The sequence below is a fragment of the Gemmatimonadaceae bacterium genome (assembly GCA_035606695.1).
Taxonomy (GTDB): domain Bacteria; phylum Gemmatimonadota; class Gemmatimonadetes; order Gemmatimonadales; family Gemmatimonadaceae; genus JAQBQB01.
Window position 1 is genome coordinate 1 of record DATNEW010000024.1, and the last position, 56,846, is coordinate 56,846.

The 56,846-nt window shown below is 64.9% G+C and carries 58 protein-coding genes and 1 riboswitch; of the genes, 38 read left to right on the forward strand and 20 right to left on the reverse strand.

The annotated features are described in order from the left end of the window. On the forward strand, positions 1 to 593 hold a 593-nt coding region (locus tag VN706_10565; protein ID HXT16061.1), incomplete at its 5' end, for a citrate/2-methylcitrate synthase. A gap of 69 nt (positions 594 to 662) precedes the next feature. Here VN706_10565 and VN706_10570 read toward each other — a convergent pair. Next, positions 663 to 1,121, reverse strand: a complete 459-nt coding sequence (locus VN706_10570; protein HXT16062.1) for an EVE domain-containing protein — start codon at positions 1,119 to 1,121, stop codon at positions 663 to 665. 209 nt (positions 1,122 to 1,330) lie between these two features. Between VN706_10570 and VN706_10575 the strand changes: the two genes are divergently transcribed. From VN706_10575 to VN706_10620, 10 genes are all read left to right on the forward strand, one after another. Beyond that, entirely contained in the window at positions 1,331 to 1,918 is a 588-nt protein-coding gene (locus VN706_10575) for a YggT family protein (protein ID HXT16063.1), read from the forward strand. Positions 1,919 to 1,923: 5 nt separating this feature from the next. Continuing rightward, positions 1,924 to 2,238, forward strand: coding sequence for a DUF167 domain-containing protein (locus tag VN706_10580; GenBank protein HXT16064.1), 315 nt, complete (start codon positions 1,924 to 1,926; stop codon positions 2,236 to 2,238). A gap of 18 nt (positions 2,239 to 2,256) precedes the next feature. Further along, positions 2,257 to 2,673, forward strand: coding sequence for a hypothetical protein (locus VN706_10585; GenBank protein ID HXT16065.1), 417 nt, complete (start codon positions 2,257 to 2,259; stop codon positions 2,671 to 2,673). Between the two features lie 47 nt (positions 2,674 to 2,720). Next, positions 2,721 to 2,795: riboswitch (SAM riboswitch) on the forward strand. 34 nt (positions 2,796 to 2,829) lie between these two features. After that, positions 2,830 to 6,453, forward strand: coding sequence for a homocysteine S-methyltransferase family protein (locus VN706_10590; protein HXT16066.1), 3,624 nt, complete (start codon positions 2,830 to 2,832; stop codon positions 6,451 to 6,453). A 121-nt stretch (positions 6,454 to 6,574) separates the two neighbouring features. After that, the gene (locus tag VN706_10595) at positions 6,575 to 8,425 is read left to right on the forward strand and encodes a bifunctional homocysteine S-methyltransferase/methylenetetrahydrofolate reductase (protein HXT16067.1); all 1,851 of its coding nucleotides are present in this window, start codon (positions 6,575 to 6,577) and stop codon (positions 8,423 to 8,425) included. A gap of 149 nt (positions 8,426 to 8,574) precedes the next feature. Further along, positions 8,575 to 8,865 (forward strand): hypothetical protein, encoded by a 291-nt coding sequence (locus tag VN706_10600; protein ID HXT16068.1) that lies wholly within the window; start codon positions 8,575 to 8,577, stop codon positions 8,863 to 8,865. A gap of 188 nt (positions 8,866 to 9,053) precedes the next feature. Beyond that, entirely contained in the window at positions 9,054 to 9,548 is a 495-nt protein-coding gene (locus VN706_10605) for a CbiX/SirB N-terminal domain-containing protein (protein HXT16069.1), read from the forward strand. An 8-nt stretch (positions 9,549 to 9,556) separates the two neighbouring features. Continuing rightward, a complete protein-coding gene (locus tag VN706_10610; GenBank protein ID HXT16070.1) occupies positions 9,557 to 10,723 on the forward strand; it encodes an acyl-CoA dehydrogenase in 1,167 nt (388 codons plus the stop codon). Positions 10,724 to 10,770: 47 nt separating this feature from the next. After that, positions 10,771 to 11,739 carry a quinone oxidoreductase gene (locus tag VN706_10615; protein HXT16071.1) on the forward strand — a complete coding sequence of 323 codons (969 nt, stop codon included), beginning with the start codon at positions 10,771 to 10,773 and terminating at the stop codon, positions 11,737 to 11,739. An 88-nt stretch (positions 11,740 to 11,827) separates the two neighbouring features. After that, the gene (locus tag VN706_10620; protein ID HXT16072.1) at positions 11,828 to 12,670 is read left to right on the forward strand and encodes a carboxypeptidase-like regulatory domain-containing protein; all 843 of its coding nucleotides are present in this window, start codon (positions 11,828 to 11,830) and stop codon (positions 12,668 to 12,670) included. Positions 12,671 to 12,683: 13 nt separating this feature from the next. Here the strand turns inward: VN706_10620 and VN706_10625 are convergent, their stop codons facing one another. Beyond that, a complete protein-coding gene (locus VN706_10625) occupies positions 12,684 to 12,953 on the reverse strand; it encodes a hypothetical protein (GenBank protein HXT16073.1) in 270 nt (89 codons plus the stop codon). Between VN706_10625 and VN706_10630 the strand changes: the two genes are divergently transcribed. Together VN706_10630 and VN706_10635 are read left to right on the forward strand one after the other, a co-directional pair. Next, entirely contained in the window at positions 12,954 to 14,582 is a 1,629-nt protein-coding gene (locus VN706_10630; GenBank protein HXT16074.1) for an amidase, read from the forward strand. 9 nt (positions 14,583 to 14,591) lie between these two features. Further along, positions 14,592 to 15,722 (forward strand): alanine--glyoxylate aminotransferase family protein, encoded by a 1,131-nt coding sequence (locus tag VN706_10635; protein ID HXT16075.1) that lies wholly within the window; start codon positions 14,592 to 14,594, stop codon positions 15,720 to 15,722. Positions 15,723 to 15,841: 119 nt separating this feature from the next. Here VN706_10635 and VN706_10640 read toward each other — a convergent pair whose 3' ends face one another. Both VN706_10640 and VN706_10645 read right to left on the reverse strand, forming a co-directional pair. Then, positions 15,842 to 16,333 carry a hypothetical protein gene (locus VN706_10640; GenBank protein ID HXT16076.1) on the reverse strand — a complete coding sequence of 164 codons (492 nt, stop codon included), beginning with the start codon at positions 16,331 to 16,333 and terminating at the stop codon, positions 15,842 to 15,844. A gap of 7 nt (positions 16,334 to 16,340) precedes the next feature. Then, positions 16,341 to 16,823, reverse strand: a complete 483-nt coding sequence (locus tag VN706_10645) for a hypothetical protein (protein HXT16077.1) — start codon at positions 16,821 to 16,823, stop codon at positions 16,341 to 16,343. A 137-nt stretch (positions 16,824 to 16,960) separates the two neighbouring features. On the opposite strand from VN706_10645, the gene VN706_10650 reads away from it, so the two are divergent. Continuing rightward, on the forward strand, positions 16,961 to 17,293 hold the full coding sequence (locus tag VN706_10650; protein HXT16078.1) for a PadR family transcriptional regulator: 333 nt from the start codon (positions 16,961 to 16,963) through the stop codon (positions 17,291 to 17,293). Between the two features lie 143 nt (positions 17,294 to 17,436). Here the strand turns inward: VN706_10650 and VN706_10655 are convergent, their stop codons facing one another. Further along, positions 17,437 to 20,304 (reverse strand): prolyl oligopeptidase family serine peptidase, encoded by a 2,868-nt coding sequence (locus VN706_10655; GenBank protein HXT16079.1) that lies wholly within the window; start codon positions 20,302 to 20,304, stop codon positions 17,437 to 17,439. Between the two features lie 239 nt (positions 20,305 to 20,543). After that, positions 20,544 to 22,820: a DUF1929 domain-containing protein gene (locus tag VN706_10660; GenBank protein HXT16080.1), complete on the reverse strand. Its 2,277-nt coding sequence runs from the start codon at positions 22,818 to 22,820 to the stop codon at positions 20,544 to 20,546. 94 nt (positions 22,821 to 22,914) lie between these two features. On the opposite strand from VN706_10660, the gene VN706_10665 reads away from it, so the two are divergent. Continuing rightward, positions 22,915 to 24,930, forward strand: a complete 2,016-nt coding sequence (locus VN706_10665) for a M1 family metallopeptidase (protein HXT16081.1) — start codon at positions 22,915 to 22,917, stop codon at positions 24,928 to 24,930. Between the two features lie 137 nt (positions 24,931 to 25,067). Here VN706_10665 and VN706_10670 read toward each other — a convergent pair whose 3' ends face one another. Next, positions 25,068 to 25,298 (reverse strand): hypothetical protein, encoded by a 231-nt coding sequence (locus tag VN706_10670; GenBank protein HXT16082.1) that lies wholly within the window; start codon positions 25,296 to 25,298, stop codon positions 25,068 to 25,070. 103 nt (positions 25,299 to 25,401) lie between these two features. Between VN706_10670 and VN706_10675 the strand changes: the two genes are divergently transcribed. Beyond that, a complete protein-coding gene (locus VN706_10675; GenBank protein HXT16083.1) occupies positions 25,402 to 26,172 on the forward strand; it encodes a creatininase family protein in 771 nt (256 codons plus the stop codon). A gap of 33 nt (positions 26,173 to 26,205) precedes the next feature. Here the strand turns inward: VN706_10675 and VN706_10680 are convergent, their stop codons facing one another. Both VN706_10680 and VN706_10685 read right to left on the reverse strand, forming a co-directional pair. Beyond that, a complete protein-coding gene (locus tag VN706_10680) occupies positions 26,206 to 27,552 on the reverse strand; it encodes an erythromycin esterase family protein (protein HXT16084.1) in 1,347 nt (448 codons plus the stop codon). Positions 27,553 to 27,655: 103 nt separating this feature from the next. Then, positions 27,656 to 29,443, reverse strand: coding sequence for an AMP-binding protein (locus VN706_10685; protein HXT16085.1), 1,788 nt, complete (start codon positions 29,441 to 29,443; stop codon positions 27,656 to 27,658). 154 nt (positions 29,444 to 29,597) lie between these two features. Here VN706_10685 and VN706_10690 point away from each other — a divergent pair, with 154 nt between their 5' ends. Both VN706_10690 and VN706_10695 read left to right on the forward strand, forming a co-directional pair. Next, a complete protein-coding gene (locus VN706_10690) occupies positions 29,598 to 30,791 on the forward strand; it encodes a DUF4105 domain-containing protein (GenBank protein HXT16086.1) in 1,194 nt (397 codons plus the stop codon). A gap of 64 nt (positions 30,792 to 30,855) precedes the next feature. Next, a complete protein-coding gene (locus VN706_10695; GenBank protein ID HXT16087.1) occupies positions 30,856 to 31,014 on the forward strand; it encodes a hypothetical protein in 159 nt (52 codons plus the stop codon). A gap of 191 nt (positions 31,015 to 31,205) precedes the next feature. Here the strand turns inward: VN706_10695 and VN706_10700 are convergent, their stop codons facing one another. Further along, positions 31,206 to 31,400: a hypothetical protein gene (locus tag VN706_10700; protein ID HXT16088.1), complete on the reverse strand. Its 195-nt coding sequence runs from the start codon at positions 31,398 to 31,400 to the stop codon at positions 31,206 to 31,208. Positions 31,401 to 31,436: 36 nt separating this feature from the next. Here VN706_10700 and VN706_10705 point away from each other — a divergent pair, with 36 nt between their 5' ends. From VN706_10705 to VN706_10715, 3 genes are all read left to right on the forward strand, one after another. Then, positions 31,437 to 31,895 (forward strand): DinB family protein, encoded by a 459-nt coding sequence (locus tag VN706_10705; protein HXT16089.1) that lies wholly within the window; start codon positions 31,437 to 31,439, stop codon positions 31,893 to 31,895. A gap of 288 nt (positions 31,896 to 32,183) precedes the next feature. Further along, positions 32,184 to 32,792, forward strand: coding sequence for a methyltransferase domain-containing protein (locus VN706_10710; GenBank protein HXT16090.1), 609 nt, complete (start codon positions 32,184 to 32,186; stop codon positions 32,790 to 32,792). A gap of 58 nt (positions 32,793 to 32,850) precedes the next feature. Then, positions 32,851 to 33,246, forward strand: coding sequence for a hypothetical protein (locus tag VN706_10715; GenBank protein ID HXT16091.1), 396 nt, complete (start codon positions 32,851 to 32,853; stop codon positions 33,244 to 33,246). Here the strand turns inward: VN706_10715 and VN706_10720 are convergent. Both VN706_10720 and VN706_10725 read right to left on the reverse strand, forming a co-directional pair. Continuing rightward, entirely contained in the window at positions 33,197 to 34,468 is a 1,272-nt protein-coding gene (locus tag VN706_10720) for an RNA polymerase sigma factor (protein ID HXT16092.1), read from the reverse strand. The genes VN706_10715 and VN706_10720 overlap by 50 nt on opposite strands. Beyond that, positions 34,465 to 34,830, reverse strand: coding sequence for a YciI family protein (locus VN706_10725; protein HXT16093.1), 366 nt, complete (start codon positions 34,828 to 34,830; stop codon positions 34,465 to 34,467). Before VN706_10725 ends, VN706_10720 begins: the two co-directional genes overlap by 4 nt. A gap of 224 nt (positions 34,831 to 35,054) precedes the next feature. Here VN706_10725 and VN706_10730 point away from each other — a divergent pair, with 224 nt between their 5' ends. Next, positions 35,055 to 36,521, forward strand: a complete 1,467-nt coding sequence (locus VN706_10730; protein HXT16094.1) for a carboxypeptidase regulatory-like domain-containing protein — start codon at positions 35,055 to 35,057, stop codon at positions 36,519 to 36,521. A gap of 15 nt (positions 36,522 to 36,536) precedes the next feature. On the opposite strand, the gene VN706_10735 is transcribed toward VN706_10730, so the two are convergent. Further along, complete coding sequence (locus VN706_10735; GenBank protein ID HXT16095.1) at positions 36,537 to 37,202, reverse strand: thioredoxin domain-containing protein; 666 nt, start codon at positions 37,200 to 37,202, stop codon at positions 36,537 to 36,539. Between the two features lie 117 nt (positions 37,203 to 37,319). Between VN706_10735 and VN706_10740 the strand changes: the two genes are divergently transcribed. From VN706_10740 to VN706_10750, 3 genes are all read left to right on the forward strand, one after another. Beyond that, on the forward strand, positions 37,320 to 37,541 hold the full coding sequence (locus VN706_10740; GenBank protein HXT16096.1) for a hypothetical protein: 222 nt from the start codon (positions 37,320 to 37,322) through the stop codon (positions 37,539 to 37,541). A 175-nt stretch (positions 37,542 to 37,716) separates the two neighbouring features. Further along, positions 37,717 to 38,181 (forward strand): PaaI family thioesterase, encoded by a 465-nt coding sequence (locus VN706_10745; GenBank protein HXT16097.1) that lies wholly within the window; start codon positions 37,717 to 37,719, stop codon positions 38,179 to 38,181. Between the two features lie 10 nt (positions 38,182 to 38,191). Next, entirely contained in the window at positions 38,192 to 38,944 is a 753-nt protein-coding gene (locus VN706_10750; protein HXT16098.1) for a phosphatase PAP2 family protein, read from the forward strand. On the opposite strand, the gene VN706_10755 is transcribed toward VN706_10750, so the two are convergent. Continuing rightward, a complete protein-coding gene (locus tag VN706_10755) occupies positions 38,934 to 39,887 on the reverse strand; it encodes a threonine/serine dehydratase (GenBank protein HXT16099.1) in 954 nt (317 codons plus the stop codon). The genes VN706_10750 and VN706_10755 overlap by 11 nt on opposite strands. 107 nt (positions 39,888 to 39,994) lie before the next feature. On the opposite strand from VN706_10755, the gene cax reads away from it, so the two are divergent. Genes cax through VN706_10775 form a run of 4 tightly spaced genes read left to right on the forward strand, consistent with a single transcriptional unit; the run spans position 39,995 to position 43,052 of the window. Beyond that, the gene (gene cax, locus VN706_10760; GenBank protein ID HXT16100.1) at positions 39,995 to 41,062 is read left to right on the forward strand and encodes a calcium/proton exchanger; all 1,068 of its coding nucleotides are present in this window, start codon (positions 39,995 to 39,997) and stop codon (positions 41,060 to 41,062) included. 1 nt (position 41,063) lies between these two features. Further along, entirely contained in the window at positions 41,064 to 41,294 is a 231-nt protein-coding gene (locus VN706_10765; GenBank protein ID HXT16101.1) for a hypothetical protein, read from the forward strand. A gap of 10 nt (positions 41,295 to 41,304) precedes the next feature. Beyond that, positions 41,305 to 42,354, forward strand: coding sequence for a hypothetical protein (locus VN706_10770; protein HXT16102.1), 1,050 nt, complete (start codon positions 41,305 to 41,307; stop codon positions 42,352 to 42,354). A gap of 50 nt (positions 42,355 to 42,404) precedes the next feature. Next, positions 42,405 to 43,052, forward strand: coding sequence for a c-type cytochrome (locus VN706_10775; protein HXT16103.1), 648 nt, complete (start codon positions 42,405 to 42,407; stop codon positions 43,050 to 43,052). Between the two features lie 6 nt (positions 43,053 to 43,058). On the opposite strand, the gene VN706_10780 is transcribed toward VN706_10775, so the two are convergent. The 3 genes from VN706_10780 to VN706_10790 are packed head-to-tail and all read right to left on the reverse strand — an operon-like array spanning position 43,059 to position 45,010. Further along, positions 43,059 to 43,187: a hypothetical protein gene (locus tag VN706_10780; protein ID HXT16104.1), complete on the reverse strand. Its 129-nt coding sequence runs from the start codon at positions 43,185 to 43,187 to the stop codon at positions 43,059 to 43,061. A 30-nt stretch (positions 43,188 to 43,217) separates the two neighbouring features. Continuing rightward, positions 43,218 to 43,415, reverse strand: a complete 198-nt coding sequence (locus tag VN706_10785) for a hypothetical protein (protein ID HXT16105.1) — start codon at positions 43,413 to 43,415, stop codon at positions 43,218 to 43,220. Continuing rightward, a complete protein-coding gene (locus VN706_10790; GenBank protein ID HXT16106.1) occupies positions 43,412 to 45,010 on the reverse strand; it encodes an O-antigen ligase family protein in 1,599 nt (532 codons plus the stop codon). The genes VN706_10785 and VN706_10790 overlap by 4 nt, the downstream gene beginning before the upstream one ends. Before the next feature lie 70 nt (positions 45,011 to 45,080). Here VN706_10790 and VN706_10795 point away from each other — a divergent pair, with 70 nt between their 5' ends. The 9 genes from VN706_10795 to VN706_10835 all read left to right on the forward strand — a co-directional run bounded on the left by VN706_10795 (position 45,081) and on the right by VN706_10835 (position 54,711). Then, a complete protein-coding gene (locus tag VN706_10795) occupies positions 45,081 to 46,883 on the forward strand; it encodes a carboxypeptidase-like regulatory domain-containing protein (GenBank protein HXT16107.1) in 1,803 nt (600 codons plus the stop codon). Beyond that, on the forward strand, positions 46,858 to 47,328 hold the full coding sequence (locus VN706_10800) for a DUF411 domain-containing protein (GenBank protein ID HXT16108.1): 471 nt from the start codon (positions 46,858 to 46,860) through the stop codon (positions 47,326 to 47,328). Before VN706_10795 ends, VN706_10800 begins: the two co-directional genes overlap by 26 nt. A 38-nt stretch (positions 47,329 to 47,366) precedes the next feature. Next, complete coding sequence (locus VN706_10805; GenBank protein HXT16109.1) at positions 47,367 to 49,349, forward strand: M1 family metallopeptidase; 1,983 nt, start codon at positions 47,367 to 47,369, stop codon at positions 49,347 to 49,349. A gap of 239 nt (positions 49,350 to 49,588) precedes the next feature. Next, complete coding sequence (locus tag VN706_10810) at positions 49,589 to 51,589, forward strand: ATP-binding protein (GenBank protein ID HXT16110.1); 2,001 nt, start codon at positions 49,589 to 49,591, stop codon at positions 51,587 to 51,589. Between the two features lie 41 nt (positions 51,590 to 51,630). Further along, on the forward strand, positions 51,631 to 52,002 hold the full coding sequence (locus VN706_10815; GenBank protein HXT16111.1) for a response regulator: 372 nt from the start codon (positions 51,631 to 51,633) through the stop codon (positions 52,000 to 52,002). Continuing rightward, positions 52,002 to 52,838 carry a methyl-accepting chemotaxis protein gene (locus tag VN706_10820; protein ID HXT16112.1) on the forward strand — a complete coding sequence of 279 codons (837 nt, stop codon included), beginning with the start codon at positions 52,002 to 52,004 and terminating at the stop codon, positions 52,836 to 52,838. Before VN706_10815 ends, VN706_10820 begins: the two co-directional genes overlap by 1 nt. A gap of 11 nt (positions 52,839 to 52,849) precedes the next feature. Beyond that, positions 52,850 to 53,410 (forward strand): hypothetical protein, encoded by a 561-nt coding sequence (locus tag VN706_10825; GenBank protein ID HXT16113.1) that lies wholly within the window; start codon positions 52,850 to 52,852, stop codon positions 53,408 to 53,410. Between the two features lie 25 nt (positions 53,411 to 53,435). After that, positions 53,436 to 54,110: an SCO family protein gene (locus VN706_10830; protein ID HXT16114.1), complete on the forward strand. Its 675-nt coding sequence runs from the start codon at positions 53,436 to 53,438 to the stop codon at positions 54,108 to 54,110. Continuing rightward, on the forward strand, positions 54,100 to 54,711 hold the full coding sequence (locus tag VN706_10835; GenBank protein ID HXT16115.1) for a hypothetical protein: 612 nt from the start codon (positions 54,100 to 54,102) through the stop codon (positions 54,709 to 54,711). The genes VN706_10830 and VN706_10835 overlap by 11 nt, the downstream gene beginning before the upstream one ends. 7 nt (positions 54,712 to 54,718) lie before the next feature. Here VN706_10835 and VN706_10840 read toward each other — a convergent pair whose 3' ends face one another. The 3 genes from VN706_10840 to VN706_10850 form a co-directional block, all read right to left on the reverse strand. Beyond that, a complete protein-coding gene (locus tag VN706_10840) occupies positions 54,719 to 55,162 on the reverse strand; it encodes an SET domain-containing protein-lysine N-methyltransferase (protein HXT16116.1) in 444 nt (147 codons plus the stop codon). A gap of 185 nt (positions 55,163 to 55,347) precedes the next feature. After that, positions 55,348 to 56,172 carry a formate/nitrite transporter family protein gene (locus VN706_10845; protein ID HXT16117.1) on the reverse strand — a complete coding sequence of 275 codons (825 nt, stop codon included), beginning with the start codon at positions 56,170 to 56,172 and terminating at the stop codon, positions 55,348 to 55,350. A 52-nt stretch (positions 56,173 to 56,224) separates the two neighbouring features. Beyond that, positions 56,225 to 56,785 carry a DUF502 domain-containing protein gene (locus tag VN706_10850; protein HXT16118.1) on the reverse strand — a complete coding sequence of 187 codons (561 nt, stop codon included), beginning with the start codon at positions 56,783 to 56,785 and terminating at the stop codon, positions 56,225 to 56,227. Between the last annotated feature and the right edge of the window lie 61 nt (positions 56,786 to 56,846).

A 56,846-nucleotide genomic window follows, 5' to 3' on the forward strand; every position in this document is an offset into this window, starting at 1 on the left:
CGTTCTCCGCAATCGCAGCCGGCATCGCGGCGCTCTACGGTCCGCTGCACGGCGGCGCGAACGAGCAAGTGCTGCGGATGATCAACGAGATCGGCCATCCGAAGAACGTTCCGGCGTTCATCGAAGAGGTGAAAGGCGGCAAGGGCAGCAAGCTGATGGGCTTCGGGCACCGCGTGTACAAGAGCTACGACCCGCGCGCTCGCATCGTGAAGAAGCTCGCCGACGAGGTGTTCAAGGTGGTCGGCGTCGACAAGGATCTCGAGATCGCGCTCGAGCTCGAGCGCATCGCGCTGTCCGACGACTACTTCGTGTCTCGCAAGCTCTATCCGAACGTCGACTTCTACACCGGGTTGATCTACCGGTCGATGGCGTTCCCGACCGACTTCTTCACCGTGCTCTTCGCGGTCGCCCGCACCGCCGGCTGGCTCGCGCAATGGGAAGAGATGCTCAACGACAAGGAGCAGAAGATCGCGCGTCCGCGGCAGATCTATGTCGGCTACGGCGAGCGTCAGTTCAAGTCGAATCTGAAGGATCGTTTTCCGAAGGCGAACAAAGACGCGCTGAAAGCGAACAAGGACGCGATTCGGAAGTAGCTCGGGCGAGGTGCGACAAGAGCGAAACGCGACGCGGATGTGCGTCGCGTTTCGCGTATGATCAGGCTATCAGGCGTCGGCGAGCTTGCGAATGATCGTGTACTCGCTCTCCGTCACCGGCGACACCGACAACCGCCCGATGCGCACCAACGCCATCTTCTCGAGTCCTTTGGTCTTTTTGATCTCATCGAGCCCCACCGGCCGCGGGAGCTTCTCGACGGCCTTGAGATCCACCATGAACCATGTGGGTTTGTCCGGCGTGCTCTTGGGATCGTAGTAGTCGCTCTTGGGATCGAGCGCCGTGTGGTCGGGATACGCCTCCTTCACCACCTTGGCCACGCCGACGATCGCGGCGGGATTCGACATCGAGTGATAGAAGAAAACCAGGTCGCCCTTCTTCATCGCCTGGAGATGAATGCGCGCCGCATACGCGCGAACGCCGTCCCAGTGCGTGGTCTTCTTGGGGCTTGCGACGAGATCGTCGTACGAGAAGACGTCGGGTTCGGATTTGACCAGCCAGTAGTTCATGGGTGTCTTTCCAAAGTCGTTCCCACTGTCATTCCAGTGTCATTCCGGGCGAAGCGACGAATCTTCCACAAGGGTAGAGTGGCCAGGCCATCTACCTGAACGCAAGATTCCTCAGTCGCTTCGCTCCTTCGGAATGACAGGGATCGCTTCGCTCCTTCGGAATGACAGGGATCGCTGCGCCCCTTCGGACTGACAGCTAGTTTTCGCGCATGAACGTGCTCGCGAACTACGAGATGCTCGTCCGCGGCGTCCGCACCGCCCTGCTCTACTTGGGGCTCGCGATCGCCGTGATTTGCGCCGTGGATTGGGCCGTTCGCACGCGGCGCATCAGCCCGTTCAACAAGATCAGCCGCTTCTTCCGCACGACGATCGATCCGCTCCTCGCGCCGATCGAACGCGTCATCGTGCGCGCGGGCGGGCTGCCGTCGGCCGCGGCATGGTGGGCGCTCGTGCTGTTCGTCGTGCTCGGCATTCTGCTCCTCGCGCTGCTCGATTTCATCCACAGCATTCTCGTGCAGGCGGTCTTCATGGTGCAGCAGCCGAGCACCGCGCCGCCGATCCTCGTGCACTGGGTGTTCTCGATTCTGATCATCGCACTGCTCGTGCGTGTGATCTCGACGTGGCTCCCGATCTCGCCCTACTCGCGGTGGATCCGGTGGTCGTATGTCCTCACCGACTGGATGGTGCGTCCGATGTCGCGCGTCATTCCGCGCATCGGGATGTTCGACATTACGCCGATCGTACTCTGGTTTCTGTTGCAGCTCGCTGAAAAAGTCGTCGTGGGCGCCATGATGTGAGTGACGTGCGTGAGGTAAGTCCGCCGCTTCGCGTCACCGAATCGAATGGTCGCGTCCGGTTTTCGGTTCACGTTCAGCCGCGCGCTTCGACGACGAGCGCGGCCGGTGTGCACGGCGACGCGCTCAAGGTTCGGCTGGCGGCCCCGCCTGTTGACGGTGCCGCGAACCAGGCGCTCGTGGAATTTTTCGCCGAGATCTTCAGGGTTGGACGGCGGGACGTTAGAATACTCGCCGGCGAGACCTCGCGATCGAAGATCGTCGAGATCGACGGCATCACCGCGCGCGCTGTCCAGGACCTCGCCAAAGGAAGTGCGCGCTGAGCAGGGATGGCTGGATACATGACGCGAATTCTCTTGGTCGGCAGCGATCTGCCGTTACTGGAAGGCCTGGCGCAGTCGCTGGGCAGCGCGGGATTCACGCCGCTCGTCGCGCAGTCGTTGGCCGAAGCGCGCGAGATCGCGGCGCAGGATGCGCCGCTCGTCGTCGTCATCAGCCGCGCACTTGCCGCCATGGCGAGCGCGGAAACGCTCAGTATTCCTGTCGCGCCGGGTGGAGCGCTCATGCTCTACCGTGCGATCGGCAGCCCGCTCGTCACGTTCTCGCCCAGCGTGCAGCGCGCCGTGCTCGCCGATCTCACGCTGCCGCTCGAGCGCAACCGTCTCATCGCCCTCGTACATCACGTGGATGAGCGTGCGAAAGTCACCGGCCGCGCGGACACCAGCGGCGGCTCGAGCCACGAGATCACATCGCTCTGATCCGGCGCGATTGCCTCTCGTTGTAGAGGCTGATACACTTATTAACACAACCGATTCGTGGCGATTTAGGGCAACTTGCGGCCACGTAAAACATTCCGCTAAAGCGCCAGCCCCAGCCCAAGCGCTCGCGGGCATTTTCTTTTTTTACAGCCCCCGATGGAAACCAGAGCACCAAATCCGTATCTCGCCGCGATCGCACAGCGCGTCCTCGTCTACGACGGCGCGATGGGCACGAACATTCAGCGCTTCCACCCGACGCCCGACGATTTCGGCGGCAAGTCGCTGGAAGGCTGCAACGATCACCTCGTGCTGACGCGGCCCGACATCATTCAGTCGATCCACGAGTCGTTCCTCGCCGTCGGCTGCGACGTCGTGGAGACCTGCACCTTTCAGTCGACCCCTCATCGTTTGAGGGAATGGGGAATCGACGAGAAGACGCGCGAGCTCAACGTGGCCGCGGCGCGTCTCGCCCGCGCGGCCTGCGACAAATACTCGACGCCGGACAGACCGCGCTTCGTCGCCGGGTCGATCGGTCCGACGGGCATGCTGCTGTCGAGCAACGATCCCGTGCTGTCGAATACGACTTTCGCCGAGTTGGAGGACAACTACTACACGCAGGCGAAGTATCTGGTCGAAGGCGGCGTCGACGTTCTCCTCGTCGAAACCGCGCAAGACATCCTCGAAGTCAAAGCGGCGATCGCCGGCTTCGAGCGACTGTTCGCCGAGATTGGCCGTGGCGTCGCGATCCAGGCGCAGGTGACGCTCGACACGAGCGGCCGCATGCTGCTCGGCACCGACATCGCGAGCGCGATGACGACGCTCGAGGCGCTGCCGGTCGATGTGATTGGACTCAATTGCTCGACGGGCCCCGAGCACATGCGCGAGCCGATCCGCTTTCTGGCGACGAACGCATCGCGCCCGGTGTCGTGCATTCCGAACGCGGGGCTGCCGCTGAACACGGGCACCGGTGACGCGGTGTATCCACTCGAGCCCGGGCCGATGGCCGACGCGCTCGGCGAGTTCGTCGAGAAGTTTGGTGTGCGGGTCGTGGGTGGATGCTGTGGGACGACGCCGGAGCATCTCAAGGCGATCGTTGAGCGAGTGTCATTGCATGGGGCGGACCTGTCATCCCGAGCGGAGGCGCGTAGCGCCGGAGTCGAGGGACCCCCTTCTGCCGAGGAGAGCTCCTCCGTCAGGACGGGGGTCCTTCGACTCGCTCCGCTCGCTCAGGATGACACGGTGGCGGGTTCCCACCGCGGCTCAAAGGTCGCCCGCGCCGCCAGCGCCATGCGCGCCACCGACTTCGACCAGAATCCAAAGCCGCTCTTGATCGGCGAGCGCGTCAACGCGCAGGGCTCGCGCAAGGTGAAGCGCCTGCTGCTCGCCGACGATTACGAAGGCATCTCCGACGTCGCGCGCGAGCAGGTCGAGTCGGGCGCGCACGTGCTGGACGTGTGCGTCGCCGTCACCGAGCGCGCCGATGAAGCGGAGCAGATGCAGAAGGTCGTGAAGCTGCTCTCGATGACCGTCGAGACGCCGATCATGATCGACTCCACGGAGCCGGCGGTGATCGAGCGCGCGCTGGAGACCATTCCCGGACGCGCGATCATCAACTCCATCAACATGGAGAACGGGCGTGAGCGCATCGACAAGGTCGTGCCGCTGGCGAAGAAGCACGGCGCGGCGCTCGTCGCGCTGACGATCGATCCGGTCGGCATGGCGAAGACGCGCGAGCGCAAGCTGGAGGTGGCGAAGAAGATCTACGACATCGTCGTCGGCGAGTACGGCATGCGCGCCGAAGATCTGATTTACGATGATCTCACCTTCACGCTTGCGACGGGCGACCAGGAGTGGGTCGACTCGGCGGTCGAAACGATCGAAGGCATTCGCTTGATCAAGCGCGAGCTGCCGGGCGTCTACACCTCGCTTGGCGTTTCGAACGTGAGCTTTGGTCTCGCGCCGGACGCGCGCGCGGTGCTCAACTCCGTCTTTCTGCATCACTGTGTCGAGGCAGGTCTCGACATGGCGATCGTGAATCCGGCGCACGTGCAGCCGTATGCGGAGATCCCGGCGGACGAGCGCGCGCTCGCCGACGAGTTGGTGTTCAACAAACGGCCCGACGCGCTCCAGCGATTCATCGAGCATTTTGAGGGCCGGGCGACCGGCGCGGCGGCCGGAGGCGCAGCCGACGGCCTTCAAATAGACGCATCCAGTGAACTTTCGCCGGAGGCGAAAGTTCACTGGATGGTGGTGCACAGGAAAAAGGACGGCATCGAAGCCGCGCTCGACACCGCCGGCGTCCGCGAGCAGCCTGTGCGCGTCCTCAACGACGTGCTGCTCCCCGCAATGAAGGAAGTCGGCGACAAATTCGGCGCCGGCGAGCTCATTCTGCCGTTCGTGCTGCAGTCGGCCGAAGTGATGAAGAAGGCCGTCAAACATCTCGAACAATTCCTCGAGCGCGCGGAAGGCTACACCAAGGGCAAGGTCGTGCTCGCGACCGTCTATGGCGACGTGCACGACATTGGCAAGTCGCTGGTCAACACCATTCTCTCGAACAACGGCTACACGGTGTTCGACCTGGGCAAGCAGGTGCCGGTGAACACGATCATCGAGAAGGCGCTCGAGGTGAACGCCGACGCCATCGGCCTCTCGGCGCTGCTCGTCTCGACGTCGAAGCAGATGCCGCTGTGCGTGCAGGAGCTCGATCGCCGCGGGATTCAGATTCCGGTGCTGATCGGCGGCGCGGCGATCAACCGCCGCTTCGGCCGCCGCGCGCTGTTCGTGGAAGGCGAGCGCGCCTACGACTCGGGCGTGTTCTACTGCAAGGATGCGTTCGAGGGTCTGGAGACGATGGACCGCCTGCAGGACGACGGCACGCGTCAGGGCTTCGTCGATCAACTGATCGCCGACGCGAAGAATGACAAGTTCTTGAATACCAATGTTGGAAAGGATCAATCGGCGGGCACCTCGGGCGGCCAGCGCAGCGACGTCAGCGCGGACAATCCCGTTCCGTCGGCGCCGTTCTTCGGTACGCGGACGCTGCACGACATTCCGCTCGACGAAGTCTTCGCGCTCCTCGACCTCGATGAGTTGTACCGCCTGCAGTGGGGCGGGCGCGGCTCGGGGCCGGAGTTCGACGCGATGGTGAAGAAGGAGTTCGAGCCGACGCTCGCGCGCCTCAAGGAGTCGGCGAAGTGCGACGGGTGGCTCCGCCCGCGCGCGACGTACGGTCTCTTCCCCGTACAGTCTTCAGGGAACGACTTGCTGGTGTACGATCCCGACGGCTACGCGAAGGACGGCACAACGCGCGAGCTGGCGCGCTTCCACTTCCCTCGACAGGAAGGCCGCGAACGGCTGTGCATCGCGGACTATTTTCGCTCGGTCGAATCGGGCGACGTCGACGTCGTCGCGTTCCAGGTCGTCTCCGTCGGCGACGAAGCGGACAAGCGCTTCCAATCGTTGCAGGGCGCGAACGAGTACACCGAAGCGTTTTACGTGCACGGCTTGAGCGTTGAAACCGCTGAGGCAGTCGCCGAGTGGCTGCATCGCAAGCTCCGCCACGATCTGGGCGTGCCGGCGGGTCAGGGCAAGCGGTATTCGTGGGGCTATGGTGCGTGTCCGGACCTCGAGGATCACGCCCAGCTGTTCAAGATTCTGCCGGCCGAGCGCGAGCTCGGCATGGAGCTCACGAGCGCGTTTCAGTTGATCCCCGAGCAGAGCACCGCGGCGATCATCGTGCATCATCCACAGGCGAAGTACTATGCGGTGAGGGGGGCGTAGTAGTGCACCGCAATGGTCATCCTCGCGACCGAGCGCAGCGAAGGAGTCGAGGATCTGCGCTTGTGAACGGCGTTCATACGAGCAGATCCTCCACTCGCTTCGCTCGGGAGGATGACAAGCTGTGAACATCGACCGCCTCCTCGACCCTTCCGCCATCGTCGTCTTCGACGGCGCCATGGGCACCATGCTGTACAGCAAAGGTGTGTTCATCAACCAGTGCTACGATGAGCTCGCGCTTCGGCAGCCCGATCTCGTCCGCGACATCCACAAGCAGTACGTCGCCGCCGGCGCCGACGTCATCGAGACGAACAGCTTCGGCGCCAATCGCCCGAAGTTGACGCAGTACGGCTTGCAGGAGCAGGTGAAGGAGCTGAACTACGCCGCGGCGCAGGTCGCGCGCGAAGCGGCGGGCGATCGCGCGCTCGTCGCCGGTGCCGTCGGCCCACTCGGTCTCCGCCTCGAGCCGTTCGGTCCGACGAGCAAGGACGAGGCATGCGGCTTCTTCCGCGAGCAGATGGAAGGGCTTGCCGACGGCGGCGTCGATCTTTTCATTCTCGAAACGTTCGGCGATCTCGAGGAGATCGAGCAGGCGATTCGCGCCGCCCGCGCCGTCGCGCCCGACAAGCCTGTGGTCGCGCAGATGACGATCGGCGCCGACTGCCGCACGCCGTACGGCGCGTCACCCGAAGACGTCGTGCGCGAGCTCGATGCATGGGGCGCGGACATCATCGGGCTCAACTGCTCCGTCGGTCCACAGACAATTCTCGAGTGCATCGAGAAGATGGCGCCCGCCACGCGACGAAAGCTGAGCGCGCAACCGAACGCCGGCATGCCGCGCGACGTCGGCGGCCGCAGCATGTACATGGCCAGCCCCGAGTACATGGCGACGTATGCGCGGCATCTCGTGCAGGCCGGCGCCAAGATCGTCGGTGGCTGCTGCGGGACGACGCCCGACCACATCCACGCGATGGTCGAGGGCATTCGTCCGTTGGCTCCTCGGCTCGTCGCCCAGCAACCAGCGCCCAACGCCCAACGCCCAACGACGAGCTCGGACGCCCAACGCCCGGCGCCGATCGAATTCTCCCAACGATCCCGCTGGGCCAAGAAGCTCGACGCCAACCAGTTCGTCTCGTCCGTCGAAATCGTTCCGCCGCGCGGCGTCGACGCCACGCGCATGCTGAGCGACGTCGCCAAGCTCAAGACCGCGGGCGTCGACGCGGTGAACGTCCCCGACGGTCCGCGCGCGCAGAGCCGCATGGGCGCGCTCATGACGAGCGTGTTGATCGAGCAGCAGGTCGGCATCGAGACCGTCACGCACTACGCCTGCCGCGATCGCAACCTCCTCGGCATGCTGAGCGATTTGCTCGGCGCATCGGCCGTCGGTCTTCGCAATTTGCTCATCGTCACGGGTGATCCGCCGAAGATGGGCCCGTACCCCGACGCGACGGCGGTCTTCGACGTCGATTCGATCGGGTTGACCAACCTGGTCAACAACCTGAATCATGGTATGGATCCGGGCGGCAATCCGATCGGCCAGCCAACGCGCTTCGTGATGGGCGTCGGCGTGAATCCCGTCGCGATCGATCTGGAACAGGAGCTTCGGCGCTTCGAGTGGAAGGTCGAAGCGGGCGCCGAGTTCGCGATCACACAGCCGGTGTTCGACGCGGAACAGCTCGAGCGATTCGTCGGCCGCCTGGGCGACACGCACATTCCGATCGTCGCGGGGATCTGGCCGCTTGTCTCCGTGCGCAACGCGGAGTTCCTCGCGAACGAAGTGCCGGGCGTCTCCGTGCCGAACGAGGTGATCGCTCGCATGCGCCGCGCGAATGAGCAGTCGAAAGAGCATGCAGTCGCCGAAGGCATCGCGATCGCGCGCGAGATGCTCGATCGCGTGCGGCCGGTCGTGCAAGGCGTGCAGGTATCGGCTCCCTTCGGAAAGGTCGACCTCGCGCTCGACGTGTTTCGCGCGTAAGTGCGCGGAACGATTCTCGCGCCCTCCGTATTCCGATATTTGAAGCGCTAAACGGAGCGAGTCGCGAAGGCGCGGCACGGCGAGAAGCGTAGTGACGCTCGGGTGACGGACCGCAAGTCCCACCCGTCGGGAATCATGGCTTGGTTCGAATGCGATTGGATGCGGCGTCCGCCAAGAGCGCCTCCTACTGGGTCACACCCGAAGACCGCGCTCGCCTCTTGCTCGACGATCGCGGCACGGAATGGGAGGTCTATGACGAGGCCACGTGGAGCATGGAGCTGGCGCTCGAGTGGGACTTCCTGCCGCAAACGAAGAACCCTGGTTTGATCTTCGCGTCGCGCGTCGGCCGGCGGCGACTGTGGCCGTGCCCGGATGATTGGCGCGGGATGGCGGACGCGCAGATCATCGAGCTCTTGGGACGGGCGAAGACGTTCTTCTGATTGTTGTCATCCCGAGCGACCCTGAGCGTAGCGAAGGAGAGTCGAGGGACCCCCGTCCCGACGGAGGAGCTTTATGCAGCGCTCCGCTGAGAAGGGGTTCCCTCGACTTCGGCGCTGCGCGCCTCCGCTCGCGATGACACGGAGCGCGGACACATACCCTCCGCGCGTTCCGATGCCATATTTACTCCATGCGCGCCATCCTGATCATCGACCACGGCTCTGTCCGCGCCGAGGCCAATCACATGCTGTCCTGCGTCGCCAACCTGCTGCAAAGCATGGTCGGCGACGCGGTGCTCGTTCGCTTCGCCCACATGGAGCTCGCCGAGCCGTCGATCGAGCAGACGTTCGCCGCGTGCGTCGAGGCGGGCGCCACGGAAGTCATCGCGTTCCCCTACATGCTTTCGCCCGGCAAGCACTCCACGCGCGACATTCCGCGCTTGGTGAGCGAAGCCGCTGCGAAATTTCCGGGAATACTTTTTCGCGTGACGCCGGCGTTCGGCGTGAATCGCCAGCTCGCTGAAGTCATTGCCGAGCGCGCCGGTGTCGAGCTCATCACGAACGTGAGCGACGACGTCGGCGGCCGCTGCTGGGACGCCGCGCAGTGCATCGGCACGTGTGGCCCCGCATGCGCGGCGACGATCGCGAACGCCGAGTTGTCGCCCTCCGACAACCGCCTGAGCTAGTCTTCAGTATGCCCACCGACACCGCACAACCCGGCTCGCCGCTGACGATACTCTCCGACGACGAGACACTGTTTCGCGACGCCGTCGCCGGCTTCGCCGACGAGGAAGTCCGGCCGCGCGTGCAACGGATGGAACGCGACGGCAAGATCGATCCCGCGCTGATCACGAAGTTCTTCGACATGGGCTTGATGGGCATCGAGGTCGCCGAGGAATACGGCGGCGCCGGCGGCTCGTGCTTCATGATCGCGCTCGGCGTCGAGGAGCTCAGCAAGGTCGATCCCGCGGCGGCGATCCTGATGGATGTGCAGAACACGCTCGTCAACTTTCCGATTCGCACCTACGGCTCCGACGACATCAAGCGCCGCTACCTGCCGCAGCTCACCGGAGAAAAGGTCGGTGCGTATGCGCTGTCCGAGCCTTCGTCCGGTTCCGACGCGTTCGGCATGCAGACGCGCGCCGAGCAGCGCGGCGACACGTGGATTCTGAACGGCCGCAAGATGTGGATCACGAACGGCGCCGAGGCGCAAGTCTACGTCGTCTTCGCGAACGCGAATCCGTCGGCCGGCTACAAGGGCATCACGGCATTCGTCGTCGAGCGCGGCTTCAAGGGCTTCGCCGTCGGCAAGAAAGAGGACAAGCTCGGCATTCGCGCCTCGAGCACGACGGAGCTCATCCTCGACGACGTCGAGGTGCCCGCGGAGAACGTGCTCGGTCCCGTGGGCCAGGGCTACAAGATCGCCATCGAAACACTGAACGAAGGACGCATCGGCATCGGCGCGCAGATGATCGGCGTTGCCGCCGGCGCGCTCCACGCCGCGACCGAATATGTGAAAGAGCGTTCACAATTCGGCAAGAAGCTCGCGGACTTTCAAGGAATTCAATTCCAGCTTGCTCAAGCCCGCACGGAGCTCGAGGCGGCACGCCTCATGGTGTACAACGCCGCGCGGCTCAAGGACGCGGGCAAGGACATCGCGATGGAAGGCGCGATGGCCAAGCTCTTCTCGTCGCAGGTGGCCGAGCGCGTGACATCGATCTCGCTCGAGCTCTTCGGCGGCTACGGGTACACCAAGGATTATCCGGCCGAGAAGTTCTATCGCGACGCGAAGATCGGCGCGATCTACGAAGGCACGAGCAACATGCAGCTGCAGACGATCGCGAAAGCAATGTTGAGGTAAGGCGGGCGTATGGGCGTGTGGGCGTATAGGCGCATGGGCGGCGGATCGTGAAAGCAATACGAATACATGAAACAGGTGGGCCGGACGTACTTCGCTACGAAGACGTCGACGAACCGACGGCGGCCGCGGGCGAAGTGCTCATCGACGTGCAGGCGGTCGGACTCAATTTCATCGAGATCTACCAGCGCCAAGGCCAGTACCAGATGCAACGACCCTTCACTCCGGGATCGGAAGCAGCGGGTACCGTTCGCGCGGTGGGTTCCGACGTCAAGGAGTTCAAAGTCGGCGATCGCGTCGTGTCGCAGAGCGTCAAAGGCGCATACGCGCAGCGCGCGGTCGTGCTCGCGGAAAAAGCCGTGCGCATTCCCGACGGGGTCGAGACCAAGATCGCGGCTGCCGCGTGGTTGCAGGGACTCACCGCACACTACCTGTCGCACTCGACGTATCCGCTCGCGAAAGGCGACGCATGCCTCGTTCACGCGGCTGCCGGCGGTGTCGGGTTGCTGCTGTGCCAGATGGCGAAGCGCCGCGGCGCGTTGGTGATCGGTACTGCATCGACGCCGGAGAAGCGCGAGCTCGCGCACAAAGCCGGCGCCGACGAGATGATCGACTACACCTCGCAGGATTTTGTCGCGGAAACAAAGCGCATCACGAACGGCGCCGGCGTGAACGTCGTCTACGATTCGGTCGGCAAGACGACGTTCGACAAATCGCTCGACTGCCTCGAGCGCCGCGGGCTGCTCGCCCTCTTCGGCCAGTCGAGCGGACCAGTCCCCGCATTCGATCCACAAATTCTAAATCGCAAAGGTTCGCTGTTTCTCACGCGGCCGACGCTCAACGACTACGTCGCGTCGCGCGAAGCGCTCGTGTCGCGCGCCAATGATCTGCTCGGTTGGATCGAGCGCGGCGAGCTCTCGGTGCGCATTGGGGCCGAGTTCCCGCTGGAAAGGGCGGCCGATGCGCAAACGGCGCTCGCCGGACGCAAGACGACGGGCAAAGTACTTCTGATTCCGTAGCCGCTGGCCGTGGGCCAAAGGACCAAATTGCGCAGGGCCGGGGTATTGCATACAGTTTTGAACTGACATTCCCCTCGCGGGAGATTCCATGCGTCTCGTCGCTCCGCTCTGCGCCCTCGCCATCACGGCCGGCATCGCCTCAACCGCCGGCGCCCAAACCGCTCCCAACGCCTTCGTTCGCGTCACCGCCACCGACTCGGCCACCGGAGCACCGCTCGCGAGCGCGGAGATCACGCTCACGCGCGGCCTGCACGACGTCGTGGCGCGCGGTACGACGGACGATCAGGGACACGGCATCTTGCCGGTCAGTGTCAAGGACTCGACCGACTTCAACGTCACGATTCGCAAGATCGGGTTCCGCCGCGGCGACCGGTTCTTCGATGTTGGACCGAAGGATACGGCGAACCTCGTTCTCCGCGTTCCGTCCACGACGAACACCCTGGGCGCCGTGCAGGTCACGGCGTCGCGCAGTCCGTCGCGCTTCATGACGTACGAGCTCGATGCGGACGAGATCGAGTCGGCCGATCGTCCGAGCATGGACAACGGGTGGGAAGTCGTGAAGCAGCTTCGGCCCGCGATGCTCGAGAGCAAGGGCGGCTGCGCCACCGGCGTGCAGGAGATCTGGGTGAACGGCAAGCACATTCGTCTGCCGTTGCGTCCGACCGGCATGGCCGCGGCGCGCGCGCTCGTCGGCGTGCCGCCTGGCGCTCGCTTCACGTATCCGCCCGTGACTGTGCTCTCGGAGATCGCGCCGGAGCACATCGAGCACATCACGTACAAGGATTGCTTCGACCATTCGATGGCGGTGGTCGCCACGCAGAACGCGATCTTCGTGACGCTCAAGCCCGGCGTCGTGTATCAGCAGGACGTGGGCAGCTTCGTGGTCGATCAGACGCAGGAACAGCAGGAGAAGGCCGCGGCCAAGCGGTAAGCGTCACGACGCTTCAGGCGCCGATCTCCTCCGCTTCGGGCGTGGCACTGAGATTTTCGGGGCCACGCTCGAGCAGTTTACAGAACTCTCGAATGTGCAATGCCGTCGCGCGATGCCTGAGCGTCGCCGCGCCAAGCCCGTCCATCTCGTCCTTGAAGAGCTGCGACAGCTGAATGGTGGCGGGTGAGCTGGACCCACGCCGCCCTGAGCCGCAACTTGTCGTGACCGAATAGCCCACAGGACGACAATGCGTGACGAAGACGGTACGAAATCCGAACCACACGTGACCCGCCGCGCGTTCGTCGGAACGGCGGTCGCCGGCGCCATCGCGGCCCACGCTGTCCCGCGCACGAGGCGTGACGGTCATCAAGTCCCCGCGTTCGCGCTCGAGGAGGCGACGATCGACGACTTGCAGGCACGCATGCGCGACGGACGCGACACGTCGCAGTCGCTCGTGCAACAGTACCTTGGACGCATCGACGCGCTGGACCAGCGCGGTCCCGCGCTCAATGCGGTCATCGAGCTCAATCCCGACGCGGGATCGATCGCCGCGCAGCTCGACGGCGAACGCAAGGCCGGTCGCGTGCGGGGTCCGATGCACGGCATTCCAGTTCTCATAAAAGACAACATCGACACCGGCGACCGCATGCACACCACGGCCGGCTCGCTCGCGCTTGCGGACAGTATCGCGGCGCGCGATTCCTGGGTCGCCGAGCGGTTGCGAGCGGCGGGCGCCGTGATCGTCGGGAAAACGAACTTGAGCGAGTGGGCCAACTTTCGCTCGACGCATTCGACGAGCGGCTGGAGCGGGCGCGGAGGGCAGACGCACAATCCCTACGCGCTCGATCGCACACCGTCCGGTTCGAGCTCGGGCTCGGGAACCGCGGCGTCGGCAAGTTATTGCGCGGCCGCGATCGGCACCGAGACCGACGGCTCAGTCACGTCGCCGTCAGCCGCGGCGGGACTTGTTGGAATCAAGCCGACCGTGGGATTGATCGGACGCTCCGGAATCGTTCCGATCTCACACAGTCAGGACACCGCCGGACCGATGGCCCGCACCGTACGCGACGCCGCCATCCTCCTCGGCGCCCTCACCGGAGTTGATTCGCGCGACGCGGCGACGCGCCCCAGCGCCGGACGCTCGCGCACCGATTACACGAGCGCGCTCGATCGCGATGGATTGCGCGGTGCGCGCATAGGCGTCGCACGCAAGCACTTCACCGGGTATCACGCCGAGACGGACAAGGTGTTCGAAGCCGCGCTCGATCTGATGAAGCGGCAAGGAGCCACGATCGTCGATCCCGCCGACATCACCACCGCCGGCAAAGCCGACGACTCCGAGTTCGACGTGCTGCTCTACGAATTCAAGGCGGATCTCAACGCGTATCTCGGACGGCTCAGGCCCAACGTCACGGTGCGTTCGCTCGCCGAGGTGATGGCGTTCAACACGCGGAACGCGTCACGCGAGCTCGAGTTCTTCGGCCAGGAGATCATGGAGATGGCCGAGAAGAAAGGGCCGCTCACCGAGAAGAAGTATCGTGATGAGCTGGCGGCCAATCATCGACTGATGGGCACGCAGGGCATCGACGCGACGGTGAAGGAGTACACGCTCGACGCGATCGTCGCGCCGACGCAGGGGCCGGCGGATCTGATCGATCTCGTGAATGGCGATGCGGGCGGACGCGGCTCGTTCACATCGCCGGCGGCGGTCGCGGGCTATCCGCACATCACCGTCCCGATGGGATTCGTACACGGATTGCCCGTCGGATTGTCATTCGTTGGCCCGGCATGGACGGAAGCGACACTGCTCAAGCTCGCGTTTGCATTCGAGCAAACGGCGCCGGCTCGGCGCAGGCCGACCTTCGCGCCGACAGTCGATCTCGGCGACACGCGGCGGGTTTCGACCAAATAGATTGTTGAAATGACCCGCACACTCTCCGAGCTCAATCCGCCCGAACGGCTGCTTTTTGGTCCGGGCCCAAGCAATCCCGATCCGCGCGTGCTCGCCGCGATGAGCCGTCCTGTCGTCGGACATCTCGATCCGTACTTCGTCGAGCTCATGGACGAGACGATGGACGGACTGCGTCAGGTGTATCGCACGCAGAATCATCACACGGTGCCGATCTCGGGCACCGGCTCGGCCGGGCTCGAGACGATCATGCTCAACCTGCTCGAGCCGGGCGATCGCGCGGTCGTGTGCGTCGGCGGGTACTTCGGCAATCGGCTCGCCGAGTTGGCGCGGCGCGCCGGCGCGGACGTGCGGACGCTCGAAGTGCCGCCCGGCGAGATCGTCGATCCGGCCGACGTCGACAAGGCGCTCGGTGAGAAGCGCACAAAGCTATTGGCATTCGTGCATCTGGAGACGACAACTGGCGCGTGTCAGCCGATCGCGCCGATGGTTGAAGTCGCGCGCAAGCACGACGCGCTCGTCATGATGGACTGCGTGACGTCGCTCGGCGGCGTGCCGATCGACATTGACGCGCTTGGCATCGACGCCGCCGGATCGTGCACGCAGAAGTGTCTCGGCGCGCCGCCGGGACTCGGACCGATCACCGTGAGCGCACGAGCGATGAACGCGGTGAAGGCGCGCAAGAAGCCGCCGACGACGTGGTACATGGATCTCTCGCTCCTGTTCCAGTACTGGAGCGAGGATGCATCGTCACGCAAGCGCGCGTTCCATCACACGGCGCCGATCTCGAACATCTACGGATTTCACGAGGCGCTTCGCCTGATTCTCGAGGAAGGATTGGAGAATCGCTGGGCGCGCCACGCGAAGGCGCAAGCCGCGTTGATGCGCGGTCTCGAGAAGCTCGGGATTTCGCTGTTCACGCCGCAGGCGAATCGCGCGCCGACGATCAACGTGCTCTCGGTGCCCGACGGCGTCGATGAAGCGAAGGTACGTAGCCGCATGCTCGAGCGCGGCGTGGAGATGAGCGGCGGACTCGGAGCGCTCGCGGGCAAAGTCTGGCGCGTCGGCGTCATGGGGTACAACGCCGAGGAATCGCGCGTTGAGCGATTCCTCGGCGCATTGGCCGAGTCGTTGTCGTCCTGACCCTGAGCGTAGCGAAGAGGAAGGACCCCTGTCGGTGCCGAGCGCTGCTCCTCCGCCGGGACGGGGGTCCCTCGACTCCGGCGCTTCGCGCCTCCGCTCGGGATGACAGTGAGGTGTAGTTACGGCGCCTGCTCCAACCACGAGTTGAGCGGCCGCCACCGCTCTGGCAACGGGCGCAGCAGGACGCGCCCGATCAACAACGCGTTGGTGCCGAGCAGCAGATAGCGCTCAGTGTTCAGATGTGCGCCGACGCTGCCGTGCACGGTCGGCAGTGCCGCGATCGTCAGCGTCGAGATCGCGAGCGGCAAGGCATACGGCAGCTGCGACCAGCGTGACTGATGTCCGTCGCTGATCGCGACTTCCGTGATGGCCGGCCGCAGTAGCACCACGCTTCCCTTGCCGCCAGGAATGCCGAGGATGAGCGAGTCGCGCGACAGCGCGCTCAAGTTCCCGATGTACGCGCTGGTGTTGCGGCTCGAGGCGCCGACGCGAACGCGGACGCGTTCTCCGGCGTGCAGCGAGTCGCTTTGCGCCTGAAGCAGGATGGGCGCGGCAAAGATGATGGCGGCGAGCGTCGGGGCGAATCGCATGTCCGCCTCGGTGGGTGGCATTAGAGATCTATGATAGACGCGCGTCGGAGGACGGCGACCATGCGGGCGCCTGGCGGCCGTCGGCCGCGAGCGATGCCTGCCGCTCGAAGTACCGCGCGACGATCTGCATGCGGCCCTCCGAGTTCGGCATCGACGTAACGACGCGCTCGAGACTGCCGAGGTAGTCGGGATAGCCGGTCTTCGCCCGGATTTCCGGGAGATAGGGACGCAGCTTGACGTAGGTGGCGACATGCTCGGTGTTCGCGCTGTTGAACATGTCGGACTCGATCGCGCCTTCGACGACGAGCGACGCCGCCATGTCCCAGTACGTCGTGACCATGCGATACGGTGCGCTCTCGTGCCCCGGCCCGAGCCAGGTGTGCAGCACGTCGCCGGCCGATTTCGGATGGAACTCGAACGCGAACCAGGCGCGAGCGCGCCGGAGCGTGGCTTCGGTGCGTAGCTCGTAGAGCTTGAGCAAAAGACTGGCGCTGTCGGCGGCTGCGATCATAGAGTCCTCGGCGATCGTCGAGCGTGCTGCCAATGTATGGCCGACGGAGGGGGACGCAACCTCCCTTCCCTTGTACTTCTACAGGGCCTGGCGTATCATCTCTTGTAGAAGCGCAAAGGGAACTCGAGGAAACCGACATGGACGACGACAAGCTCGATCTGCCGCAGGGAACGCTCGATCTGCTCATCCTCAAGGCGCTGTCGCTCGGGCCACAGCATGGCTGGGCCATCTCCGAGCGGCTGCATCAGGTCTCGCGCGCGACGCTGCAGGTTCCTCAGGGCTCGCTCTATCCCGCGCTGCACCGTCTCGAGCGGCAAGGATGGATTCGCGCGGAATGGGGCGCGTCCGAAAACAATCGCCGCGCCAAGTACTACGAGCTCACGCGCACCGGTCGTCGCCAACTCGAGACGGAGACGGAACGTTGGTCGCGTCTCACCACCGCCGTTTCACTCGTGCTCGACATGGGGTGATCGCATTGCGAGCGCTGTCATCCTGAGCGAAGGCGCGCAGCGCCGAAGTCGAAGGACCTCCGTGCGCGGAGGAGAGTTTCTCCGCCGGGACGGGGGTCCCTCGACTCGCTAACGCTCGCTCGGGATGACAACTATTTAACGAACTACTGAATCGGACCGCCCTTCTTCGTCTGCGGAACGCCGTCCGTCATCCACTTCGGTGCCGGGGTGCCCTTGAGGTAGTGATCGAAGAACTGCTTCATGCGCTCCTGGAAATCCTTCTGATTCTCCTTGCGCGCCAGGTGATGCGGCTCGCCCGGGTACGACAGCAGAATCACGTGCTTGCCCCAGCGGCGCGCGGCGCCGTATAGCTCGAGCCCCTGGTGCCAATCGACGGCGTTGTCCGCCGTGCCGTGCAGGATCAGGAACGGCGCCGTGATGTCGCGGACGTGATAGAGCGCCGACTGGTCCTCGAACAGCTGGAGATTGTCGAACGGATTCGTGCCCATGCGCACCTGGCCGACTTCGACGATTCCCTGCTGCAGCGTACCCGAGCCGGGATACGTCTCGTCGTAGAAGCTCACGAGATTGGTCGGCGGCGCGCCCGTGACGACGGCCGCGAACATCTTGCTGTGGGTGAGGATATAAGAAGTCTCATATCCGCCCCAGCTGTGGCCCTGAATGCCGATGTGATCGGGATCCGCGTAGCCCAGCTCGATCACCTTCTTCACGCCGCTCGTGACGCAGTCCAGCGCCGACGTGCCCGGATGTCCCGTTTCGTACACGATGTCCGGCTCGAACACGACATAGCCGTCGCTCGCGTACTCGGCGAAGTGCGGCCGGTCGTCGAACACCGGCATCGGGAACGCGTGGTGCGTGTCCGACAGCTTCTCGTAGAAGTACACGAGCATCGGATACTTCTTGCCCGGCTGGTAGTTCGCCGGCAGCGTCAGCGTGCCCTGCAAATGCTGGCCTTTCGAGTTCTTGAAATCAACGAGCTTCTTCGAGCCCCACGCGTACTCGTCGATGAATGGATCGGCGTCCGTCACTTTGCGCGGCGAGGCGAAGCTCGTGGTCGCCACGTAATAGTCGGGGACCATCGAGAACGTCTGCTTCGTGAAGATCACGCGGTCGGCGTTCTCCGCCTTGACGGCGTCACCGATCTTCTCGTCCGCGAACACGAGCGGCGCAGGCTTGGCGCCAGGCTGCACCGTGTAGTAGCCCGACTTCTTCGTCCACTCGCCGTACGCCGAGACGAGCAGAGGCTTCGAGAGATCGACACCGTCGTCCTCGGTCTGCGGGGCGCCCCCGAACGCGCCACCGCCGCGGCCGCCGCGGCCACCCGCACTGGGGCGATCCAACCGAACGAGGCGGAAGACGATCTGCTGCGCATCGCCAACGCCGCCGGTGAGGTTGACTGGCTTCCCGCCGTCGAGCGGCACGCTGTACAAATCGAAACGCTCGTCGAGAATCACCGACTTGCCGTCCTTCGACCAGCCCGCAACGCCGTAGACCGGCTTCTCATACGGATGATCGTCTTCGGCATCGACAAAGCTCATGCCGGCGCCGAGTGTGACGGAGCGGCCCGACTCGACGTTGTAGGCGATGACGTTCTTGTTCTTGAGATAGAGGAACCACTGGCCGTCGGGCGAGCTGCCCATCGTGCGTGTGAGACCGCGATCGATGAGCGAGCGCTCGCCCGTTTCGGTGTTCACGCGATAGTAGTCCGCCTTGCTGCCGCCCCACTGCACTTCACCGCGATACGTGGTGTCGATGCGGCCGATCGCGTAGCGCGGATCGGGTGTCGGCGTCACATTGCGCATCACCTCGTCAGACACGCGCACCAACTTGCCCGACGCGACGTTGAATACCGCGGGCAGCGTGGCGCGGCGCTCCTGCGCCAGGCGAATGATCTGTACCGACTGCACTTCGGGATCCTTCCAATGCCACACGTCGACATTCGCCTTCGGCTCGGCACCCGCGGCGCGTGCCACGGTGTCGGCTTCCTGTTCCTTGAGGCCGACGTACACGCGAGAACCGTCGCGCGTCCAACGCAGCGCGCCCATCTCGCTCACGACGTAGCCCTTGGGGAACGACGCGTCTTTCGACGGATCGTAGACGGTCATTTGCGGGTTGGCCGCAGCCGCATCGCGCCACACGAGCAGCGTGTTGTCGCGCTGCGCTTCGCCGGACTTCTTGTCGCCGCGCAACACGGCGAGCGACGTCGACTTGTCGGCCCACGCGAGCTGATCGTAGTCGGCGGCGCTCGAGCTCAGCACCTTCGACTGGCTCGTCGCCAGGTCGACGACATACACGCCGTTGCCCATGCGCTCGGCGGCATCGACCGTGTACGCGAGCATGCGGCCCGCGTCGTCGAAGTCGTACTGACTCACGTTGCCGATGTTCTGGACGACCCCCGAGGCGAGCTCGCGAAGCACGAGATCAGACCCGTTGTTCTTCGCCGTGAAGTTCGCCTTGTTGGCGCGGACGGCGACGAACTTCGAGCCTTTAGAGAACTTGAATGTCGCCGCGTCCGGTACCTGGTACTTTTCGCCGGTCGACAGATCGAGCAGCTCGAAGCGGCGCGCCGGACCGTTGAAGGAGACGACCGTGGGTGCGCCGCCCCGACCACCGCCCCGGCCACCGCGTCCGCCACGGCCCTCGCTCGGTGGCGTGACGAAATAGCCGACGTGCCGTGAATCGTCCGCGATCTGCGGCCCGGAGCCGCCGGGAATCGTGAACAGCTTGTCGCCGTCGAGCTGGCGCACGAACAGCGTGTCGTCGCCCTCGTTCGGCGTGTAGGTGTAGGTCATCCACTTGCCGTCGGGCGACAGTGCGGCGGCGCCAATGCGCTTCCAGCGGCCGATGTCGGCGAGCCCGAGCACTTTCTTGGCGCCCGGATCGGACTTTGCCGCGCCCTGGGGCGCGACGACGGGGGACGTTTGCTTGTTTTGCTGCGCGGGAAGGAGATACACCGGCGCGAGCAACAGCATCGTCGCGGCGGCGAAGCGAACGGGAGTATTTCTCAGCATGACGCGGGCTCTCCAGCAAGCCGGGGGAGGGATTGCTGAGTATACGGCTCGGCGCGGCGAAACGCTTAGCGGGACCTCCGTCATCCTGAGCGAGTGAGCGCAGCGAGCGAGTCGAAGGACCCCCGTCCCGACGGAGGAGTCGTACACAGCGCTCCGCTGAGAAGGGGGTCCCTCGACTTCGGCGCCGCGCGCCTCCGCTCGGGATGACATACCCGCTTTCTCTTGCGATGACAGCCCTACTACGGCGCCGCCGCCGAATCATCGAACCGAACCATCCGCGCCACCGCCGGCTTCCCGTGGCAGTCGACATAGAACAGCATGTAATACGCGGGCGGCATGTCCGCCGCGTGCGCGTTCGGCATGCGGAACTCGACGTCGCTCGGCGCGCCCGGCACGGCATGCATGTCGATGTCGAGAAACGCTTGCCCGTTCTCCCAGCCGTGTGTGGCCGAAGAGAGCTTGATCATCGACAGGCTGGGCGTACCGCCGCCGCAGGTTTCCGGCAGCCCGGTCAGCGTCATGCGATACGTCTGCTCGCTGTGCACGAGGTAATACGTCTTGCCGCCGATCTGCGCATCGAACCGATAGCCGCGCGGCGTGTTCGATGGACGGATCGTCGCAATCGCCGCGCGGCGTGTCCCGTCGATGAACAAATACGGCGGACTGTACATCTCGGCCACCCAATCCTCGGTGGGCAGCGTTTGCATCCCCGGCTGTCCTTTGCCCATGGGCCCGTCGCCGAAGAAGTACATGTCCACGTCGACCAGCGAGAGATTCGGCTTCGGCTGCTGGCCAGGCCCCGCGCTCGTCGCGAGCGTGGCCCGCGCGCGCACGCTCGCACGCGCCGTGTTGCCGCCGGACACGAGAATGCGGCCGTCGGGCAACAGGAGCGCGGTGTTGTGATACAGCCGTGGCTCGACGCCCTCGCTCATGCGAGTTTTCTCATAGGAGACGAACTTGCCGCCGCTGTACTTTGGCGTGAGCAGCAGCGGATAGTACACCGGTCCGTAGAAGTCGTAATTGCCGCCGTTGATGATCAGCACCTGATGCGTCGGCAGCGTGATGGCGTAGTGCATCGTGCGATCGTCCTGCGGTGAATCACCGAGGAAGTCGGGGTCGAGCGTCCACGATCCACCTGCCGGCGTGCCCGGGCGATACAGAAACTCCTCACGCTTTCGGCTGCCGCGGCCGCCCGCGAAGTGCGTCGGCGGCGAGGTCGGTGGATTGAGCGTTTGGTTCGCTGTGTTCATCGGCAGATACGTGCCGGCCGACGTGGGTTGTCCACCCAGCAGCGTGATGTTGTGCGTGTTTGGATCGAGATAGGTCGTGCCGTAGGACGTGATCGTGTCGGGCCGTGCGGGCCCGTTCGCGAACGCGATGGTCGAGGCACCCGGCCTTCCTCCGATCGTCACCCAGTAAGTGTGCTGCGTGCGGCGCATGTACGCCGTGCTGCCGGTACGCAGACTCACCCAATCGCCCTCCTGCGTCATGTAGATGCGCCCATCCGGCATGACGTAGTTCTCCGGATACAACTTGAACGTGTCGTACTGATTGTCCTTCACGCAGCGGGCGTCGCACTCTTTGGGGCTGTCGGGCGTGAATGTTGGATTGATCAGATTTGTGAATGGACTGTTGGGTGTGCCGCTCACGTCGATCGATTCCCACGCCGTGCCCGGCGTCGCCGCCTTGAACTTGCCGGGATCGAAGATGTCGATCGTTCGGTTCATCTCGAAGCGGTACATGACCGTGTCGGGCGGCGGGTCGAAGCCGACGAATCCGCCGAACACCGCCATGCGTCCGTCGAGCAGCGGCACGATACTCGGGTACCAGCGGCCGCGCGGCATGAGCCCGGCGAAGATCCACGGATTCGCCGGCGGATTCGGCATCCGCTGCCAATCGACGGACGGCCAGCGAATGGTCGCTTCCTTTCGCCAGTCGAATATCCACGTCGAGCGATTGCCCGTGCGATACGGGTAGTAGTACTGCGTACCGCCGACGAAGAGAACGCTGCCGTCGGGCAGATGCAGATGTCCCGTGCAAAACAAATCGCTGGGCACGAAGTGCGTGTGATCCGCCGGCTCCAGTACTGGCACCGGGTGCGGAATGCGGTAGAACGTGTTCCGTTCGGGATCGTAGATCCCGACGTTGTTCACCAGCTCGTAGTAGGTTTGGAGCTTGTGGATCTCGAACGGATCGAGCGCGCGATCGAACAAGCCCGTTCCCGCTTTCGGTTGAGGCACATTCGGGTAATGCTGCACGCTGTCGTGGTTGCGCCAACTGCTGCCGCTCGCCCAGAGCACCTTGCCCGACGGCAGGAGGACCGCGTGTACCGTCTGCATGCCGAGCACGCGCTCGACGGCCGCGCCACCGGCGTTCGGGATCACCGTTTCCCATCGCCCATACTTCTCGGGCGGCGGCGTCAGCGGCGGATGCTGCGCGACGAGCGGCGGCGATCCGGCGACGGAGATCAGCGCGCCGAATGCGAGCATCGAGCGTCGGTGCGGGCGTCGAGACATGGGCGTTTCCGGTGGCGTGAGATGGCGGAGGGAGCAGCGGCATTACCCTATCCCGTCCGCGACGAGCGCGCCACGCCAAACTAAAGTTTATATCATGAGAATTCTCCAATCATTTCGCGGATTGCCGATGGTCGCGGCACTCGGCGCGGCGACTGTGACGGGATGCGCCAAGCTCGCGACGTACCTGCCGGGGCGGACGCCGGCACCGGCGCCGGCGCCAGTGACAACTGCAAGCGGGTCGTCGCGCCCGCGGCCCTATCCGGTGTTCGAGACCCAGGCCTTCGCGCGCGCGGTCGCACGCGGCACGCGCACACGCACCGGCGAGCCGGGGGCCAAATACTGGCAGCAATTCGCGCGATACCACATCGACGCCGAGTTGGTGCCGACGACCAATCAGGTCAACGGCCGCGAAACAGTGCGGTATTTCAACCGGTCGCCGGATACGCTGCGCAAGGTATATGTATTTTTGAATCAGAATTTGTTCATGCCGGGCGCCGCGCGCACGGTGCCGACCCCGGTAACGGCCGGCACGGAGATCCTGCGAGTGGCGGCGTGGAGCCAGGCCCTGGCGCGCCGTGACACGGGGACAGGATTCGCCATCGACGGCACGGTCATGCGCATCAATCTGCCGCGCGCGCTCTCGCCGCACGACTCGCTCGATCTCGACGTCGCGTGGGCGTTCCAGGTACCGCCGGACGGTGCACCGCGCGAAGGCACCACCGGCGACGCCTACATGGTCGCGTACTGGTATCCGCAGATGGCCGTGTACGACGACGTGAACGGCTGGCAGACGGACCCATACCTGGGCACCGCCGAGTTCTACATGGACTACGCGGACTACGACGTGAATCTCACGGTGCCGCAAGGCTGGCTCGTCGCCGCGACGGGCGAGCTCACCAACCCGAACGACGTGCTGTCGAAGCAAACGCGCGACCGCCTTGCCGAGGCGCGACGCACCGGCGCCGTGGTGCGCGTCGTGCGCGAGCAGGACCGCGGCGCCGGCGGCAACAAGGCGACGAGCACCGGATTGGACGCGGCGCTCGTCTGGCGCTTTCGCGCGCAGAACGTGCGCGACTTCGCGTGGGGGGCCTCAGCCAAGTATTTGTGGGACGCCACGGTTGCCGCGGTCGGCGATCGCGACGGCGATCATCGTCCCGACTCGACGATGATCTACACGTTCTATCGGCCCGAGGCGCGCCGGTGGTCCTGGGACAAGAGCGCCGAATACGAGCGTTCGGTTGTCCAATTCTTGTCCAACTATTTGTGGAACTATCCCTGGACACAGATGACCGCTCTCGAGGGTCCGGTGTCATGCTCCGGGATGGAATATCCGATGTTGACGTGCATCGGTGGCCCGCGCGACACGCTGTCGCTGTACTCGGTGCAGGTCCACGAGACGGCGCACATGTGGTTTCCGATGCAGGTCGGCTCCGATGAACGACGCTTCGGCTGGCAGGATGAAGGCCTCACGCGCTTCAATCAGGCCGAGGGGATGCAGGCCTATTTCAAGGGGTACGACCGCGAGCGCCTCGCGCGTGAGGCGTATCTCACCTTCGCGCGCACCGACGGCGAAGTTCCGCTCATGCGGCCGGGCGATCAGTATCCGTTCGATACGCCGGCCTACTCGGTGGCGACCTACGACAAGATGGCGACGAACATGATCGCCCTTCGCGCGCTGCTCGGCGACACGGCCTTTCTGTCGTCGTACCGCACCTACGGCTTGCGGTGGCTGTACAAGCATCCGACGCCGTATGACTTCTTTAATACGTTCGACTCGCTGTCCGGGCAGGACCTGTCGTGGTTCTGGCGCACGTGGTGGTACGAGACGTGGACGCTCGATCAGGCGATCGCGTCGGCGACGACGGTCGCCGACAAGCTCGTGGTGACGATCGAGGACCGCGGTCTCGCGCCGATGCCGGTGCGTCTCGCGATCACGCGCACGGACGGCCGCGTGGAGCGGCAGGAGATTCCGGTGAGCGTCTGGCTGAACGGCGCGCGCCAGACGACGGTCTCGCTCCCCTCGGCGACGACGATTCGCTCCGTCGAGATCGATCCCGAGGAGGCGTTTCCGGACATCGATCGCTCGAACAACCGGTGGTCGAGGCCGTAGCGGCTGACGCCGGAGCCTCTGTCATCCCGAGCGACCCTGACCCTGAGCGTAGCGAAGGGGACCGGGAGTCGAAGGACCCCCGTCCCGACGGAGGAGCTCTCCGAAGTGAAGGGGGTCCCTCGACTCGCTGACGCTAATTAGCGATTCGAACCCGAGCTTCCGCCGCTGGACTGATCGTCACCCGCCGGCTGTTCGTCGGGCAGCGTCAGCCACGTACTCGACCCACTCAGATTGCGATCCTCGGCCACGTCATCCTGCTCCTGGCCGCGATTGCTCGAGCCGGCTTTTTTGCTCTGGTCGTCCTGCTTCTGATCGCCCCGCTGATCGCCGATCTGAGAGTCGCGATCGCTCTGGTTCTGATCCGCCATTGGTTGCTCCGTTGAGGTTGTCCCCCTCTGCGGCGCATGGGTCGTGCCCGCTCGCCGCCGTGTTAAGCTTCCACCGCAGATTCAACCATATCGAGACAGAACGATGACGAACGATTCGCGCCCTTTTGTGTTGGCCGTGTCGACGTGGAAGACGGTCGATCCGACGCCGTATGAGGTGGCGGTGCTCCCGTGGGGCGCGACCGAGGCGCACAACTACCACCTGCCCTACGGCACCGACAACATCCAGGCCGAGTCCGTCGCGATTCGCGCCGCCGAGCGTGCCTGGAGCGAGGGCGCGCGTGTCATCGTGCTGCCCACGGTCCCGTTCGGTGTGCAGACGACCCAGCTCGACATCAAGCTCTGCCTCAACCTCAACCCGAGCACGCAAGCCGCGGTGCTTGGCGACCTCGTCTCCTCGCTCGAGGGCCAGGGCGTTCACAAATTGCTCATCGTGAACGGCCACGGCGGCAACGATTTTCGTCAGATGATCCGCGAGCTCCAGCCGAAGACGCGGGTGTTCCTGTCGGTGATCAACTGGTGGTCGTGCGTCGACGTGCACCAGTTCATCGAGGAGGCGGGCGACCACGCCGGAGAAGCGGAGACGGCGGCGATGATGCATCTCGCGCCGGAGCTGGTGCGGCCCTTGAGCGAGGCGGGGGCGGGGACGGCGCGACCATCTCGGTTGCGCGGCGTGCGTGAAGGCTGGGCGTGGGCGCCGCGGCGGTGGACGCAGGTCACCTCCGACACGGGGATCGGCAATCCCTCGAAGGCGACGGCGGCAAAGGGCGAGGCCTACGTCAGCGCGGCGGTTGCGCGGATCAGTGCGTTCATGATCGAGCTCGCTCGGCTCGATTTAGATAATTTATATGAATGAATCGTAACTGTCCGCGCGCTACCAGCCGAACCGTTACACGCCGGACGGATACGTCTCGGCCACCTCGCCGTCCACGCGAACGGGCATGTGCAGCGGATCGACCGCTCTCGTCTGGTCGAGATACAAAAACGCATCATACCGCCGCGGCACGATCGTCGGGACATAATTGCCCCACCGTTCGGCACTCGGATCGTATACGACACCGATGGCACGATGGCCGAGCGGTTCATCGAGCCCCGGCACGCCGCCGTCATCCGCGCCGTTGAACAGCAGCAACGCGTCGCCGACTCCGGCGTCATGCATCGCGTCCTCGAAGCTTCCGCGACGCGCCGCGGGCACCGGCATCCGCTCCATCGGCTCGCCCCACTCCTCGGCCGCGATCACCGTTCCGCGATGCGTGCCGAAGCCAACGAGCACCACACCCTCGCGGTCGTGGGCCTGCCGAACGAGCTGGCCCACGTTCACCATTCCCGCGCGCGCCATGTCGGTGAAACGCGCATCACCGATGTGTGTGTTGTGCTCCCAGACGATCGCGCGCGCCTGGGCGCCGTGATGTTGCATCAACCGCGCGAGCGTCTCGACCATGTGATGATCGCGGACATTCCATGATGCGGGTCCGCCGCGCACCATCGTGCGATAGTACAGCTCTGCGTTGCGCGCGACGAGCGCATTCTGCTCGGCGTTGAAGTATCCCTCGCGGCCATCCTCGCGAAAGGCCGGGGCGTTGGCGCGCAGCTCGCGCAATACGGCGACGGCCTCGTCCTCGCACGAGGTTGGTACCATCGCCGTCGCGCGCGCGTAATCCTGGACGTCTTCGGCGTATGGCTCGAAGCAGTTGTAGGCGCGACGCGCGTTCGCGGCGAGGTTCGGATCGAGGCGCTCCAGATACTGCGTCACGGCGCGCATCGAGTCCCACAGCGAATAGACGTCGAGGCCGAAGAAACCGACCTGGTGTTCGTCGGGCTTGCCGCGATTCCAGGCGCGCATCCATTCGATGAGCTCCACGACCTCGCGATTCGCCCACATCCACGTTGGCCATCGCTCGAATGCGTGCAGCACGTCGAACGCGCTCGCGCCGGAATCAGGCATTCCTTTCACATACCGATTCACGCGGTAGCAGTCTGGCCAGTCGCCCTCTACGGCGATGAACGAGAAGCCGTGCTCCTCGATCAAACGCTTCGAGATCTCGGTACGCCACGTGTAGAACTCCGAGGTGCCGTGCGACGCTTCGCCGAGCAGCGCGTAGCGCGCGTCGCCGATCGCGTCGATCAGCGGATCGAGATCGCGCGGCGACGCGAGAGGACGCGCCAGCCTGGCGAGCCCGGCGGACAACGCCGCGGTATCGGGTTCTTTCTCATTCGCTGCGCGCCGCCACGACATGTCGGAACAGTTCCTTGCAGAGGTCCCCGATCAGTTCTGCAAGTTGAAGGCACGCGTGACGGCCGAGCCCGCGTCAGACGCCGCGGCGTCAAACGCGGCGGCGTCAGACGTCGATGTAGAGTGTGTCGATCACCGACGCGTACTTCTCGGCAATCACGGCGCGCTTGAGCTTCATCGTCGGCGTCAGCTCGCCGCCTTCCACCGACAGCTCGGCCGGCAATACGGCGAAGCGCTTCACCGTCTGCACGCGAGCGAGGCGCGCGTTCACGGCATCGATCTCGCGACGCAGATACGCGGTGAAGTGATCGCACTCGGCGGCCTCTTCCGGTGTGCGCGCCGAGCTTCCCTCGAGCGACGCAATGTGGGGAATCTTCGCGGGATCGAGCGTGAGCAGCACCGAGAGATAGCGGCGGCGATCGCCGATCACGATCGCCTGATTCACGACCGGAATCGCCTTGAGATGTCCCTCGACATACGCCGGCGCGATGTTCTCGCCGCCGGCCGTGATGATGATTTCTTTCTTGCGGTCGGTGATGCGCAGGAAGCCGTCCTCGTCGATCTCGCCGATGTCGCCGGTGTGCAGCCAACCGCCGGCGTCGATCACTTCCGCCGTCGCCGCCGCATCCTTGTGATATCCGGCGAACACGTGCGGGCCGCGAATGCAGATCTCACCGTCGTCGGCGATGCGAACGTCCGCGCCGGGAATGACGTATCCCGCCGTGCCCGTGCGATACCGCTGCGGCGTCGCGACGGTCGTGATGGCGGTGCACTCGCTCATGCCGTACACGTCGCAGATGGGCAGTCCGAGCGACAGGAAAAATTCGAGCGTGCGCTGGGAGATGGGCGCCGCGCCGGTGACGAGCGTTCGCGCGCGATCGAGCCCGAGACGCTCGCGTACTTTCGAGAATACTAAACGATCCGCCAGGCCAAACATCAGCGGGCGGGACTTGCCGCGCTGCATGGCGTAGCCTCCGGCAAGGCCGACCTTGCGCGCCCATTGGACGATTCGCCGTCTCAGCGGCGGCGCCGCGGCGCCCACCTCTTCCATCTTCGCCTGAATCTTTTCCCACACGCGCGGTACGCCGAGGAAATGATGCGGACGCACATCGCGCATGGTGTCGCCGAGCGTCTCGAGGCTCTCGGCGAACCAGATGCAGGTGCCGAGCATGGCGCTCGAGTGCAGCGAGAAGCCCTGCTCGGCGATGTGGCTGAGCGGCAGGTAGCTGATGATGTCTTCGCCAGGTTTGACGCCGACGATCTGCGACGCGCGCGACACGAGCCACGTGATGTTGCGATGCGTGAGCATCACGCCTTTTGGAATTCCCGTGGTGCCCGACGTGTAGATCAGCGTGCACACGTCGCTCGGGCGCTGGGCGGCGATGCGCGCGTCGAGCAATTCGTCGGGAACCGTGCGTCCGAGATCGAGAAACCCGTCCCAGGTGAGAATGTCGTCGCCGCGCACCTCGCCGTGCATGACGACGATCGCGCGCAACGCCGGCAGTGCCGATCGAATCGCGCGGAACTTGGCAAGCTGCTCCTCGTCCTCGACGAACGCGACTCGCGCGTCGCAATGCGCGGCGACGTACCGGCACTGCTCGGGCGTGTTCGTGGTGTAAATGCCGGCCGGAATGCCGCCGGCCATGATCGCCGCGTAATCAGCGATGAACCATTCCGGGCAGTTGTAGCCGATGATGGTGACGTGATCGTGCGGTTCGACGCCCAGTGCGATGAGTGCGCGCGCGCCGAGTCGAACCCGGTCGTGGTATTCGCGCCAGGTGGTAATCTCCCAGCGGCCGTTTCGCTTGCGCGCGAGCGCGGGCGCATCGCCCCGCGCTATCGCGGTGCGCTCGAACGCGTCGGCGGTTGTGGTGGGCGGAGAGAAAGGAGTCATGTCGCGCGACCACTCTATCACACGGCCCGAAGGTTCGCCACACCAGCGTCGCGTTCGTTAGCTTTTTCGGATGCTCCGATCGCTACGCCGCGTCATGTTGGCCGCCTTGTCCCTCCTGGCGGCCAGTTCGTTACGGGCTCAGGCCCCGGCTCAGGTGCCGACTCCGCTGCCGTCGTACCTGGCGCAGCCCGATCCGCTGCATCAGAGCGGACAAAACGTGTCGGTGTTCCTGTTGACGATGGGCGACGGCGACGAAGTGTGGGAGATGTTCGGTCACGCCGCCTTCTGGCTACACGACAACGTCACGGGCCGAGATACCGTGTTCAACTGGGGCGTCTTCAACATGCGGGCGCCGCATTTCATTCTGCATTTTCTGGAAGGGTTGAATTACTACGAGATGGGCGGCAACTCGCTGCCGGACGTACTGAATTTCTATCGGGAATACAATCGCACCGTCAAATCGCAGGAGCTCGACCTCACCGCGGTCGAGAAGGACTCGCTGTTGAGCGTCATTCGCATCAACGCGCTTCCTGAAAACGTGAAGTACCGGTACGACTACTTCGTCGACAATTGCTCGACGCGTCCGCGCGACATTCTCGATCGACTGCTCGGCGGACAACTGCGCATCGGCGCCGATTCGGTGACGCCGCACTCGTACCGATGGGAAACGCTGCGGCTCATGCAGGGCGACAAGCCGTTGGCGTTGGGCGTGGACATTGGCCTGGGCCGGCCGTCGGACAAGCCGATCACGATGTGGCAGGAAATGTTTCTGCCGGAGAAGCTGCACGATTGGGTTGCGACGCGGCAGATTCACGACGCGAGCGGTGCGACGCATCCGCTGGTGAAGAGCGAGCGTGTGCTATTTCAATCGCAGCGTTCGCCCGAGCCGACGATGGCACCGGCGCTGGGCGCGTGGCTCTGGCCGATCGGGCTCGTGATCGGCGGTCTGTTCTGGTGGCTGGGGGCGAGCGCGGATGCCCGAGGTCCACGCATCGGCGCGGCGGTGGCGTTCTGCGTGTGGGCGACGGTATGCGGCATCCTCGGCGTGCTCGTGACGTTTCTATCGACGGTGAGCGAACATCGGTTTGCGCATGGGAACGAGAATTTGTTGCTGTTCAATCCGTTGTGGCTCATCGCGGCGGTGCTGCTGCCGATGTACATGATCGGCGGCCGCGCACCACGCACGACACGGTGGGGGGCGTTTGTTCTCGCGGGGCTGGCGGCGCTTGCGCTGGTGGCGCACGTGGTGATGCTCTCGGCACAGAGCAATCTGGCGATCATCGGCCTGGAGTTGCCGGCGACGGTGGCGATTGCGTACGCGGTCTGGCGGCGACGCGCGGTCGTTTGACCGTTCAGCTCGCGCGATTAATGCGTGATCAGCGGATGAACCAGCCACGAGAGCAAGGACATATATGACCGCGCCCGCCCCAGAACCGCCGCGCTCGCCAGATCCATTTCCGACCCCCGAGCCCGGCCCCGCCAATCCGGACGAGACGCCGGTCAAGATCATCGATCTTCCGCCGGGGCTGCCGTCGCCGGGCATTCCCGTGGATAATCCGCTCCCGTCCTAGACCGACTCTGACGACGGAACAAATCGGACATCCGCGGACCGGCACGGAGACGGCGTCAACTTCGGTTAACTGCGGTTTGATGATTTTTTGAAGAACACCCTCGGGAAGCTTTGCGATCGAAGCATCCCGAAGGTGTTCTAAGGAAAGGACCTGTCAACAGCCGTCAACTGCAGTTGACGCCGTCTCCGTGCCTATCCGTGTTCGTCCGATTTTTGTCCGTGGTCACACGGACCCCGATGCACGACCCGATTCGTGAGCACTCGCACATCGGCCTCCTCGAACGTCGGAATGGCTTCCCCACACTTCATGCACCGCGGAAAGAGCGCGTAGATCGAGCGGGCGAGCTCCTCGACGGCGGGATCATCGTAGCGGGCGCGAATGTCCATGGCACACGATGGCGGTCCGTGGCACATTTTGCCACCATGCCCGATCTCCTCCTTCGTCTCGTACGCCACATGCGCTGGGCCGACTCCGTGGTCGCGGACGTGCTCGCGCCCGGCGATCCCTCCGGCGGCGAAGCGACGCGACTGTTCGCGCACATCGCTTCCGTCGAACATCTGTGGTACGCGCGCATCGTCGGACGACCCGCCGAGCACGCGGTATGGCCCTCGCTCGACCTGACGGCGGCGCGTGCGCTCGCCGCGCGGCACGCGGAGCTGTTCGAGCGATTGGTCTCCGACGCTGACGCTTCGTCGCTCGGTCGGAGCGTCGAGTATCGGAACAGCGCCGGCCGCGACTATCACAATACCATCGCCGACATCGTGCTGCATACGACGGTGCACGGCGAGCATCACCGCGGCCAGATCGCGCGACTCATTCGCGCGGCCGGCGGCGACCCGCCGCACACCGACTACATCCTGTTCGCGAGGCGCGATCAGTAGTCGGCCGCAGTCAACCGATCGGCCAGCGCTCCTCTTGCTCGCGCTTGGTCAGCGGCGGACGCTGGTTCTGTTCGCGCCGTCGTGACAGATCGTCGCGCTGGTCCTCGTCGCGAGCGTTCGATGCCTCTCGGTTCGCGGCATCAGTCGTTTGATTACGACGAATCTCATCCATCGTCCCCCCCTGTGCGTCGGCAATGGACGCCTGCAGCGCCGCACACGACGTGCCCGGAAGTTCGGGAACTCCCGATTCTCGAAGCTCGCTTCACATATCGCTCAATCTGCCCCTACATGGCGCCTGCAAAGCTCAAGACATACGACCGAGAATACTTCGAGCGCTGGTACCGCGATCCACGCCACCGTGTCGCCACGCGTGAAAGCCTCGCGCGCAAGGTTCGCATGGCGGTATCGCTCACCGAGTTTCTGCTCGGCCGCACGCTGCGCTCGGTCCTCGACGTCGGCTGCGGTGAAGCGCCGTGGTTCACTGTGCTCAAACGTGTTCGGCCGGAGACGAAATACACCGGCATTGAGGCCAGCGACTATGCGCTCGAGCGCTATGGCGCATCGCGAAACATTCGCCGCGGTACGCTCGGTTCACTGAGCGAGATGAGACTGCCGCGGCGCATCGATCTCATTGTATGCGCCGATGTTCTGCAATACGTATCCACCGCCGAGGTCGAGCGTGGCCTGCGCGCGATCAGACATCTCGCCGGCGGCGTCGCGTACATCGAATCCTTCGCCAAGGAAGACAACATGGAGGGCGACCGCGCGGGATGGATCGAGCGCAGCGCCGACGAATACCGCCGCCTGTTCCGCCGAGCCGGCCTCACGCAATGCGGGCCGTACAGTTTCGTGAACCTCGACGCGATCGAAAACTTGAATGTCTTCGAGCACTGCTGAGCTTACACGGGCATCGAACCTGCCTTGTTCTGACGGTGATTGAGGCGAGGGAGGCCCAATGTTGAATACACGCAAGCTCATGGCATTCGCGGCCATCGCGGCGCTCGGCGCCGGGTGCGCCCGCTATACGCAAGCCGGCGGCGACGTCATCGACCCGGCGGCCGAAGCGAAGACGGTCGTATTAGAAGTCAATAACATCAACACGCAGCCGATGGAGCTGCGCACCGTTCACAACGGCGAATCGCACTTCATCGGGTCCGTCGGCGGCAACGATTCGACGAGTATTCTGCTCGATCCGTCGCTGTTCCCCACCGGCTCGCTGTTCGTCGCGGCGATTCCAGCCGATGCGCGCGGCCGTGCGCTGGTGGGTCCGTTGACGGCAACCAAGGGCGACAAGATCCGCTTTACTGTCCAGCCGACGCTGGGACTGAGTCACGCAATCGTAATCCACTGATCTGTCGCCGAAGGAATCGGCGCTCGGGCTCGGCGGTCGCGAGCTCGAGCGCTTTTTCGTAGGCAACCACCGCCTCGCCCTCGCGACCGAGCCGGCGCAGCAGATCCGCGCGAGCCGCGTGCATCAGATGGTAACCGCGCAGCTCACCGCGCGCGGCGAGTGCGTCCACGAGCAACAAGCCCTGTTCAGGCCCATCCGTCATCGCGACCGCAACCGCGTGATTCAGCTCGACCACCGGACTCGGATGCCGCTCGACGAGCAGCGCGTACAGCGACGCGATCTGCCGCCAATCCGTTTCGCCGGGCGTCGCGGCGCGTGCATGCAGCGCGGCGATCGCGGCCTGAATCGCATACGGCCCAACGCGCGTCGAGCGAAGGGCCGATTCGACGAGCGACAGTCCTTCGTCGATCTGTGCGCGATCCCACCGCGAACGATCCTGTTCGTCGAGCAGAATCAATTCGCCGTCCGGCGACGTGCGCGCATCGCGACGCGCATCGTGCAACAACATCAACGCGAGCAATCCTCGCAGCTCGGGCACGTCGGGCATGAGCTCGACGAGCAACCGGCCGAGGCGAATCGCTTCGCCGCAGAGATCGCGACGAACGAGCGCGTCACCGCGCGTTGCCGCATACCCTTCGGTAAAGACGAGATACACCACCGCGCACACCGACTCGATTCGACCAGGCAGCTCCCCCGCCGGTGGAACGCGATATGGAATTTTCGCATCGCGAATCTTCGCGGTCGCGCGCACGAGCCGCTGCGCCATCGTCGCCGTCGGCACGAGGTGCGAGCGCGCGATCTCGTCGGTCGTGAGACCGCACACCGTGCGCAGCGTCAGCGCAACCTGCACTTCGGGCGCGAGCGCCGGGTGGCAACACGTGAAAATGAGCCGTAGCCGATCATCGCCGACGGCGTCTTCATCATCGATTTCGTCGGGAAGCGACGCGACCGGTGCATCGCCCATCAACATCGGTATCTTCTCGGCGAAGCGTACGTCGCGGCGCATGCGGTCGATCGCGCGATTGCGACCGACACTCACCAGCCATGCGCGTGGATTCGCCGGCGTCCCGCTGCGCGGCCACTGATCGGACGCCACCGCGAACGCATCCTGCAGCGCCTCCTCGGCGACATCGAAATCGCCGAGGAGGCGGATGAGCGTTGCGAGCGCGCGGGCGGACTCGTCGCGAAAGATTCGCTCCAGGTCAGCCGCGCAATCCGTCATGCCGTCACAACCGCCGGCATCTCTACGATCGGGCGCACTTCGATACAGCCCGTCTTCGCCGCCGGAATTCGCTCGGCGATCGCGATCGCCTCGTCGAGGTTTGGCGCGTCGACCAGGTAGTAGCCGCCGAGCTGTTCGCGTGTCTCGGCGAATGGCCCGTCGGTCGTCTGCCGCTTGCCGTTGCGAACGCGAATCGTCGTGGCGGTGTTCACCGGCTGAAGCTGGTTGCCGCCCTTGTAGCTGCCGGACTGAGCAAGGCTCTGCGTGAGCGACCGGTACTCGCCCATGATCTGCTGCATCTCGCTGGGCGGGTACGAGGCCCACTGTTGCTCGTTGTCGAAAATCAGAAGGAGGTATTGCATGGCTTCTCCAGAAAGAGGGTTGGTTGGATGGCTTGGATGCACCCTCTAGTCGAACGGGGGTCGACGAATTCGACAGCGGTCCGGCCGTGGACCTAACGTCTTGGCGCGGTTTAGTTTGGGCTCCCGCGTTGACCCTGCGCAACCCACGGCGAGTTGTGGGGGTAGAACCGGCGCCGCCCCGTTCATAACTTGCGGCTGTTCCTCTCTCCTCCAAACGCAGGCATATGAAGCAAGCGACCCCAACCGCCAGCCACGCCGTTCGCGTGCTGCTCGCCGCGGCACTGGCCCTCGCGATCGTCGCGCCATGTCGTGTCGCGCGCGCGCAAGCATCGCCGCCCGCCGCGCCGGGATTCTCGGCGCTCCAAGGCTTCATCATCGACAGCATTCACAACGAGCCGCTGGCTCACGCGAGCGTGATGATCGAAGGCACGTCGCGCTCGGCGCTGACGGACGATGGCGGCCACTATCGCATCGACAGCATTCCGCCGGGCAAACATCGCGTGTCCGTACTGCACCCGCTGCTCGACACGCTCGGGCTCGTGATGCGCACGCCGGAGTATCCGTTCGGCGCGAATGAGTCGCACGATCTCGACGTCCCGATTCCGAGCGCCGAGCATCTCGCCGCGGCCATCTGCTCGAACGATCCAATGCGCATGCGCGGGCCGGGCGCGATGGTCGGCTTCGTGCGCGATCCCGACTCGAAGGCACCGGCGACCGGATCGAGCGTGGAGCTCGTGTACTACGAGGCCGACGTCATCGGCCGGAAGATGATGCGCCAGCGCAAAGCACCGGTGGATTCAGCCGGCATGTATCGCTTGTGCGGTTTGCCGAAGGACATGAGCGGCAAGGTCCAGGTGTTTCGCAACGGCGTGAGCTCCGGCGAAGTGCCCGCCGAGGCGACGGGGGGCTTCGTCACACTGCGTGCGTTCAGCGTCGCGAGCACGCAGCGCGTCGTCGAAATGAAGAATGACAGCGGCAAGGTGAAGCGCTTCGCGAAGGGTACCGCGCGCGTCACCGGCAAAGTCCTCGACACGAAGGGCCAGCCGCTGCGCGATGCACGCATCGCGCTCCAGGGTGGCGGCGTCGTGGCACTGTCCAAGGCGAACGGAACGTTCGAGCTGGATAGTCTGCCGTCGGGAACGCAGGCGCTCGAGGTGAGAAAGCTGGGCTACACGGTGACTGAAGTGCCGGTGGAGCTGGCGGCCAACACGACCGCGAACACGACGGTCAAGATGCCGGACGCCGTGCCGCTGCTGGAAACGATGCGTGTCGAAGCGCAGGCGGATCAGGCGCTGTCGCAGCTTGGATACCTCGGACGCAAGAATACTGGCATGGGCAGCTTCCTCGACGGGAAGCAGATCAATCACGAAGCGCTGATGTTCAGCGACGTGCTGCGCGCCGCGCCGGGACTTCGCATTTCGCCGACGGGTGACGGCCGCACACAGGTCGTCACCGACGCGCGCAACTCGGCGAGCGGCTGCGTGAACTATCGCGTCGACGGACAGCCGTGGACGACGATGGAGCCCGGCGATATCGATTCATTCGTGCAGCCGGCCGACGTGGTCGCGGTCGAGATCTATCACGGTTCGGAAACACCGCCCGAGTATCAGACGCCGGGCCAGTCGAGCTGCGCGACGATCGTCGTGTGGACGCGCGCGAAGACGGAGACGCTGCTCAAGAAGAAGAAGTAGTACCCGAGCGCGGGTTCATCGGCTCTGGCTGGAGCGGGCCGCGCGCTGGACGAGCGCCGCCAGGGTATCGAATGGCGGCGCGCCGTAAAAGCGCTGGCCTCCCAGGACGACGAGCGGCGTCGCCGCGATTTGCAGCCGGCGCGCCGCCGACGTGTCGCGCTGCAAGGCCGGGATATCGGTGGACTGGCGCGTGCACGAGGCGAAGGCCGCCGTGTCGCGTACGCCGGCGGTGGACGCGAACCACGTCCACGGAACGAGACCAACTGAATCACGATACGTGAATAACGCGTTGTACATGGGCTCGAACGCGCCTTGCGACGCGGCGCACTCGCTGGCGCGCGCCGCCGGGACCGCGAAGCGATGGCCTTTCACGGGATAGTGGCGGAAGACGAGGCGAACCAACCCGGGGTGCGCTCGCGAAAGGGAGTCCATGCGCTGATAGAAGAGCGCACAGGCCGGACACTCGAAGTCCGCGAACTCCGTGACGACGACCGGCGCACTGTCCGGCCCCATGGAGTGCCCTTCCTTCGCGATCGCGCGCCAATCGGGAACGGCGGCAAGATCGAGCATCGCTGCCGCGGCGCGCGGCGGAAAGACCTCGCGCCTGATTACGAGCACGGTCACGGCGACCGCACACAGTAGCATGATGCCCGTGACGAGATGCGACAAAATGGTTCGCATTGATTGCTCCCGCGGATCGCGCGTTGTTTTGCAAACTATTATCATGGCGCGCAGCCGGCGACGCAACATCGAAATGCGGTGCTGGCGCGCCAGCGATACCCGTTCCGGAGGAGCAGCATGGTGACCGCCAAGCAAGTGAGAGCTCTTGCCACGTTCGTCGTGATCGCGGGAGGGTTGCTTCTGAGTGCGCCCGTCAAGGCGACGGCGATGGTGCCGACGTGCAACGCCGATCAGCGCGACATGTGCATGAATGTCTGCCAGGACTACGGCTACGGTCTGGGCGCGTGTGGAATCGACGGCAACGGGCACTACGAGTGCTACTGCATGGGCCAAACGTGAGACCTGGCGTCCGGCCAACTGCCAGCCCCGCGCTCGGCGGTTGGCCGGACCCAGCCCACGGCGGGTTGCGGGGGTAGAACCGACGCTGCCCCGTTCATAGTTTGCGGTAGTCTTTCCCCACTACCGCAGGCCAAATGAATCACGCGACACCGGTGGTCGAGAAGAAGAAGCAGTAGTGCCCGAGCGCCGCGAGTCATTCACCGCGCAGGACCCGGCGTTCGAATCGCGCGTCCGCGCGAGTTTCGATCGCCAGCAATTCATGGCGACGATCGGCGCACGACTTGCTCGTGTAGCGCCAGGTGAAGTGGACATCGCGCTCACCCGTCGCGCCGAGTTGGTACAGCAGCACGGTTTTCTTCACGCCGGCGTGCTCGCCTCCGCCGCGGATAGCGCGTGCGGCTATGCCGCGCTCAGTCTCATGCCCGCGGGCGCGGCGGTCTTGAGCATCGAGTTCAAGGTGAATCTGCTGGCGCCGGCCGCAGGAGATAAATTTTTGGCTCGTGGCCGTGTGATTCGCGCGGGACGCACCGTGACGGTGTGTTGGGGCGAAGTCGTGAGCCTCGACGGCGAGAACGAGAAGGTCGTCGCGACGATGGTCGGCACGATGATGACCGTGCGCGATCGGGGCCTCTCTGACTGACTCGCGTTCAGTGACGGATTCCGAGAGCCCCGCGCGACCCGACATCACGCCGGCGCCGTGGTGGCGCCAGCGCTGGTGGACCATCGCCGCGGGTTATGCGCTCTGCTTCGGCGTCGGCATTCTGTTCGCCGTGTGGGTGAGTTACAGCGGCGATTGGAACAAGGGCCTGGCGTGGGAGCGCAGCCTGCTGCTGTGGATCCATCGCCCAATGCCCGCATGGTTCGATTGGCTGATGATGATCTGCCCGTGGTTCGGCACGAACATCTCGCTGATCCCATTCATCGGCCTGATCGTGATCTGGCTGTGGCGATACGAGCGCATGCCGCACTACGCCATTCGCCTGGGCGTCGTGCAAGTCGGCAGCTATCTGCTCAATCCGTCGCTCAAGGCGATGTTCGATCGCGCGCGGCCTTCCTTGTTCGAGCGACGCGGCTGGTATGGCTGGAGCTCCTTTCCCAGCGGCCATGCGATCGCGAGCATCTCGGTGCTGCTGACGCTGGCGATCATCCTGCACCGTGTGAAGGGATGGGTGTGGCCGTACGTGTTGTTCATCAGCATCATGCTCGCGAGCATGTACTCGCGATTGTACCTGGGCGTGCACTGGCCGACTGACGTGATTGCCGGCGCCCTCGTTGGCGTGGTGTGGCTGCTCGTGACGATGTACGCGTTTCGCGGCGACCAGCGGCACAACGTGCCGCGACGGCGGCGTCCGCGGCCGGATCGCGAGAAATCAGACCGCCGCCACGCCGACGCTACGCGATAATCCCGCGCAGCTTCGGTAGATCGATGTTGCCGCCGCTCACGATCGCCGCAACACGCTCTCCGGCGCGCAGTGGAATCGCGCGCGTGAGAATCGCCGCCGTCGCGGCCGCACCCGCCGTCTCGGCGAGCAGCTTGGTGTTGAGCAACAGCTCGGGCACGGCGCGCACGATCGCGTCGTCGTCGATCACCACCACGTCGTCCGCGTAGCGCTTCACCATCTCGAAGGGAATTTCGCCGGCCATTGGCGCGGCGAGGCCGTCGGCGATCGTGTTGATGGTTTGGAGATGAACCGCGTGGCCCGCATCGAGGCTCTGGCGCATCGACGACGCTCCGCTCGGTTCGACGCCGTACACGCGGATGCGCGGATTCTGCTCCTTGATCGCGGGCAGCATTCCGGCGATCAAGCCGCCGCCGCCGATGGGAATCACGACGACGTCGAGGTCGTTCGCCTGCTCGAGCAGCTCGAGCCCAACGGTTCCGGCGCCGGCGGCAACGAGATCGTCGTCGAACGGATGCACGAACGTGTAGCCACGCTCGGCCTCGAGCTCGCGCGCCTTCTGAAATGATTGTATGCCGGAGGCGCCGAAGAGCACGACGTTCGCGCCGTAGCCGCGGCTTGCCTCGACCTTTGCGGGCGATGCCGCTTCGAACATCACCACGGTCGCCTCGATGCCTTCGTTGCGCGCCGCCCACGCGACCGCCTGCGCGTGATTGCCTGCCGATACGGTGATCACACCACGTTCGCGTTCGGCGGGGGAGAGCTGACTGATCTTGTTCAGCGCGCCGCGCGTTTTGAACGAGCCCGTCTTTTGAAGGTTCTCACACTTGAGCACGAGCTCGACGTTGACCCGCTGCCCAAGTCGCGTGGCGCTGACGGTCGGTGTGACGTGGATGCGTCCAGCAATGCGCTCGCGGGCGGCGCGGATTTCGGAGAGTGTTGGCATGGTGGCGGCGGTGTCATTCCGAGCGTAGCGAGGAATCTCCTGGAATGGTAGAGGGACTGGCCGCTCGGTCGGGATGACAGGGCTGCGCGATCTCCGTACCTTCCCGCGTGCTCAAACGCGCCGACGTCGTCATCTTCCTGGCTACCGCTGCGGCGGTGCTCCTCGCCGCGCTGCTGCATTTCAGCGGCGGCAATCCGATTCTCCAGTTCGCGGCGTCGGCCATCGCGCTCTCGTTGCTCGCGATGAACGTCTCGAACGGCACGGAGAACATTGGGGCGCACCTCTCACCCGGCGCGACCGGCATTCTCCAGGCCGCACTCGGCAACCTGCCCGAGCTGCTTGTCTGCGCGTTCAGCTTGCGCGCCGGGCTCATACACGTCGTTCAAGCGGCGCTGATCGGTTCGATTCTCGCGAACTCGCTCCTCGTGCTGGGCCTCGCCATTCTCATTGGCGGCGTCAAGCATGGACGCCTGTCATTCGATGCCGAGTCGCCGCGAATGATCGCGTCGATGATGATGCTGGCGGTGGGAGCGTTGGCCATTCCGACGCTTGCCGCCGAGCTGCACACGCCGGCGTCGACCCACGAGAGTGCGTTGAGTGCCGCGTGCGCGATCGTGCTGCTCATCGTCTTTGCGGCGAGCCTGCGGTTCACGTTGCGGGCCGATCCCGGAAAGTCGCTGCGGCATTCCGATCGCACGGTCGACGAGGAGCTGCATTGGCCGCTGTCGCCCTCGGCCATCGTGCTTGTCGTGGCGTCGATCGGCGCGGCGGTGGTGTCGGAGTGGTTCGTCGCCGCGCTCGAGCCGGCGATCGAGGCGCTGCACATCTCGCAGGCGTTCGCGGGCATCGTGGTCGTGGCGATCGCGGGCAATGCGGTCGAGAACGTGGTCGGCATTCGGCTCGCCGCGAAGAACCGGCCCGACTACGCGATGAGCGTGATTCTCAACAGCTCGCTGATGATCGCGCTCGTCGTGGCACCGGTGCTGGTGCTGGCGTCGTTCGTGCTGGGTGGACCGGTGTTGACGCTCGTGATGCCGCCGCTGCTCATCGCGGCGCTGCTGCTGACGACGCTCACGTCGGCGATCATCGTCAACGACGGCGAGACGATCTGGCTCGAGGGCGTGGCGTTGATTGGATTGTACGGCATCATCGCCGCCTCGTTCTGGTGGGGCTGACATGAATCTGCCCCGACCCGGCTGCATGGTGCGGAGTGCCTTGATCGTCTTCGCGCTGCTGTTCCTCCCCATGGCGATTCTGTTCGCGTACCGCGACCTCCGGCACTACTGGCTCGAGTCACTGGTGCTGATCTTCGTGTCGATCGCCTTCCTGCGCGCGGGCCTCGACCGGCGCGACGAGTCCTGGCTGGCGGCGATCGACGAGCTCAGCGACAGCGACCGGCGTAAATGAGGATATTGTAATGATTAAATTGATATTAGCACTTACCATCGTTGCTCCGATGGCGCTCGGCGCCCAATGGACGCCGCAGGCCAGCGGAACCAATGTGGAATTTCGCGGGCTGTCCGTGGTGAGCGCGTCGGTCGTCTGGGCGAGCGGCACGCGCGGGCGCGTGGCGCGGACGACCGACGGCGGCGTCACGTGGACGATCGACACCGTCGCCGGTGCCGATACGCTCGACCTCCGCGCCATCCACGGCGCCGACGCGCTACGCGCCTGGGCGTCGGCCGCCGGCCCGGCGGAACGCGGCCAGGCGAAGATCTTTCACACGAGCGATGCGCATCGGTGGACGCAGCAGTACGCGACCTCCGACAGCGGCGTATTCCTCGACGCGATGGCGTTCTGGGACGACCGCCACGGCATCGCGATGAGCGATCCCGTGAACGAGAAGCTCGTTCTGTTGAGCACGAGCGATGGCGGCGCGACGTGGACGAAATTGCCAATGGATGGCGCGCCCGCCGTGCTGCCGGGAGAAGCAGCCTTCGCGGCGAGCGGAACGTGCATCACCGTGCAGGGAACGACGACCGTGTGGATCGGCACCGGCGGCGGCGCGCGCGCACGCGTGTTTCGCTCGACGGATCGCGGCCGCACCTGGAGCGTGGCCGACACGCCGATTCATGCCGGCAATGCATCGTCCGGCATTTTCTCGGTCGCCTTCGCCGACGCAATGCACGGCGTCGTCGTGGGCGGTGATTATACGAAGGCAAAGACGCCGCTCGACAACGTCGCGCTCACGAGCGACGGCGGGCGGACGTGGCGGCTCGCGAAGGGATCGTTGCCGCAGGGATACATGTCGGCGGTGGCGTACATGCCGGGGACCAAGGGACGGTCGCTCGTCGCGGTGGGATTGGCCGGCACCGCGCAATCCACGGACGCCGGCCAGAGTTGGGTGATGGTCGATACCGTCGCGTACAACAGTGTCGCGTTCGCGTCGCGCGACGCGGGCTGGGCGGTGGGGCCGCGCGGACGAATCGCGCGATGGACGCCAACATCTCGCAGCGTCAAGCCGTAATTTCCTAGATTCACCTCTCGAAACATCCGGCTTCACAGCGAGGGTTCATCGTGGTCCGTCAGTCTTTCCTGGTGGTCGGCAGCATTCTCGTTCTCATTTCGTGCGCGCATGGACCAGCAACGTCGTCACCCGCCCCAGGCACAGGCGCGACGACCGTCGCGGAGACCAGCGGACCGCCGGCCGGCGTGCCGGCCGCGATCCTTCGGCGCTTCCTTCCCCGCGACAGCCTGGCCAAACTGCGCGCCGTGTACGTCGCGCGCGTCATGCAGGAGATCGCGGGCAAGGAAAACCAGCCCGCGGAGCAGGTCTTCAAGAACATCCAGGTCCTCAAGGGCATGCCCGCGGGGCAGCTCGTGAAGATGATGGACACGATGTACGCGCGGTCGATGACCTGGAATTGCACGAATTGTCATCGTCTCGCGCCGCAGGGCAACTTCGCGAGCGATACGTCGCCCGACAAGAAGCGCGCGCGCTTCATGCAGCAGATGACGAACGAGATCAATCTCGCGCAGCTGCCGAAGCTCTACCCCAAGGACACGCCGAAGGTCACGTGCATGACGTGCCATCGCGGCTACAACGAGCCGCCCAATGAGAATTATCTAATTCCCGAACGTGGGAAGCCGGGAGGGCTGCCGTACCCGAACTTGAATGGCCGCGGCGGTCCGCCACCCGCGGGTACGAAGCCGCCGGGGCGATAGCGCTCGCTACAGGGCGTACAACGCCACCGCCACTACCACCGCGATGCCGAGCGACTGAAGCATGATGCGGCGTGCTTGCCGCTTCACGATCGGCCGCTCGCTCGCGGTGAGCTCCGGACTTTCATTGCCTTCCACTTCACGCCGCCCGAGCGTGGCGAGAAAGACTCAGGTTTTCTCGCGCGCCTGAAGAAATCCGATCGCCGCGAGCGCGATCGGAACGGCAAGCAACAAGCGCGGCCAGCGCGGCGCACGCTCGGCGAGCATGATGGCCAACGCGCCGGCGGCGATCGCCGCCCAGCCGTAGCCCGACAGCCGTCGGCGCCGTGCGCCGCGCTCGCCGATGTTCTCGACGCATTCCGTCATTTACTCGACCCGCACGCCGCCGCCGCGCGGCGTCCTTCCGCGGCACTCGGCATGAGATTGTGCGCGGCGCGCGCATTCGGCCGAGCATGCGTGCAATCGCCGCGCGCGAGATACGCCTGCGCCGTCTTCAACCGAATGCGATAGCTCCCCGGATCGAACAGCGAGGCGCGGTCCATGGCGGCGACTCGCGAGCTCGTGCTGAACGTCGCGATCGCGGCGAGCTGAAATGCGCTGCGGCCAATCGCGATCACCGCGAGCGCGAAGACGAGCACGGGCGCGAACTCGCGCACGCCGGTGTCGACCGATACGCCGCCGCCCGGCGGCGGCGCGAGCGCTCCGGCAAGCGTCCACACGAAGAACGTCGGCACCGCGATGAGCAGCACGGCATCGAACGCACCAACGACCGCGGTGGCGGCCAACGTACCGACCAGCGCGATCGCCGTGAGCACGCGCTCCTGATCGCGACCGCCGCCTCGACGCAAGTCGCGCAACGCGCGGATCAGCAGCGCGAGATACGCCAACACCAGCATGGCGGTGGCGATCACGCCGCGCTCCGACAGATACGCCGCCCAATCACTACTCGGCCACGGGTTGGACGTGACGCCGTCTTCCGACGACATCGACGGATCGTTGCGCGACGCGAACTTGGGATACACCACCGGCCAGTTCCCCGGCCCGACGCCGAGCAGCGGATGCGCCAGCGTCATGTGCAGCGAGTTCGTGTACTGGACGATGCGCCCGTGTCCGCTGCCTTCTTTATAGTTTACTAATCCCGTCGCGGACTCGAGATAGGGGTTCTCGCTTTTCCAGTTCAGGCTGTTTGGCAACAGGATCGCCGCCGCGACGCCCGTGGCGGCCGCGATGCCGAGCACGGTTAGCCGGCGAAGTGTCCGCGCCTCGCACCACCGACTCCACGTCATGAGCGCGAGTCCGCCGACCGGAATCGCGAGCACGATGACGGCGAGCCACGCCGCGCGGCTGCGCGACATCACGAGCGCCGCGGAGACGACGGCCATTCCCACGGCGCCGAACAGGCTGCCCAATCCGCGCGGCGCCGTCAGCGCGACGAGAATGACCACCGGCGTGCCGATCGCGCAGAGATGCGCCACGAAATTGCGATTGCCGAACGTGCCGCCGGGCGCGCGATTGATGCTGAAGTATTCGGTCGAAACGCCGTACGCCTGCGCGAGCGACGTCGCGGCGCCGAGCACCACGCCGATCGCGAGCGCCACGAGCAGCGGACGTACGAGCCCCGCGCGGCGCAGCGCCTGGGCCGACCAGAAGAGCGCGGCACCGGACAATGAGATCGCGACGGCACGCTCCGCCGCCCAGAGATTGATCGCGAAGCCCGCCGAAACGACGCTGCTGACGAGAAAACCGGCGAGCAGGAGATCGACGGCGCTGAACGTGAGCCGCTTTCGGTTGGCAACGAGCATGATGGCCGCGATGCCTGCCGCCGCGTGCAGGACCAGCTCCTTCGGCACGAAATAGCGATCGAGATCGAAGAGCTTGTATGGCAGGGCCGCCAGCACCACGGCGACGGCGCCGAGTTGAAGGACGTGAAGGGCGATGCGGTCGCGGGCGCCGGCTGCCATATGCAGGAAAGTAATCGGACGCGGACGATTGGCGTTTGACACAGCGCGCGACGGCTGAGACTTTCGTGGCATGTCACGAAACCGGAATCGTCGCCGGTGGTGTGTGATCGCGCTCGCGCTGTTCGCGGCTTCCCATCTGCGAGCGCAGACGATCCAGGGCTTCGTCCGCGACAGCGCGTCGAGCACACCAGTCGCCGGAGCGGTCATCTCGGCGCTCGACTCCGCCGGCCGGCCGTTGGCGCGCGTCGTCTCGGACGGCAACGGACACTATCATCTGCCGACGCAGCGGGTTGTCACACTATACGCACAGCGCATCGGATTCCGTCCGCGCTCCATGCCGTTGCCCGCGGGCAGCAGCGATCGCGACGTCTCGTTCGACATTGCGATGGTCGTGCTTCCGCGACTGCTCGATCCCATCGTCGTCACCGAAAACCGGCGTTGTCGCGGGCCCGGTCAAGCCGAAGCGCTCGCGCTGTGGGAGCAGGTGCGTTCGGCGCTTCTCGCGAGCGAGGTCGCGCGCGGCGATTCGGTCAACACGCTCAACGTGCGATTCGAGCGGACGATCGATCCGCAAACTCACGCGATCACACAGCAGACATTCACGCGAAACTCGGGTCCGCGAATCAGTCCGTTCGTCGCCGCCTATCCGGCGTCGGAGTTCGCGGTGCGCGGCTATATGGCCGAAGATGCGACCGGGCGAACGTTCAGCGCGCCCGATGCCGATGTGCTGCTCGATCCCGCGTTCGCGACGAGCCATTGCTTCGGTGTGCGATCGGACGCGGCGCATTCCGGGCAGATCGGCCTGACGTTTCGCCCGGCGAAGAACGATGACGAAATCGTCGACGTCACTGGCGCGTTGTGGGTGGACACGGCGCGGCCCGGGCTTCGCTCGCTCGACTTCAGCTACACGAGCCTCGAGCCGGCGGCAGGCGACGCTCCGTCGGGCGGCGTGGTCTCGTTCAAGGAGATGCGGCCGGGCGTCGTCTTCATCGATCGCTGGAGTATTCGAATCGCTGTCCTGACCGTCGACGACGTGCGCATGCCGGAAATCCCGCGCGTGCGCAGCCGGCGTTTCATGATGCGCCTGTTGAGCGTGCACGAATCGGGCGGCGAAGTCGTGTCGGCAGCGTGGGCCGACGGTATTCGTTGGCACAACACGCTGGGCCAAATCGCGGGACGGTTGACCGAGCGCGGTTCAGCGCGGCCAAGCATCGGGCAGCGCATTCAACTTCTCTCATCGCCGGATACCGTCGTCACCGACTCGCTGGGACGGTTTCAGTTCACCGATCTCGTGCCCGGGCCATACGTCGTCGCGGCAGCGGACACGCGATACGCCTCGTACGGCTTGGGCGCGCGCGACGAGAAAGACGTCATCGTCGAGCGTGGCGCGACCACCGCGGTCGCGTTGAGCATGCCGCCGCTGGCCGATCGCATTCGGGATTACTGTCGCGGCGCGGGCATCGTCGTCGACGACACCGCCCATGCCGGCACCATCCTGGGACGAATTCTGTTGCCCGACGGATCGCCGGCCAACAACGCCATCGTCGATGCGCGACGCCTGGGGCCCGGAGAGGGCATGGGCGACGTCATTCCCAGCTTCGGCCCAATGTCCAATAAGGCCGATCGCCTGAGAACCGGAACGTTCATCATCTGCGGTGTCGAGCGAGGGCGAACGATGCTGTTTCGCATCGCACATCCGCACGCCGATACGACCGATGCGCGCGTCCAGTTGGCCGACGACGAACGGGTGCGCGAGATCATCATCCGCATGAACCCGCTGTCGCCGGCGCCTCCTACACGGGAATCCTTGCTTGGCAGGTTCACGGTGACCGACCCATATTTTCTCCATGCCAAGCATGCCCAATCGCCGTGAGTTCCTCGCCGCCGCAGCCGCGCTCGTCGTTTCGCGGCGCGTCCTTGCCGACGTCGCTCCGAACGGAGCGGCACTTCCCGTGGTTACGGTGTACAAGGATGCAGGATGCGGCTGCTGCAAGGAATGGGTGAAGCATCTTTCCGCGAACGGCTTCGTCGTGAACGCGAAAGACGTGTTGAACGTGGACGAGATCAAGCGGACGATGTCGGTGCCTCCTGCGCTCGAGTCGTGTCACACCGCTGTCGTCGGACGCTACGTGATCGAAGGACATGTTCCGGCGAGTGACATCAAGAAACTGCTCGCCGAGAACCCCGCGGTGCAGGGATTGGCCGCTCCGGGCATGCCCGTTGGATCACCGGGTATGGAGCAGGGCGGTCGCAAGGACAAGTACGACGTGATCGCGTTCACGCGCGACGGAAAGTCGCGGCTGTTCGCGCATCACTAGCGCCGCGGCCCACGCTTTTTCTTCAATCCCAACGCACTATGACCAACCGAATTAACTCGCTGCTCGGCATGTGTCTCGTGGCCGGGCTCGCGCTTCCGTTGGGAGCGCAGGCCGGCGGCAGACAACAGCCGGCGCGCCCCGCCGGATCGTTCGACCCCACCGGCTTGCCCGATACGTCGCTCTTCGCGCCGCTCAATTTGCCTCCCGGCAACATCTATCGCAGCGGCTCCGGCGCGCCTGGTCCGCACTACTGGGAGCAGCGCGCTGACTACGATCTGCACGGCACGCTCGACACCGCCGCGAAAGCCCTGAAAGGCGAGATGACGCTGCGCTACACCAACCACTCACCCGACACGCTGCGCTACGTGTGGTTCCAGGTCGAGCAGAACGCGTTCAAGAACGGCTCGCTCAACTCGCTCGTGTTTCCCGCCGACTCGCGTTTCGGCGCGCGCAACTTCGAGGGCGGCGACATGATCGACCGCTTCAACGAAGTGCGCGGCACCGCGAAGACCGCGCTCAAGATGCGCGTCGAAGGCACGGTGATGCGCGTCGATCTCGCGGCGCCGCTCGCGCCCGGACAGACGGCGACGTTCGACGCCGCATGGCACTTCAACATTCCGGAGCACGGCGCGGATCGCATGGGCCGCGACGGCGCGCTGTTCGAGCTCGCGCAGTGGTATCCGCGCGTGTGCGTGTACGACGATCTTCGCGGCTGGAACACCGAGCCATACCTCGGCCAAGGCGAGTTCTATCTCGAGTACGGTGACTACAACATGTCGGTCACGGTGCCCGCGGGATACATCGTCGGCGGCACGGGCACGCTCATGAATCCGACCGAAGTGTTGACGTCCGCCGAGATCTCGCGTCTCGCGCAAGCGGCGAAGTCGGACAAGCCGGTGCACATCGTCACGCAGGAAGAGCTGAGCAACGGCTCGGCGCGCAAATCCAGGAATGGCATGCTGACCTGGCGCTTCTCGGCGAAGAACGTGCGCGACGCCGTATGGGGTGCGTCGCCCGACTACATGTGGGATGCGTCGAGCTGGAACGGCAAGCTCGCGCAGTCCTACTATCGGCCGAGCGCAATCTCGACGTGGTACGATGCGGCCGATCAGGCGCGCATGTCGATCATGGAATACTCGGAGCGCTGGTTCCAGTATCCGTATCCGCAGATCACGGTGCTCGAGGGACCGATCAGCGGCATGGAATATCCCATGGTCGCGATGGAAGACAAGAATCCCGACAAGTATTCGCTCTACAACGTGATCACGCACGAGATCGGGCACATGTGGTACCCGATGATCGTCGGCTCGAACGAGCGCATGCACATGTGGCAGGATGAGGGCTTCAACACGTTCATCAACTATTTCTCCGAAGCGCGGCGCTATCCGGAGAAAGGCACGTACGACCAGCGGGTCGCCGAGAATCGGCGTGAGGTCGAGCAGGCCATGCAGCTCGGCGTCGACGCGCCCCTCGAGGTGCAGCCCGATCGCATCAACCCGCAACTGCTCGGCGAAAATGCATACGTGAAGACCGCGGTCGGCCTTGGCCAGCTTCGCGACGAGATCCTCGGACCCGAGGCATTCGATGACGCATTCCGCGAGTACACGCGGCGCTGGGCATTCAAGCACCCGAGTCCGTCGGATTTCTTCCACACCATGGAAGACGCGAGCGGCAAGCGGCTCGACTGGTTCTTCCGCGAATGGTTCCTGGAGAACTATCACTTCGACGTCGGCATCGACACGCTGGTGCAGCGCGGCGATTCGGTCGGCGTACGCTACGAGAACTACGCGCGCGGCGTGCTGCCGCTTCACGTGCGGTTCACGTTCGCCGACGGCTCAACGCAGAACTTCGACTATCCGGCGGAAGTGTGGAGCACGAATACCAGCTTCTATGATCGCTTCTATGTGTTCGGGGGCAAGAAGGTCGCGAAGGTGGAGATCGATCCCGATGGCAAGTCGGTGGATATCGACCGAGCCAATAATGTCTGGCCGAGGAGCGCGGCGCCTCCGGCGAAGCCTTAAAGGCGGACAAGCAGATCCTCGTCTCGCTGCGCTCGCGAGGATAACGGAGAGGCTTGACTCGCGAGAATGACGGAGAGGCTTGACTCGCGAGGATGACAAGCAGGCAAACGACCACGGATAAGTCCGTGGTCGTTTTGCGTTTACGGCGACCGGCTAAAGAAAATGCGAACCCCTGCCGTTACTCAATCAATGTTCGTGGGGCCAGCAACGACGCTAGCCACTTCACAGGACAATCGACTATGGCTTGGACGAAGTACCTCGCGCTCCCGAAGGAGATCACCCCCTTCGAGCAGCAGTACCTCAAGCGGCTGAACAAAGTCGCGCTGGTCTTTTTCTATCTGCACGTGCCCGCCTTCATGGTGGTCGCGGCAGTCGCCGGAACCGGGCCGTACCTCGCGCTCGGGATGACCCTCGCCGTCATCGCCGGCCCCACCATCGCCTATCGCGCTTTCTCGAATCCGCGCGCCCTCTCCGTGGTGTATGGCGTCACCGCGATGCTGATGGGCGGCCTGCTCGTCCACTTCGGACAGGGGCCGGTGCAGATCGAGATGCACTTCTATTTCTTCGCGCTGCTCGCGATGCTCTGCATGTTCGCGAATCCCACCGTGAACATCGCCGCCGCGATCACCGTTGCTCTTCACCACCTGGTCGTGTGGATGCTGGTTCCCGGCAGCGTCTTCAACTACGACGCACGCTGGTGGGTCGTGCTCGTGCACGCCGGGTTCGTCGTGCTCGAGACAGTCGCCACCTGCTTCATCTCGCGCGAGTTCTTCGACAACGTCATCGGGCTCGAGAAGATCGTCGACGCCCGGACGAAGACGCTGAACGAAAAGCAGCGCGACATGCGCCTGCTCCTCGACACGATCGAGGAAGGTCTCATCACCATCGATCTCTACGGCCGCATGTCGAGCGAATGCTCGCAGGCCGCGCACGAATGGTTCGGCGCCCCCGCCGCCGGCGAGAAGCTCTCGACGTGGATCGGCACGCGCGACGCGACGTTCGGCGAATGGCTCGAGCTGTCCCTCGAGAGCGTTCGCGACGGCATGCTGCCCGTCGAGGTATCGCTCAGCCAATTGCCCAAGCAATTCGTCGACGGTGACCGGACGTTCGCCGTGCACTACAAGCTCGTCTCCAACGCCGACGCCGCCGAGGCCGAACAGATTCTCGTCGTCGTCACGGACATCACCGATCGTCTCCGCACCGAGTTTGCCGAGCGCCATCAGTCGGAGCTCCTTCGTCTGTTCCAGCACATCATGCGCGACAAGGCGGGCTTCGTCGAGTTCCTGACGGAGGCCGATGAAATCGTACACGCCCTCGCCGAGCGCCGGTACGGCGACCTCGATCACATGAAGCGGTTGATCCACACGCTCAAGGGCAACGCGGCGATGTTCGGCATGCTGCGCCTCAACGAGATCTGCCACAATCTCGAGAGCTGGATCGCCGACGAGGCCACCGAGCCCGCGGCGAGCGACATGGCCGGTCTGCACGAGACGTGGCGGCGCACGCGCGATGAAGTGCAGGAGATGATCGGCGAACACGCCTCGGGCTCGATCGAGATCGACGACGCCGAGTACCAGGCGATTCTCCAGGCGGTCCTCGACGGTGTCGACGCGCGCCTGATCGCCCGCATGCTCGAGTCCTGGCGCCTGGAGCCGGCCGGCAAGCGCCTCTCGCGCATCGAGCAGCAGATCAAGGGACTCGCCGAGCGCATGGGCAAGAGCAACGTGTCCGTGACGATCGACGCGAACGACCTGCGCTTCAACGCGGCGCGCTTCGCTCCCTTCTGGTCCGCGTTCATTCACGTGCTCCGCAACACGGTGGATCACGGCATCGAGGATTTCGACGCGCGCCAGGCGAGCGGCAAGCCGACACAGTCGACGATCGGCGTGTCGACGCGCGTGGCCGGCGATCGGTTCATCGTCACGGTCGAGGACGACGGTCCCGGAGTCGATTGGGACGCGCTACGCGCCACGGCCCAGCAGCTCGGATTGGCGAGCGACCCGCGGGCGCAATCGACGGACGTCATCTTCCTGCCCGGTGTCAGCTCGAAGACCGGCGTCACCGAGCTCTCGGGACGCGGCGTCGGCATGGCGGCGGTGCGCAGCGCATGCGAGTCGCTCGGCGGCTCGGTCGAGGTGGAGTCGCGAAAGGGCGAGGGAACGCGCATCAGCTTCGTCTTCCCCAACGACGATACTGTCTACGAAGGTCACTCGGCGATTCTGCGCCGTGCCAGCGCCTGATCTCACCGTTCACTCATCCAGGAAGCACGAGGTAGCAAGCAATGACGAAGACGATTCTCGTCGTGGACGACTCAGGCACGGTGCGCCAGCAAGTCTCGCTGGCGCTCAAGCAGGCCGGGTTCACGACCGTTCAGGCCACCGACGGACGCGAAGGGCTGGCGGCGATCGACACCGATCGCAGCATCGCCATGGTGGTGTGCGACGTGAACATGCCGAACATGAACGGCCTCGAGATGGTCGAGCAGGTCAAGCGCAAGCCGGAGAACAAGGCGCTGCCGATTCTGATGCTGACCACCGAAGCGCAGCCGTCGCTCGTCAAGCGCGCCAAGGACGCCGGCGCGGTCGGCTGGATGGTCAAGCCGTTCGACGCGAATCAGCTCGTCCAGACCGCAAAACATCTCACGAGATCCTGATGTCGTGTGATGGTGACGGCGTGCACGCGCGCGCGATGCAGGAGATCGTGCGCACGAAAGATCACGTCCGGGACTGTATCGAGGACCTGCGCTCCCTCACGGAGCGCGAGGTGCTCGCGTGCGGTGACGTGCTCTCGTCGCTGGTCGACAAGGCGCGCGAGCTCATCGCGGACTCGGACCGCCGCGTCGCCGTGTCGACGTCTCGCTCCGAGGAAACGGTGTCACGGTTCGTCGGTGGCATGCAGGAGGATGTTCACGCGCAGGAATCCGCCGTCAAGCAGGTGCTGCAGCTCGCCGACGGAATTCAGAAGGCGGTGCAAGCCATCGAGAAGTTGACGGAGTCGTCGGAGATTCTCGCGATCAATTGCGCGATCGAAGCCGCGCGTGTCGGCGAGCATGGCCGCCAGTTCGCCGTGATCGCCACACACATGCGCGAGCTGAGCGACAACATCCGCGACGCGGCCGACACCGTCACGTCGTCGATCAAGGGTGTGCGTTCCGGCCTGCCGCCGGTAATGCAGCGCGCGACCTCGATGACCGCGCGGACCCATTCGTTCTCCGCCGAGTTGAGCGAGCAAGTCCGCACGGCGCTCGCGCAATCGGAATCCGGAACGGACGGCGGCCGGCTGGATGAAGTGCTGACGCTGTCGAACGCCGCGCTCTCGCACCTGCAGTTCCAGGATCCGGTGTCGCAGACGCTGACCGCGATCGCGCGCAACGTCGAACGGATGGAGCAGCGCGTCGGCTACGTGCTCGAGGGCGGCGTCGTGGGCGCCGCGCCCGAGCCGGAAACGAGCCACATGCCCGCTGAGGCACGCGGGCTCGTCCTGTTCTAACGGAGCCACGCATGCACGGAAATCCCACCGTCACCGCGCTCGTGCGCCGTCTGTATCTCGAATCGGTCACCGAGCTGTTTGCTGCCTATGGTTTTTCCGCTCAGGCGGATGACGACGGCGCGGTTCGGAGCGGCATTCATCGCGCGAGCTACATATCCGTGCTGAGCCTCACCGCGCCTGGTCTTCGCCTGGCGTGCACGATCGATCTCGACGCCGAGCTGTTGGCGCGTCTCCATCCGGCGCGCTCGCACGCGGATCAGGCGCCGCCGCTGGCGAGCGATCTCGAAGACTGGTCGCGCGAGCTCAATAATCAGCTTGGCGGACGGCTCAAGAACAAGCTGCTGGCACGCGGGTTCGACCTCATGCTCGGACTTCCGTCGCTGCTCGCGGGCGTCGACATCAGCGCGATCCCGCAAGCTGACATGGACGTGATGCGGGCGGCGTACGTCGCGCGCGGGCGGCGCATCATCGTGACGCTGGCGAGCCAGCTCGCTCCGGACATCACGCTCGCCGACATGCTGCCTTCGGACGCGGACGACATCCTGCGCGAGGGCGAGATCGCCCTGTTCTAGTTCTCTAATTCCTCTCGGTCACCCCATGACGCTCTCTCGCGGCACCATCATCGCTGTTGCTCTCTCCGTCGTCGCCGTTGCCTCGGCGTTCACCGCGTTCACCGCGCGCGCCTTGCCGCGCCTCGGCGCTCACGGAACGAGTGGGACGAGCGGGACCAGCCGTCTCGCCGCGCTCCAACAAACGGTGTTGCCGTCGACGCCCCGCGTGGCGCTTCGGCTGCCGTCGTTGACGACCGGCGACGGTACGACCTTCAGTCCGGCGCAGCTGCGCGGGCACTGGAGCCTGGTGTTCTTCGGCTACACCGCCTGCCCCGACGTCTGTCCAATGACGTTGATGGTGCTCAGCGACGTCGCGAAACAGCCGGCGAGCGGCGTCGCCGATGGACGGACGCAGCTGCTGTTCGTCTCGGTGCAGCCGGAAGGCGACACGCCGCCGCGCGTGAAGAGTTATCTCGCACACTTCGATCGCGCCCTCGTCGGACTGACGGGCGCCCGCGACTCGGTTGCGCAGTTCGCGCGTGCGGTCGGCGCGGCCTCGGACAGCTCCAAGTCAGGAATCGACCATTCGACGTCGCTGTTCGTGATCGATCCCGACGGCAAGCTGGCCGGCGTGCTGCTTCGCCCGTCGAACGCGGCGCGCGTCATCGAGGGACTCAACACGCTCCGCGCATCGTCTGACGGGGCATCGCATGACCGGTAGCAAGAAGAAAGGGCGCTTTCCCGTCGCCAAGCTGTTTCTCGTCGTCTGGATCGTCGGCGTGAGCCTCGCGCTCGGATCGCTTGGCGTGTCGCACCTGGCCGCCATGCCGCGGCCGGATGACGAGGCGCGCATCGCTCGAGCGGCGCTCGCGCTTCGCGAGGACGCATCCTCGGATTTCATCGTGCACGTCATCTACGCGAGATGTTCGTGTACCGCGCGCCTGTTCAAGCATCTGGTCGAGCGCAAACCGTTCCCGGGCGTGCACGAGATGATTCTCTTCGTGGGTGAGGACAGCACCAAGCGCGCGGCGGCGGAACATGCCGGCTATGAGTTTCGCACCATCACGCGCGAGGAGCTCGGGTCCAAGTTCGGCCTCGAGGTCGCGCCCGTCATGCTCGTGTTCGACGTGAAGGGCGAGCTGCGGTACATCGGCGGGTACTTCGACCGTCCGGCCGCGGTCACGTCGCTCGACGAACAGATTCGCGGACAGGTCCTCGCCGGCGCCAACCCCGATCCCCTGCCGGTGTTCGGCTGCGCCGTCGACGCACGGCTCCAGCGCAAGGTCGATCCACTCGGCATCGTCTACCGCGGACAACACTGAACGCGAATTAGCGTTTTTTAGCTAGAATAGTCTTACGGCACGTACCGGCCCCGCAGTGACACGGATATTTCCGTTTCGCCGCTGGGCTGTGGCGTTCCTCGAGGATGTAGGCGTAGTCGTACGCCAGCTCTGCGCCGGGCTCGACGTCGCGGATCGTCTCGATCCAGATGCGCCCGTCGTCGACGACGGCGTCACAGTTCGGATCGCACGAGTGATTGATGAATCGCGCGTCGTTCCCGTCGACCGCGGCGTCGATGACGACATCGTCGTCGATCGCGAACAGGAACGTGTGATGCCGCGCATCGTCGTCGGGATATCGCGCATCCGCCTCGGCGGGCGTGAGGCGCTGTCCCGCGTACTCGATCAGGCGCGTGCCGGCCGGGATGTGGCGTGTGGCGAACGCGCCAAGACCCTGGATGGGAGAGGGGCGGATTTCGAAGAGTTCAGTCATCGGGTGAAGCGAGCCGTTGTCATCCTGAGCGAGCGGAGCGAGTCGTTGTCATCCTGAGCGAGCGGAGCGAGTCGAAGGACCCCCGTCCCGACGGAGGAGCCATACGCAGCGCTCCGCTGAGAAGGGGGTCCCTCGACTCCCCTTCCCCTTCGCTACGCTCAGGGTCAGGGTCGCTCGGGATGACACTATTTCTTTGATCCCGCCTGCCCATGATTGACCAACGCCACCAGCACCACCCCACCGATGATATTGCCGAGCAGCGCCGGAATCTCGAACGAGCCGAGCATCGTCCAGAATCCCGCCTCGCCGACCCAGGCGCGATAGAACGCCTCGATCGCGCCGGCAATCGAGTGCTTGAACCCGAGTCCCGCGATCGGCGCCGTCGTCAACCAGATGAGAGCGATCTGCGCGAACGTCTCGCGCGTCGACGCAAGCATCCACGCCATCAACGCAACGAGCCAACCCGCCCAGATGGCTTTGTAGAACACCACGACGAATCCGCCGCTCGTCGCGTGCACCGCGGTGTCGATGAGATTCTTGCTCATCGCCGGTTCGAACAGCTGCGTGCGCGCGACGACGAAGGAGAAGATCGCCGCGCCAATCAAATTCGCCGGCAGCACGATGCTCCACAGCCGAATCACTTTGCGCAGCGTCTCGAGGTTGCGCTTCTCGAGCAGTGGAATCACCGGCTCGAGCGTGTTCTCCGTGAAGAGCTGATGCCGAGCCAGCACCACGTAGATGAAGCCGAGCGGATAGACGAGCGCCGCCGCGATGTCGTGATGCTCGGGCGCCATGTGCGCCGACAAGAGCACGACGGCCAGAAAGCTGAAGCCGATGCTCAGACCAGCCGCGAATCCGGAGTACGCGAGCTCGAGGAACGGCCGGTCCAGCTCCTCTCCGGCATCCTCGAGAATATTCTCATGAATTTCCGACGCGGAGAACCGCGTTCCCTTTTCGGGACCAGAGCCGGATTCGGCGGCCTCGCCTTGCGCCTGTTCTTCCTGAGCCATGGGGGGCCGCCACGAAAAAAGCGTACCGCGACACGCGAACCGCCGTGCCGCGTCAGCCGTGGCCGCGTGACTCCACTTGCGTCACGCCACCGGAGATGATGAACGCCATCACGGCCGTCGCATCGGCATCGATTCGTTCGACACGATCCGCCGGCACGACGAGAATGTGGCCGGCGAATCCGTACGACTGCGGCATGTACACGGTGACGTGATCGGCCGCGCCGAGCGCCGCCAACGAATCCGACGTGAGAAACGCGATCACTTTCACCGTGCGATCGGCCGACAGCGAAACGAGCACCGGCTTGTCGAAGCGCTTCTTCTCGCCGACGAACGCATTCAGCATGTCCTTCGCCGACGAGTAGAGCAGCCGCACGAACGGCAGCCGCTCGAGCACGCGGTCGATCGCGCCAATCAGGCTGCGCGTCACGAAACTCGATGCGAGAAAGCCGACGAGCGTGATCAGCACCAGCGTGAGCACGAATCCCACGCCGCGAATCGGCAGGCCCAGCCAACTGTCGATCGTCTCGAAGATGACGACGCACACGTAGATCGTCAGGGCGAGCGGAACGACGACGACGAGGCCGCGAAGGAAATAGTTGAGCAGGCGCGTCATGTCGCACAAACATAAAACACAACCGCCGCACCCGGGGAACCGGATGCGGCGGTTGCGTCCT

Coding starts and splice junctions, on each gene's coding strand:
- VN706_10820 (HXT16112.1), top strand. CDS start 52,002: ATGTCGTGTGATGGTGACGGCGTGCACGCGCGCGCGATGCAGGAGATC.
- VN706_10570 (HXT16062.1), bottom strand. CDS start 1,121: ATGAACTACTGGCTGGTCAAATCCGAACCCGACGTCTTCTCGTACGAC.
- VN706_10575 (HXT16063.1), top strand. CDS start 1,331: ATGAACGTGCTCGCGAACTACGAGATGCTCGTCCGCGGCGTCCGCACC.
- VN706_10665 (HXT16081.1), top strand. CDS start 22,915: ATGAGAATTCTCCAATCATTTCGCGGATTGCCGATGGTCGCGGCACTC.
- VN706_10645 (HXT16077.1), bottom strand. CDS start 16,823: ATGATCGCAGCCGCCGACAGCGCCAGTCTTTTGCTCAAGCTCTACGAG.
- VN706_10620 (HXT16072.1), top strand. CDS start 11,828: ATGCGTCTCGTCGCTCCGCTCTGCGCCCTCGCCATCACGGCCGGCATC.
- VN706_10710 (HXT16090.1), top strand. CDS start 32,184: ATGGCGCCTGCAAAGCTCAAGACATACGACCGAGAATACTTCGAGCGC.
- VN706_10815 (HXT16111.1), top strand. CDS start 51,631: ATGACGAAGACGATTCTCGTCGTGGACGACTCAGGCACGGTGCGCCAG.
- VN706_10720 (HXT16092.1), bottom strand. CDS start 34,468: ATGACGGATTGCGCGGCTGACCTGGAGCGAATCTTTCGCGACGAGTCC.
- VN706_10675 (HXT16083.1), top strand. CDS start 25,402: ATGACGAACGATTCGCGCCCTTTTGTGTTGGCCGTGTCGACGTGGAAG.
- VN706_10800 (HXT16108.1), top strand. CDS start 46,858: ATGCCAAGCATGCCCAATCGCCGTGAGTTCCTCGCCGCCGCAGCCGCG.
- VN706_10700 (HXT16088.1), bottom strand. CDS start 31,400: ATGGACATTCGCGCCCGCTACGATGATCCCGCCGTCGAGGAGCTCGCC.
- VN706_10640 (HXT16076.1), bottom strand. CDS start 16,333: ATGCCACCCACCGAGGCGGACATGCGATTCGCCCCGACGCTCGCCGCC.
- VN706_10770 (HXT16102.1), top strand. CDS start 41,305: ATGATTAAATTGATATTAGCACTTACCATCGTTGCTCCGATGGCGCTC.
- VN706_10795 (HXT16107.1), top strand. CDS start 45,081: ATGTCACGAAACCGGAATCGTCGCCGGTGGTGTGTGATCGCGCTCGCG.
- VN706_10660 (HXT16080.1), bottom strand. CDS start 22,820: ATGTCTCGACGCCCGCACCGACGCTCGATGCTCGCATTCGGCGCGCTG.
- VN706_10850 (HXT16118.1), bottom strand. CDS start 56,785: ATGACGCGCCTGCTCAACTATTTCCTTCGCGGCCTCGTCGTCGTCGTT.
- VN706_10805 (HXT16109.1), top strand. CDS start 47,367: ATGACCAACCGAATTAACTCGCTGCTCGGCATGTGTCTCGTGGCCGGG.
- VN706_10585 (HXT16065.1), top strand. CDS start 2,257: ATGACGCGAATTCTCTTGGTCGGCAGCGATCTGCCGTTACTGGAAGGC.
- VN706_10650 (HXT16078.1), top strand. CDS start 16,961: ATGGACGACGACAAGCTCGATCTGCCGCAGGGAACGCTCGATCTGCTC.
- VN706_10840 (HXT16116.1), bottom strand. CDS start 55,162: ATGACTGAACTCTTCGAAATCCGCCCCTCTCCCATCCAGGGTCTTGGC.
- VN706_10695 (HXT16087.1), top strand. CDS start 30,856: ATGACCGCGCCCGCCCCAGAACCGCCGCGCTCGCCAGATCCATTTCCG.
- VN706_10790 (HXT16106.1), bottom strand. CDS start 45,010: ATGGCAGCCGGCGCCCGCGACCGCATCGCCCTTCACGTCCTTCAACTC.
- VN706_10755 (HXT16099.1), bottom strand. CDS start 39,887: ATGCCAACACTCTCCGAAATCCGCGCCGCCCGCGAGCGCATTGCTGGA.
- VN706_10680 (HXT16084.1), bottom strand. CDS start 27,552: ATGTCGTGGCGGCGCGCAGCGAATGAGAAAGAACCCGATACCGCGGCG.
- VN706_10830 (HXT16114.1), top strand. CDS start 53,436: ATGACGCTCTCTCGCGGCACCATCATCGCTGTTGCTCTCTCCGTCGTC.
- VN706_10605 (HXT16069.1), top strand. CDS start 9,054: ATGCGCGCCATCCTGATCATCGACCACGGCTCTGTCCGCGCCGAGGCC.
- VN706_10705 (HXT16089.1), top strand. CDS start 31,437: ATGCCCGATCTCCTCCTTCGTCTCGTACGCCACATGCGCTGGGCCGAC.
- VN706_10835 (HXT16115.1), top strand. CDS start 54,100: ATGACCGGTAGCAAGAAGAAAGGGCGCTTTCCCGTCGCCAAGCTGTTT.
- VN706_10810 (HXT16110.1), top strand. CDS start 49,589: ATGGCTTGGACGAAGTACCTCGCGCTCCCGAAGGAGATCACCCCCTTC.
- VN706_10635 (HXT16075.1), top strand. CDS start 14,592: ATGACCCGCACACTCTCCGAGCTCAATCCGCCCGAACGGCTGCTTTTT.
- VN706_10600 (HXT16068.1), top strand. CDS start 8,575: ATGCGATTGGATGCGGCGTCCGCCAAGAGCGCCTCCTACTGGGTCACA.
- VN706_10685 (HXT16085.1), bottom strand. CDS start 29,443: ATGACTCCTTTCTCTCCGCCCACCACAACCGCCGACGCGTTCGAGCGC.
- VN706_10740 (HXT16096.1), top strand. CDS start 37,320: ATGGTGACCGCCAAGCAAGTGAGAGCTCTTGCCACGTTCGTCGTGATC.
- VN706_10845 (HXT16117.1), bottom strand. CDS start 56,172: ATGGCTCAGGAAGAACAGGCGCAAGGCGAGGCCGCCGAATCCGGCTCT.
- VN706_10785 (HXT16105.1), bottom strand. CDS start 43,415: ATGACGGAATGCGTCGAGAACATCGGCGAGCGCGGCGCACGGCGCCGA.
- VN706_10610 (HXT16070.1), top strand. CDS start 9,557: ATGCCCACCGACACCGCACAACCCGGCTCGCCGCTGACGATACTCTCC.
- VN706_10765 (HXT16101.1), top strand. CDS start 41,064: ATGAATCTGCCCCGACCCGGCTGCATGGTGCGGAGTGCCTTGATCGTC.
- VN706_10725 (HXT16093.1), bottom strand. CDS start 34,830: ATGCAATACCTCCTTCTGATTTTCGACAACGAGCAACAGTGGGCCTCG.
- VN706_10670 (HXT16082.1), bottom strand. CDS start 25,298: ATGGCGGATCAGAACCAGAGCGATCGCGACTCTCAGATCGGCGATCAG.
- VN706_10735 (HXT16095.1), bottom strand. CDS start 37,202: ATGCGAACCATTTTGTCGCATCTCGTCACGGGCATCATGCTACTGTGT.
- VN706_10825 (HXT16113.1), top strand. CDS start 52,850: ATGCACGGAAATCCCACCGTCACCGCGCTCGTGCGCCGTCTGTATCTC.
- VN706_10655 (HXT16079.1), bottom strand. CDS start 20,304: ATGCTGAGAAATACTCCCGTTCGCTTCGCCGCCGCGACGATGCTGTTG.
- VN706_10715 (HXT16091.1), top strand. CDS start 32,851: ATGTTGAATACACGCAAGCTCATGGCATTCGCGGCCATCGCGGCGCTC.
- VN706_10730 (HXT16094.1), top strand. CDS start 35,055: ATGAAGCAAGCGACCCCAACCGCCAGCCACGCCGTTCGCGTGCTGCTC.
- VN706_10590 (HXT16066.1), top strand. CDS start 2,830: ATGGAAACCAGAGCACCAAATCCGTATCTCGCCGCGATCGCACAGCGC.